Source organism: Vibrio scophthalmi, from assembly GCF_040869025.1.
Classification (GTDB): Bacteria; Pseudomonadota; Gammaproteobacteria; order Enterobacterales; family Vibrionaceae; genus Vibrio; species Vibrio scophthalmi.
In genome coordinates this window covers 1,843,943-1,901,613 of record NZ_CP134271.1, presented here as the reverse complement: position 1 = coordinate 1,901,613, position 57,671 = coordinate 1,843,943, and the positions used below count along the sequence as shown (strand labels likewise).

At 43.0% G+C, this 57,671-nt stretch carries 48 protein-coding genes and 1 pseudogene (2 of these 49 running past the window's edge); 7 read left to right on the top strand and 42 right to left on the bottom strand.

Annotated elements, in window-relative coordinates; all coding sequences use genetic code 11:
• Positions 1 to 400: the beginning of an IS4 family transposase gene (locus RJD38_RS08760; protein WP_032073033.1), read on the bottom strand. It extends 809 nt beyond the left edge of the window; only the first 400 of its 1,209 coding nucleotides appear in the window; its start codon is at positions 398 to 400; the stop codon falls past the left edge of the window.
• 51 nt (positions 401 to 451) lie between these two features.
• Here RJD38_RS08760 and RJD38_RS08755 point away from each other — a divergent pair, with 51 nt between their 5' ends.
• Entirely contained in the window at positions 452 to 2,347 is a 1,896-nt protein-coding gene (locus tag RJD38_RS08755) for a hypothetical protein (RefSeq protein WP_367971223.1), read from the top strand.
• A 197-nt stretch (positions 2,348 to 2,544) separates the two neighbouring features.
• On the opposite strand, the gene RJD38_RS08750 is transcribed toward RJD38_RS08755, so the two are convergent.
• The 5 genes from RJD38_RS08750 to rraB all read right to left on the bottom strand — a co-directional run bounded on the left by RJD38_RS08750 (position 2,545) and on the right by rraB (position 9,099).
• Positions 2,545 to 3,030, bottom strand: coding sequence for a hypothetical protein (locus RJD38_RS08750; RefSeq protein ID WP_014386726.1), 486 nt, complete (start codon positions 3,028 to 3,030; stop codon positions 2,545 to 2,547).
• 9 nt (positions 3,031 to 3,039) lie between these two features.
• The gene (locus RJD38_RS08745) at positions 3,040 to 5,055 is read right to left on the bottom strand and encodes a hypothetical protein (RefSeq protein WP_014386727.1); all 2,016 of its coding nucleotides are present in this window, start codon (positions 5,053 to 5,055) and stop codon (positions 3,040 to 3,042) included.
• Between the two features lie 2 nt (positions 5,056 to 5,057).
• The gene (locus RJD38_RS08740; protein WP_014386728.1) at positions 5,058 to 6,902 is read right to left on the bottom strand and encodes a hypothetical protein; all 1,845 of its coding nucleotides are present in this window, start codon (positions 6,900 to 6,902) and stop codon (positions 5,058 to 5,060) included.
• Positions 6,899 to 8,536 carry a site-specific integrase gene (locus tag RJD38_RS08735; RefSeq protein ID WP_014386729.1) on the bottom strand — a complete coding sequence of 546 codons (1,638 nt, stop codon included), beginning with the start codon at positions 8,534 to 8,536 and terminating at the stop codon, positions 6,899 to 6,901. The genes RJD38_RS08740 and RJD38_RS08735 overlap by 4 nt, the downstream gene beginning before the upstream one ends.
• Before the next feature lie 140 nt (positions 8,537 to 8,676).
• Complete coding sequence (gene rraB, locus RJD38_RS08730; RefSeq protein ID WP_065429795.1) at positions 8,677 to 9,099, bottom strand: ribonuclease E inhibitor RraB; 423 nt, start codon at positions 9,097 to 9,099, stop codon at positions 8,677 to 8,679.
• Positions 9,100 to 9,639: 540 nt separating this feature from the next.
• On the opposite strand from rraB, the gene arcA reads away from it, so the two are divergent.
• Positions 9,640 to 10,860, top strand: a complete 1,221-nt coding sequence (gene arcA / locus RJD38_RS08725; protein WP_005593119.1) for an arginine deiminase — start codon at positions 9,640 to 9,642, stop codon at positions 10,858 to 10,860.
• Between the two features lie 172 nt (positions 10,861 to 11,032).
• Here arcA and tldD read toward each other — a convergent pair whose 3' ends face one another.
• The 9 genes from tldD to RJD38_RS08680 all read right to left on the bottom strand — a co-directional run bounded on the left by tldD (position 11,033) and on the right by RJD38_RS08680 (position 23,919).
• Positions 11,033 to 12,478 (bottom strand): metalloprotease TldD, encoded by a 1,446-nt coding sequence (gene tldD / locus RJD38_RS08720; protein WP_009385839.1) that lies wholly within the window; start codon positions 12,476 to 12,478, stop codon positions 11,033 to 11,035.
• Between the two features lie 9 nt (positions 12,479 to 12,487).
• On the bottom strand, positions 12,488 to 13,306 hold the full coding sequence (locus RJD38_RS08715) for a carbon-nitrogen hydrolase family protein (RefSeq protein WP_065545720.1): 819 nt from the start codon (positions 13,304 to 13,306) through the stop codon (positions 12,488 to 12,490).
• A gap of 29 nt (positions 13,307 to 13,335) precedes the next feature.
• Complete coding sequence (locus RJD38_RS08710) at positions 13,336 to 17,208, bottom strand: YhdP family protein (protein ID WP_367971222.1); 3,873 nt, start codon at positions 17,206 to 17,208, stop codon at positions 13,336 to 13,338.
• A 10-nt stretch (positions 17,209 to 17,218) separates the two neighbouring features.
• Positions 17,219 to 18,688: a ribonuclease G gene (gene rng, locus RJD38_RS08705; RefSeq protein WP_005593115.1), complete on the bottom strand. Its 1,470-nt coding sequence runs from the start codon at positions 18,686 to 18,688 to the stop codon at positions 17,219 to 17,221.
• 19 nt (positions 18,689 to 18,707) lie between these two features.
• Positions 18,708 to 19,268 (bottom strand): Maf family protein, encoded by a 561-nt coding sequence (locus tag RJD38_RS08700; protein WP_065545722.1) that lies wholly within the window; start codon positions 19,266 to 19,268, stop codon positions 18,708 to 18,710.
• A 2-nt stretch (positions 19,269 to 19,270) separates the two neighbouring features.
• Positions 19,271 to 19,759: a rod shape-determining protein MreD gene (gene mreD / locus RJD38_RS08695; RefSeq protein ID WP_005593111.1), complete on the bottom strand. Its 489-nt coding sequence runs from the start codon at positions 19,757 to 19,759 to the stop codon at positions 19,271 to 19,273.
• Positions 19,749 to 20,636 (bottom strand): rod shape-determining protein MreC, encoded by an 888-nt coding sequence (gene mreC / locus RJD38_RS08690; protein ID WP_065429790.1) that lies wholly within the window; start codon positions 20,634 to 20,636, stop codon positions 19,749 to 19,751. Before mreC ends, mreD begins: the two co-directional genes overlap by 11 nt.
• Positions 20,637 to 20,695: 59 nt before the next feature.
• Positions 20,696 to 21,739, bottom strand: a complete 1,044-nt coding sequence (locus RJD38_RS08685) for a rod shape-determining protein (protein ID WP_005593107.1) — start codon at positions 21,737 to 21,739, stop codon at positions 20,696 to 20,698.
• A gap of 152 nt (positions 21,740 to 21,891) precedes the next feature.
• On the bottom strand, positions 21,892 to 23,919 hold the full coding sequence (locus tag RJD38_RS08680) for a DUF6701 domain-containing protein (RefSeq protein WP_065545723.1): 2,028 nt from the start codon (positions 23,917 to 23,919) through the stop codon (positions 21,892 to 21,894).
• 97 nt (positions 23,920 to 24,016) lie between these two features.
• On the opposite strand from RJD38_RS08680, the gene RJD38_RS08675 reads away from it, so the two are divergent.
• Positions 24,017 to 25,048 carry an IS630 family transposase gene (locus RJD38_RS08675; protein WP_175422461.1) on the top strand — a complete coding sequence of 344 codons (1,032 nt, stop codon included), beginning with the start codon at positions 24,017 to 24,019 and terminating at the stop codon, positions 25,046 to 25,048.
• Here the strand turns inward: RJD38_RS08675 and RJD38_RS08670 are convergent.
• From RJD38_RS08670 to RJD38_RS08570, 20 genes and pseudogenes are all read right to left on the bottom strand, one after another.
• Entirely contained in the window at positions 25,040 to 26,428 is a 1,389-nt protein-coding gene (locus RJD38_RS08670; RefSeq protein ID WP_065545724.1) for a hypothetical protein, read from the bottom strand. The two genes, RJD38_RS08675 and RJD38_RS08670, sit on opposite strands and share 9 nt — an antisense overlap.
• Positions 26,428 to 26,813 (bottom strand): annotated as a pseudogene (locus tag RJD38_RS08665) (MSHA biogenesis protein MshP). The gene RJD38_RS08670 and the pseudogene RJD38_RS08665 overlap by 1 nt, the downstream one beginning before the upstream one ends.
• A gap of 115 nt (positions 26,814 to 26,928) precedes the next feature.
• A complete protein-coding gene (locus tag RJD38_RS08655; RefSeq protein WP_065545725.1) occupies positions 26,929 to 27,681 on the bottom strand; it encodes a PilW family protein in 753 nt (250 codons plus the stop codon).
• Positions 27,681 to 28,247 carry a type IV pilus modification PilV family protein gene (locus RJD38_RS08650; RefSeq protein ID WP_065545726.1) on the bottom strand — a complete coding sequence of 189 codons (567 nt, stop codon included), beginning with the start codon at positions 28,245 to 28,247 and terminating at the stop codon, positions 27,681 to 27,683. The genes RJD38_RS08655 and RJD38_RS08650 overlap by 1 nt, the downstream gene beginning before the upstream one ends.
• Positions 28,247 to 28,714, bottom strand: a complete 468-nt coding sequence (locus tag RJD38_RS08645) for a prepilin-type N-terminal cleavage/methylation domain-containing protein (RefSeq protein ID WP_065545727.1) — start codon at positions 28,712 to 28,714, stop codon at positions 28,247 to 28,249. Before RJD38_RS08645 ends, RJD38_RS08650 begins: the two co-directional genes overlap by 1 nt.
• A gap of 121 nt (positions 28,715 to 28,835) precedes the next feature.
• Entirely contained in the window at positions 28,836 to 29,315 is a 480-nt protein-coding gene (locus RJD38_RS08640; protein ID WP_065545728.1) for a type II secretion system protein, read from the bottom strand.
• A 36-nt stretch (positions 29,316 to 29,351) separates the two neighbouring features.
• Entirely contained in the window at positions 29,352 to 29,927 is a 576-nt protein-coding gene (locus RJD38_RS08635; protein WP_065545999.1) for a prepilin-type N-terminal cleavage/methylation domain-containing protein, read from the bottom strand.
• Between the two features lie 80 nt (positions 29,928 to 30,007).
• Positions 30,008 to 30,487, bottom strand: coding sequence for an MSHA biogenesis protein MshF (locus tag RJD38_RS08630; protein ID WP_065545729.1), 480 nt, complete (start codon positions 30,485 to 30,487; stop codon positions 30,008 to 30,010).
• Positions 30,471 to 31,691 carry a type II secretion system F family protein gene (locus tag RJD38_RS08625; protein WP_065545730.1) on the bottom strand — a complete coding sequence of 407 codons (1,221 nt, stop codon included), beginning with the start codon at positions 31,689 to 31,691 and terminating at the stop codon, positions 30,471 to 30,473. Before RJD38_RS08625 ends, RJD38_RS08630 begins: the two co-directional genes overlap by 17 nt.
• A gap of 8 nt (positions 31,692 to 31,699) precedes the next feature.
• On the bottom strand, positions 31,700 to 33,424 hold the full coding sequence (locus tag RJD38_RS08620) for a GspE/PulE family protein (RefSeq protein WP_065545731.1): 1,725 nt from the start codon (positions 33,422 to 33,424) through the stop codon (positions 31,700 to 31,702).
• Positions 33,414 to 34,658, bottom strand: coding sequence for a tetratricopeptide repeat protein (locus RJD38_RS08615; protein ID WP_065545732.1), 1,245 nt, complete (start codon positions 34,656 to 34,658; stop codon positions 33,414 to 33,416). The genes RJD38_RS08620 and RJD38_RS08615 overlap by 11 nt, the downstream gene beginning before the upstream one ends.
• Before the next feature lie 3 nt (positions 34,659 to 34,661).
• The gene (locus tag RJD38_RS08610) at positions 34,662 to 35,501 is read right to left on the bottom strand and encodes an ExeA family protein (RefSeq protein WP_065429779.1); all 840 of its coding nucleotides are present in this window, start codon (positions 35,499 to 35,501) and stop codon (positions 34,662 to 34,664) included.
• A gap of 6 nt (positions 35,502 to 35,507) precedes the next feature.
• Positions 35,508 to 37,148 carry a pilus (MSHA type) biogenesis protein MshL gene (mshL, locus tag RJD38_RS08605; RefSeq protein ID WP_065545733.1) on the bottom strand — a complete coding sequence of 547 codons (1,641 nt, stop codon included), beginning with the start codon at positions 37,146 to 37,148 and terminating at the stop codon, positions 35,508 to 35,510.
• A 15-nt stretch (positions 37,149 to 37,163) separates the two neighbouring features.
• Positions 37,164 to 37,487, bottom strand: a complete 324-nt coding sequence (locus tag RJD38_RS08600) for a hypothetical protein (RefSeq protein ID WP_040757806.1) — start codon at positions 37,485 to 37,487, stop codon at positions 37,164 to 37,166.
• Positions 37,488 to 37,494: 7 nt separating this feature from the next.
• Entirely contained in the window at positions 37,495 to 38,145 is a 651-nt protein-coding gene (locus tag RJD38_RS08595; protein WP_005593090.1) for a type 4a pilus biogenesis protein PilO, read from the bottom strand.
• Positions 38,142 to 39,584, bottom strand: coding sequence for an MSHA biogenesis protein MshI (locus tag RJD38_RS08590; RefSeq protein WP_065545734.1), 1,443 nt, complete (start codon positions 39,582 to 39,584; stop codon positions 38,142 to 38,144). The genes RJD38_RS08595 and RJD38_RS08590 overlap by 4 nt, the downstream gene beginning before the upstream one ends.
• A gap of 7 nt (positions 39,585 to 39,591) precedes the next feature.
• Positions 39,592 to 41,598 carry an RNase E specificity factor CsrD gene (gene csrD, locus RJD38_RS08585; protein WP_065545735.1) on the bottom strand — a complete coding sequence of 669 codons (2,007 nt, stop codon included), beginning with the start codon at positions 41,596 to 41,598 and terminating at the stop codon, positions 39,592 to 39,594.
• 318 nt (positions 41,599 to 41,916) lie between these two features.
• The gene (locus tag RJD38_RS08580) at positions 41,917 to 44,103 is read right to left on the bottom strand and encodes an AAA family ATPase (protein ID WP_367971219.1); all 2,187 of its coding nucleotides are present in this window, start codon (positions 44,101 to 44,103) and stop codon (positions 41,917 to 41,919) included.
• A complete protein-coding gene (locus RJD38_RS08575; RefSeq protein WP_367971218.1) occupies positions 44,100 to 44,540 on the bottom strand; it encodes a hypothetical protein in 441 nt (146 codons plus the stop codon). The genes RJD38_RS08580 and RJD38_RS08575 overlap by 4 nt, the downstream gene beginning before the upstream one ends.
• A gap of 63 nt (positions 44,541 to 44,603) precedes the next feature.
• Entirely contained in the window at positions 44,604 to 45,185 is a 582-nt protein-coding gene (locus RJD38_RS08570) for a recombinase family protein (RefSeq protein WP_367971216.1), read from the bottom strand.
• Between the two features lie 373 nt (positions 45,186 to 45,558).
• Here RJD38_RS08570 and RJD38_RS08565 point away from each other — a divergent pair, with 373 nt between their 5' ends.
• Positions 45,559 to 46,926, top strand: coding sequence for a hypothetical protein (locus RJD38_RS08565; RefSeq protein ID WP_367971215.1), 1,368 nt, complete (start codon positions 45,559 to 45,561; stop codon positions 46,924 to 46,926).
• A 19-nt stretch (positions 46,927 to 46,945) separates the two neighbouring features.
• On the opposite strand, the gene istB is transcribed toward RJD38_RS08565, so the two are convergent.
• Complete coding sequence (istB, locus tag RJD38_RS08560) at positions 46,946 to 47,737, bottom strand: IS21-like element helper ATPase IstB (RefSeq protein ID WP_065432194.1); 792 nt, start codon at positions 47,735 to 47,737, stop codon at positions 46,946 to 46,948.
• Positions 47,734 to 48,753 (bottom strand): IS21 family transposase, encoded by a 1,020-nt coding sequence (gene istA / locus RJD38_RS08555; RefSeq protein ID WP_065432195.1) that lies wholly within the window; start codon positions 48,751 to 48,753, stop codon positions 47,734 to 47,736. The genes istB and istA overlap by 4 nt, the downstream gene beginning before the upstream one ends.
• A 153-nt stretch (positions 48,754 to 48,906) precedes the next feature.
• Between istA and RJD38_RS08550 the strand changes: the two genes are divergently transcribed.
• Positions 48,907 to 49,773 carry a hypothetical protein gene (locus RJD38_RS08550; protein ID WP_367971214.1) on the top strand — a complete coding sequence of 289 codons (867 nt, stop codon included), beginning with the start codon at positions 48,907 to 48,909 and terminating at the stop codon, positions 49,771 to 49,773.
• Between the two features lie 203 nt (positions 49,774 to 49,976).
• On the opposite strand, the gene RJD38_RS08545 is transcribed toward RJD38_RS08550, so the two are convergent.
• From RJD38_RS08545 to RJD38_RS08525, 5 genes are all read right to left on the bottom strand, one after another.
• Positions 49,977 to 50,471, bottom strand: coding sequence for a hypothetical protein (locus RJD38_RS08545; RefSeq protein ID WP_367971212.1), 495 nt, complete (start codon positions 50,469 to 50,471; stop codon positions 49,977 to 49,979).
• On the bottom strand, positions 50,471 to 52,696 hold the full coding sequence (locus tag RJD38_RS08540) for a hypothetical protein (RefSeq protein WP_367971211.1): 2,226 nt from the start codon (positions 52,694 to 52,696) through the stop codon (positions 50,471 to 50,473). The genes RJD38_RS08545 and RJD38_RS08540 overlap by 1 nt, the downstream gene beginning before the upstream one ends.
• Entirely contained in the window at positions 52,689 to 54,296 is a 1,608-nt protein-coding gene (locus RJD38_RS08535; protein ID WP_367971210.1) for a site-specific integrase, read from the bottom strand. Before RJD38_RS08535 ends, RJD38_RS08540 begins: the two co-directional genes overlap by 8 nt.
• Positions 54,286 to 55,632, bottom strand: coding sequence for a tyrosine-type recombinase/integrase (locus RJD38_RS08530; RefSeq protein ID WP_367971209.1), 1,347 nt, complete (start codon positions 55,630 to 55,632; stop codon positions 54,286 to 54,288). The genes RJD38_RS08535 and RJD38_RS08530 overlap by 11 nt, the downstream gene beginning before the upstream one ends.
• A 148-nt stretch (positions 55,633 to 55,780) precedes the next feature.
• Entirely contained in the window at positions 55,781 to 56,320 is a 540-nt protein-coding gene (locus RJD38_RS08525; RefSeq protein ID WP_065545736.1) for a single-stranded DNA-binding protein, read from the bottom strand.
• A gap of 298 nt (positions 56,321 to 56,618) precedes the next feature.
• Between RJD38_RS08525 and RJD38_RS08520 the strand changes: the two genes are divergently transcribed.
• The gene (locus RJD38_RS08520; protein ID WP_005593085.1) at positions 56,619 to 57,266 is read left to right on the top strand and encodes a LuxR C-terminal-related transcriptional regulator; all 648 of its coding nucleotides are present in this window, start codon (positions 56,619 to 56,621) and stop codon (positions 57,264 to 57,266) included.
• A 118-nt stretch (positions 57,267 to 57,384) separates the two neighbouring features.
• Positions 57,385 to 57,671, top strand: partial view of a UTP--glucose-1-phosphate uridylyltransferase GalU gene (galU, locus tag RJD38_RS08515; RefSeq protein WP_065429774.1) — the beginning only. The gene runs 586 nt beyond the window's last position; only the first 287 of its 873 coding nucleotides appear in the window; the start codon lies at positions 57,385 to 57,387; the stop codon falls past the right edge of the window.

Below are 57,671 nucleotides of genomic sequence, written 5' to 3'. Positions count from 1 at the left end.
ATTGCTCTGAAAGCGGAAAGGCTTTCTCATAAAGAGTAATAGAACGACCATGTAGTGCCACCGAAGCCCGCAATACCATAAGCCGTTTTTGCTCACGAATATCAGACCAGTCAACAAGAACAATGGGCATCGAATTACCTGAACAGATAAAGCTGGCATGCCAACGGTATACAGCGAGTCGCTCTTTGTGCAAGTGACGATTACCTAACAATCTGTCGATTCGTTTGATGTTATGTTTTGTTCTGGCTTTCGTTGGCAGGTTACGACCAAGTTCGGTAAGAGTGAGCGTTTTACATTCAAGTAATGCGTGGCAAGCCAGCGTTAAACTGTTGAGTCGTTTTAAGTGCAATTCAGGGCAGAATTGGTAAAGAGAGTCGTGTAAAATATCGAGTTCGCACATCTTGTTGTCTGGTTATTGATTTTTCTCAGAACCATTTGATCACATGACAAGATGTGCATCTACCTTAAATTTATGATTTTTATCAAAATCATTAGGGGATTCCTCAGTGCAAAACAAGATTTGGATGTTTTAGAACATGATCAAAAACTTAGTATGGTAATAGTGACTGTTGCTATTTTTCAACTTGCAACTTTAGATAATGGTGTAAGTAAGCAAACCATATTAACAGCTTTAAAAAAATTCAATACCGATAGTAAATGGTTGAATAAGGCAGATAGTGTATTAAGTAAATATTGTGTGTCAATTGAAAGCAATGTGAAAAATAAGCACTACGAATATTCACGAAGATTTCTTAAAATATTCCTATCTAAAAATAATTCAGTTGATGAGTTGGAGTACCTTATTGTTCTAATAGCAACAATACTCAAAACCGATACATACTTAAAGGGGCACTCCAATTTACTTGAGTTTGTAATGTTTGATTTTAGGAGAGGGCAGTATGAACTTAACAAGCGAGGTATAACCGAAGAAGTCACCTCCAATCTTCTATCGAGCACAGTTTCAATACAGAATGAACCAGTTAATGTAACTAAATTAAATTCATTAGTTCGATTTAATAAAGATGTTTTAAGACTGTTGGAGAAAGACAGTTCAATTCTCGAAAAGTGGATCCTAGATGTTTGTCGTAACACTGCATATCAATTAGGAAATTTGATTAACACGCTATGTAATGAAGATGTTAAGTTTCTTACTGTATCGCAAAGACATATTAAAGTCGTTTTCTACGCTATGGTTGACTCCCATATTGATGATAGGCCTAGATTTGCACACCTGCTAAACAGGATGCAATTCTTTGTTGATGACAAATGTAGAAATTACGAAAAACAACTGTTTGATAAATCGAGATTTAATATAAATGTATCCTCATTTTCTAATGATACTGCCTGTTATCAATTTTCAAAATTAATTGACGAATTGGCCTACATAAATAGTGATTGGGCTGATGAGCAGATAAAGAACAATATAGATGGAATCAGCGAACTACTGAACCAAGACTTGATGAATGCTTATAGCTCTTTAAGTGATTTAATCAACCATTATTTTGGTGTGACGTCTGCCATTCTAGGTATTAAATTAGCCGACTCTAGGCTTAAGAAAAGAGCGAGGTACCTTGCAAGTAAATTATCCACAAGTTCAATTCTACAAGCCTTCGAAAAAATAGAGGCTGTAGATGTACAAAACTATGGAAATATAATGATATTCCTAGCGTTGTACGATAAAAAGAAGTTGAAAGAAATATCGGACAAGTTTAATTACCCAAGGCTTTTTGAACTTTATAAAGATGACGAGAAGTTAGATCACTATCACAGGGCTCTTATCGCTATCTTGCAAAACTCAGATAGTAAAAATTACCAAGATTATGTAGCTAAAAACATTAACAAATATAATTACATCGATGAATTGTTCGTATTATTATCTCCTGAATATTCTCTTCAGAAAATTAAAAGTGGAATGAGATATAAAATTGATTTTGGAGGACGTTCAGAGTGTGAAAATGAGCTTCTAATTTTAACGGAGGTTATGAAAGAGGAAGGTGGAACCTCATTGGTAAAAAGAATTATTCGAGAAAATATAAACGAAATTTCAGATGCTATCCTTAACAAAGCAATGAACGTAGACAAAACAAGATCTAAATTTTCTCTTTTAATTTTTATACATAAAAACGTGCCAAGTATATTTGACGAAATTTTCAGAGAAAAAGATAAAGCCTCTGTATTGATAGAGAAGATTTATCGGTTAATCAAGGGGACAAAGCAAGAAAAAATTTTTGCACAGTTTTACGCATTTTTGCTTAAAAACCACTCTAGTCATCATATGTCGCAAATTGCAAAAATAGAAAAGAAATACTCAAGCATTGGCAGATTTGACATTACTCGTTTTGACTAAAAAAAACAGATAATTAAACTAGTTCTGCTGCGTTGAGAAACGCCCTTGATGATACTTCCATGTATCTAACCGCTGTTAGGGTGGACTTGTGTCCTGCTAATTTATTGTTCCACATGACCTAATTTTAGGTCATTTTTTACAGGTTTAGCTTTGACAGTTAGCTAAACTCGTAATGGGGCAAAAATGTTTTAGAGCAATTATTTTTTATAGCCTTCATACTCAGCAACACTATCAGTAAGCTCCTGCTGAAGTTCATACACTCGAAACATTAGCGACTTATTCAATACCTCAAGTTCATCATTGGTGGCTAAAGCCTCATCCCTCTCCGTGCGATAAGCTTCTTTAAGTTCGATTTGCTTCCTTAACTCATCTTTGAGCCTATCGATTTCGCTCATATCTTCTGTGGAAGCCTTATCTATTTCAGATGGTTTAGGGGTATCCAGAGTTTCGTTATATGCCTCGATAGCAGGGTTGGCGACATTATCAACGAACTCTTTGAATTTATGAATGTAACTGCGCCCTAAGCCCGCCTCGTTGTTGATTTTATTGAGAGTAAGACGGCCTTTGGCTTTGGTTCGTAAAGGCTTACCATTTTGGAGTCGAGCGAGTGCCTTATGAAGCTTTTCTTCAGCCGCCAATGTTTTCTCTTCCTGTACCAACGCCCTTAAAGTTTCTTGATTCATTTAGGTTACTTACTCCTTGGGAAGACTAATCACTTCATCAGTGAATGGTGTATAAGGGATTTCATGGGCTTTTAGTGTCAGTTCTTCCACCAAGATTTTCTGCTTTAAGCCAGTCAAGATTGAGCTCTTTAATACATCACCCGTGTTAAGATTCGTAAACTTGGCAATCAATCGCTCTCGTTGCTTAGCAATCTTTTTCGCTCCCTTATCGGTCACCACTTTATGATCGCACTCTTTGATTTCCGCTCGAAAGAGTGATGTACCACATACTCGATCACACGAAGCATTAGTACAATAGGCACCACTCGGCAGTTGCATGATGTGAAAATTGCCACGACGAAGATTCTCTTCAATTTCTGAACGAGTCATGAAGATGCGTTTTCCCGCTTTCAATTGCTCCAATCGCTCCTGCATAATGGCCTCGCCTTTGACCCCACTCAAATGCTCACTTTCGTTGTAGATCTCATCGAAGATATCCACCCCCAAATCAATCCCCGCCTCTTTCAAGTCGTTTAAAATATCCTCATCCATCAGCAGGTCATTCATCTGTGCCAATACCGCATTATTTGCGTAGTAACCTGACATATTGATGTTTTGGTGTTTGAATTGAAATTTAATCCCTGAAGCCGTACCGAAGCCATACCGCACAAAGAACACGGCAAATGACCGTCTAAAGTCATGAGAGCTTAACCCCGTGCATGTCCCGCCAACCGTTAATTGCCCCTCTCTTGAAGGGTTTAGCGTATTAAACTCCTCTACATCCTCTGGAGTGGCCTTATAGCCCAGATGGTTTATAACCCTTTTCAGTGCTTTGTAAGGATCGAATATATAGTTGTCGCTGATTTGTCGTGCAGCTTGAGGCAGCAAAAATGCGGAACATAATTGCTTTCTCATGTGCGCAATATTTTCTGCTGTTTCACCTTCCGCTTCTTTCCGATCAACGCCATTGTGATAAAACTTACGAGTTGATGCCATCATGTCATAAGCCAGCTCTAACGCTGTTTCGGCAACAGAATGTGACTGCCAAGTGGCGATAGTCGGCATTCCATCATGCCCCTTGGTTGTTTCGCCTGTGAGTATGGTCACTGGTTGACCGTTAACCATTACCGTATCTGCGCTGTCTTTGTTGAAAGATACCGCCTCGCCAATTCGTACGCCTGAGAACCCCTGAACCACTACCAAACAACTGGCCAAGATGCCAGCCAAGTCCGTAGCGCGCAAGTTTACCTTGAAATCAGGAATGCAATGGTCAATCCTCTTTATCGCCTTTGTCACCCTTTGGTCAAGTGCATTGGCGGTCATTGATAGCTCTGTTCTGCCATTGCCACTTCCTCTTTCTGCAAGCCTTTCACCATTATGGATTCGCTTTCTAATGTCATAGGCTTCCCCCATCACTTGTGAAATCTCATGACGATACGGATGGTATTTTTCAACGGTTTCTAAGGCATGGTTCATGATGCATTGATACAACTTATGTGGAATAGCTACATGCTGTTTACGTTCTTTTTTCTTTGCGCACTTTTTTAGCGCCTTTGCGTCAACATATGAACTGAGCAAGCCAACATCCGTCAGTTTATTTAATGCTGAAAGAATATGACCAATCCTTGCATCGCCAAACTGTCTCTGTTTCAGGCTACGGGTAAATGATTTCCACTGCCTGGCGTTACCTAATTGGCTCCAATCTGTCCCCTCCAAGCGGTCTGCAATGTGCTGTAGTGAGGTCTTCATGACATCCATTTGGGCGACCGATAAGGGCAAGGTACTCACTTTTTTTGAGTGGTGATAGAACTGGTATAAAGCGTCCTGTATTCCATTCACATACTCAGGACTGGCGCTCTTAAAGCTTACGCTTAATGAATACCTCACACCAACGACATGCGACGTTGAAAAGTCCCACCTCTCAACGTGGTACGGTTTATCGGCTACGTCGAGCCTGTCTAACCCCTCGATTAAGAACCCCGTTTCGGACTTCTGAACGGGGACGGACGGAACAGCGTTATCGTGCTTATTGAGTTTGTCATTCATTGTTAAAACGTCTCCAGTAAGTCCATTAGGCTATACCCATCGCTATAAAGTGGGTGAGGGGCTTCACTGTGCATTTCTTGCGCTCGGGTGTAATTATCAGGCGCAACCTCTTTAAAATCCTTTAAAATCGATTCGATGGTGTTACACAACTTATAAAACTTGTCCGTTGGCAGACTGTTAATAGCTGGATAAGCCTTCATTTCTTGTAGCGTGTCGTTGAAGGACAGCATTAGCCAAATATCCTCGACCTCAGACACTAATCGATGATAATGACATTCGAAGCAGCCTAGGAAATCGGTACAACGCTGCTCCTTTTCTGGCTGTTTGACCCCCATGTTTTCAAGGTTTTTCTTAATTCTTACGGCAACACCTTGTGAGGAGTCCTTACAGCGAACGCCAAGGGGGGTTTGAGTGTCGTTTTCGGTTTCTTCCTTACGTAGCCGTTTGTAATCGTAGCCGTTCAATACATTGGCATGGTTAAACTTCGATTTATTCGCCGCCTCGTGAGGATCGGTGCCATTTTTCGAAAAGTCGTACAGCGCCTCATTGTTTGCCGCCAAACTCGTTCTATGATCGCTTTCGTTACCGTCAGAATAATTAATAGCAACAACTTCAATTGAGTTGTTCGCAGACATCGACACTAACCAAATGTCTTCCGTGACTTTCATTAAAGTATCAATCTTTGTTTGGCGCAGTTTTGAGGGTGTGACGTGGGCAAGCCCCAATATCTTTGTGCACTTATTGATGCTCTTTTGAGGGGTGGTTTGGCCTGCGTCAACACACCCTTGAATCTCGCCTGATTTTCGAAAATAGGGAAACACCCATTCTGTACCAGCGTTTTTCTGGAGCACCATCGAGACTTCCAACCATTGATGGAAGAACGCTTGGGTCTTTTTATGAAACCCAAGCGACGTATCAAAACCTAAGTAATTTGCACGCGCTTTGGTCATGTCAAAGTAGACCTTGCCATCTGATTTAGCGGTAAATCGAATGTCGCTAAAACGCAGGTTTAACAGAGGCGTTGTATTTTGCCCTGTAAAGCAAAAGGCGATCATCGCAGCCAGTCTAGAAAAATGATTACGTGCTGCATTCTCACCTACTACAGTCCGCTTAAACGTCCCTTTCACCTGATTTCTTTTTTTTACACTCCACCCGTTTTTCTCGGCTTGTTGATTGAACAACTCCTCACTCCAAAGTGGATGAAGGCTTGGTTTGGTGCCCTCTAAAAAATGCCGCCTAAACCCCGCGAACGCAGCAATGAACCGCCGAACAAGCGGCTTGAGTTCCCCAACCACATCGATGCCTTTATGTGAATTGGCCTGTTTCTTGGTGCCTTTTATTAATATTAATTGCTTTGCCTCGATGGGACGGTTATACGCTTTAAGGAAAAAACTCACTATCCTTTTAGCGTTACTCCAGGTTGATAGACTTTGCTCACCTCGATTACATTTATCTTGATGATAATCCATGAAAGCGTTGTATAAGTCTGGTGCAAAGTAATCGCCATTAATAGGCTTTCGATGCTCACGGTCCATCCAACGAATATATAGTCTCAGTTGTTCAAAATGGTTTTGCTTTGTGCGGTTGAAGTCCGTTCTTAGAAGACGATAGGCATCTCGGACAAACGCCTCTCTACCCGCAACAGGTATATAATCCACCCCCTTTATTTTTTTGCCTTGCTGAGAATAGTTAGGAGCGCCTTGATATAACAACTGAATAAAATGAGATGTCGCTCCGCCACATTTCAGTTTCAACTCATCCAAGTGAAGCGGCTCAACTGTTGCGGCAGGTGCCTCATAAAATGCGTCATCAAGGACAACGGGCTTTGAGTTATCTTTGCGGCTCATTTTTTCTTTGCCTCCTCAAGCTTTCTAGACGCTTCTTCGAACTCAGGTAAATCATCCAAGTCGCTCTCTTCATCAAACACACCAACGTAGTCCAACACATCTTCCCAGATTTCATCCCCCGTAGGCTTATCTTGGGCAATTTGCAGATAAAGTAGCGTGGTGGATAAATCTTCATGGCCAAGAAATGCTGATACTATTTTTAGAGCCTCGTCTGCGTCCATTTTCTTTAACAATGTCCGAAAAGCCGACACCGCAAAGGTCGAGCGTAAGTTGTGAACCACCGAATCAATGTCATTCAGCAAATTGACTGCGGCGGTTTTTCTGACCTCATTCCATCGAGTATTGATTTCTTCCAGTTTCTTAAACAACGGTATGCCAGAGTTGCTAATGAAAAGGTATTGTTTGCTTTCATCAACCCCATCAGTCCCGTCAAAGTAGGCATCGTTACCCGCCTCTCTCTCAGCCCTGCACCGTTCTTTAAATTTCGCCAAGCGTTTTTTGTATCTTGGTGAGTGGCTGTAGTTATAAAGTTCGAGCATCAGTGAACTAGGAATGATAGTGCGTCGAGACTTATTGTTGTAACCACCACTAGGGTCTTTAGTGAGTGAGCCATATTGGTCGCCCACACCCAGCCTCAAAACGGCAGTTTTCATATCAGGGCGAACCACTTGCCCTAGGTGCAAACTTACGCCTTCCTCCTTACGCAGCCCCGTGTAGCGGTAGACACGCAACAATAAGCAATACTCTTCAGGTAGGCTAACCAACTTTTCTTCGCGATTAACACTCTTAATGACTCGCTGGGTGTTAACCAGGACATTCTTAACCTCTTCCCATTCACTGTTTGACAGTGGCTTTAGGTCGCGCCTTGCATTAGGTAACTTACCCCCATCGTTTCGCTTTGACTTTGGGAAACTCAGTTTTAAATCGGTGGTTTGTATCACCTTACGACCGTAAGCGCTCATGTGAGTGCCACTGTTTTCGATGCCAATTAGCAAAGTTTCAAATTCAAACGGTGGGTTATTAAACCTCATACCCTGTCTGAGATGATGCTTGTAAAACTCTACAACTGAACGCACATACGATACGGCGGTCGTTCGAGCTAACCCTGTCCCGTTTAGCGTTGTCTTTTTGACCGCTGCTCTGTACATGAAAGTGACGCGGAGGTTTTTCCTAACCGCAAACTTATCCCAAGCAGGGCGAGGGGGGGCGATAAAGGGATCGTAATCTTCATTGTCATATTTACTATCCCACTTCGCTTGAGCATCCAGGATAAATCTGAAGTAATGAGTGAGAGCTTTTGAGGCTTGCTGGGACTCTTCTACATCCTTCTCAACGTGTTTTGCAAGAATAAACTCATTAACGCAATCCAGAGGTTCAAATGAAAGCAACCTTCCCTTGATGAAGATCGGGTTACCATACTCATCCTTCATCGGCTTACCCTTCTCATCTAGCCGTTTCAGTTTCTCGTAGCCAACTAAGTTCAAGAAGATCACCTTCTTAATATGAACGTGGCTTTCTTTGTTGCGAGAGTATTCATATTGAAGCTCACCATTATCATCAACGAACACCAACGGCTTTCTATAAGTGAAGGGTTTTAATGTTTTTGTTTTGATGTCGTAAATGATTTCAGTCACTTGAATACCTCAAATCTACTTTCTGTTCATTAATCAACCTATCACACATTCTCACCTATAAATAATGTATGGTTATCAGTATTAAAATTAGAGTCAAAAAAAACCTCACCATGTGGCGAGGTTCTCAATAATTCTCACTTTTACTCTTCATCAGAGTCGTAGGGTTCGTCACCCTCTTCAGAATCGTAGGGGTGCTCATAGTACGTACCCCAACCATCATAGATGATGTCATATTTTTCAGCTAGATGAACCAGTTTAGACACTTGCTCATCAATCGCTTCTGGATTCAATGCTGATTGCATTGTCGCATCGCAACAAAGTAGCTTTTTGCCATCTTCGTCTTCTGTTTCTTCAGCTTCTAAAACTTCAAAGCCCATCTTAAATGCTTCAACAACCGCTTTTTCTAGCGTGTCGAAATCTTCAGCAAATAGATGATGCTCGATTTCATATAGCGCATCTGGATCACTGCCATCTTCAAGCAATGCTTGGATAATATCGCGAGTCTCTTCCTTTTGAATCTCGATTAATTCTTCTACCGATAGATATTCATCTTCATGAGACATAATAGCGCTCCAGAGTGTGATAACAGGGATGATGATTTCTTGCGACGAAATATCGCATGGATCAAAAAAAAATTCCACCTAGAAACAGGACTAGCAACGATCTTTATCCGAATTTAAACCGCTTTATCGCGAAGATCCTCACCAAAAGGATCTAAATCCCCCCTCTTCGGCTGCTATTGGTCAATAATGATGAAATCAGCAGATCATATCGATCACTCAATCCGGCCTGAAGCATACTTTTCGCCTGATTATGAGTATTGATTGCATAGTTCACAGTCAGCCTTTACGTCATATTCCCCTTCTTCCCCCGTGTAAGTAACAACTCCCCCCTACAAGCTAAATGAACTCGATGAATATTAACGCATCACTAATTACATGGAGTTAAACCAATTTTTAAGACCAATTCACTAGCCAAACATAAAACCCCAGTCATATAACCAAGATAAAGGGCAATATAAAGTATTAGATATTAACCACAGACTTGCATCTTTCTCGTAACATTGTCATAAATAGAATAGGAATTAGATGTAAGGATACATAATGAGTAAGTTGTATGTAGGCTCAGAAGTTGGTCAATTAAAACGAGTGTTGCTCAATCGCCCCGAGCGTGCACTCTCTCACCTCACGCCATCGAACTGCCATGAATTGTTGTTTGATGATGTATTAGCAGTAGAAGAAGCGGGAAAGGAACATGACGAGTTTGCCAATACATTGCGCAGACAAAATGTCGAAGTGTTGCTGCTGCATGATCTGTTAGTCGAGACTCTTACCGTACCAGAAGCCCGAGATTGGCTGTTAACCACGCAGATCTCCGATTTTCGTTATGGGCCAATGTTTGCCCGCGACTTTCGTTGCTATCTAAGTGAAATGGATAACGAGCATCTCGCTTCAGTCTTATTAGGTGGTCTCGCCTATTCAGAGCTGCCGTTTAAATCAGCCTCCATTTTACCCAAGTTGCACCGCTCGCTCGATTTTGCGATTGAACCGTTACCTAACCATCTCTTCACTCGCGACACCTCATGTTGGATTTATGGTGGCGTATCACTCAATCCAATGATGATGCCAGCTCGCCAACGTGAAACTAATCACTTGCGGGCCATTTATCACTGGCATCCTGTCTTCGCCGGACAGGATTTTATTAAATATTTTGGTGATGAAGATCTTCATTACGATAATGCCAACATTGAAGGCGGTGACGTGCTAGTGATTGGTAAAGGCGCGGTATTAATTGGTATGTCAGAACGGACGACAGCACAAGGGGTTGAAAACCTAGCTGCGCAATTATTTAAACATAACCAAGCAAAACAAGTCATTGTGGTTGAACTGCCAAAAAGTCGCTCGTGCATGCACTTGGATACAGTAATGACTCATATGGATATCGACACGTTTTCCATGTACCCCGAAGTGATGCGTAAAGATCTCAATACTTGGGTGTTGACCCCTGAAGGTGACGGACAAGTGCATGTCGAGTCGGCCCCGAACCTCATGAGTGCGATTGAAGATGCGCTGGGGCTAAATGCACTGAACATTATTACCACGGGTGGGGATAGCTATGAAGCTGAACGAGAACAGTGGAATGATGCCAATAATGTACTGACCGTGAAACCCGGTGTGGTAATTGGATATGAACGTAACGTTTATACCAATGAAAAATATGATAAAGCGGGTATTACTGTATTACCGATACCGGGTAATGAGCTTGGCCGTGGTCGCGGTGGTGCACGTTGTATGAGCTGCCCAATCGAACGTGAAGGGATTTGAGAATAAAGAGCGAGAAGCGAGAAGCGAGAAGCGAGAAGCGAGAAGCGAGAAGCGAGAAGCGAGAAGCGAGAAAAGAATAGAGTGAAAAAAGGGCTAACGCAATGACGTTAGCCCTTTCAATTAATCAGTGTCAGAACCCAAGCGATCGCTTTTCAATTCTCGAAACGAAGCGTTATTCTGTACCGCCAACGGTGATTGAATCTAGCTTCAAGGTTGGCTGACCCACACCAACAGGGACACTTTGACCAGCTTTGCCACAGATACCAACACCGCGATCGATACTAAGATCATTACCCACCATCGAGACTTGCTGCATCGCTTCAAGACCAGAGCCAATTAAGGTTGCACCTTTCACTGGTCGAGTGATCTTACCATTTTCAATCAGGTAAGCTTCCGAGGTCGAGAAAACAAACTTACCAGATGTGATATCAACCTGACCACCACCAAAGTTTGGCGCGTATAGACCTTTCTTCACGGTTGAGATGATCTCTTCAGGCGTATGTTGACCCGGTAGCATGTAAGTATTGGTCATACGTGGCATTGGTAAATGAGCGTAAGATTCGCGACGACCATTACCCGTAGGGGCAACACCCATCAAACGAGCATTCAACTTATCTTGCATGTAACCTTTCAGCACACCATTTTCAATTAAGGTATTGTACTGACCCGCGACACCTTCATCATCGACATTCAATGAACCACGCAGATCTTTTAAGGTACCATCATCGACAATAGTGCACAGGTTTGACGTCACTTTCTCACCAATACGACCACTAAAAACGGACGATTCTTTACGGTTAAAGTCACCTTCTAAACCATGACCAACCGCTTCATGAAGTAGAACACCTGGCCAACCAGAACCCAATACTACCGGCATTGTGCCAGCCGGTGCAGCATCCGCTTCGAGGTTCACCAATGCCATACGAATCGCTTCATCAGCGTATTGGTAGGCAACGTTTTGACCTTCGATACTCGTTAGGAAGTAGTCATAGTTGAATCGGCCACCACCACCTGAACTACCACGTTCACGGCGATCACCTTTTTGCGCTAATACCGTGATCGACAAGCGCACCAATGGACGCACATCGCCAGCGTAAGTACCATCGGTTGCCGCCACCAGCATTTGCTCATGCAAACCACTTAAGCTAATTGACACTTCTTCAATCAAGGGCTCTTTAGTGCGGATATAAGCGTCGAGCTCTTTCAGCAATGCCGTTTTCTTCTCTTTTTCCCAGCAGTTCAATGGGTTTACAGCCGCGTAATACGCCTGATTGTCAAAACGCTTAAAAGCTTGAACCTTACCGTTTTGACCTTGTTGAGCAATACCGCGAGCAGCGATTGCACTCTGCTTTAAACCATCCAGTTGGATTTGGTCAGAGTAAGCGAAACCGGTTTTCTCACCCGTTACGGCGCGTACGCCCAAACCACAATCAATATTGAACGAACCATCTTTAATGATGCTATCTTCCAGCACCAAAGACTCATGCCAACTGGACTGAAAATAGATATCAGCGTAGTCAATTTGACGAGTGGCAATGCTCTCTAATGTATTAGCGATGTCTTGTTCGGTCAGACCGCCTGGTTTGAGTAGCGCATCTTCTACGTGATTAATTGTCATATTTCACTCTTAGTTTTTAATTTGATTAGTAAAGCGACTATGCGCCAACACCGGCATCGCCGCTCTAATCTCATGTACTGCTTGCAAATCCAGCTCAACCAATAAGTTACCTGGCATTTCGTCTAAGCTGGCAAAAATTTCGCCCCATGGTGAGATCACCATTGAATGTCCCCATGTTTGTCGTCCACCTTGATGAACTCCAGTCTGGTTAACCGCTACGACCCATGACTGGGTTTCAATTGCGCGTGCGGTGAGTAATGGTTGCCAATGGGTTCGTCCGGTTACAGCAGTAAAGGCCGCTGGTACCACAATGACGTTAGCACCACGCTTAGCCAATTCGCTAAATAACGGCGGGAAGCGCACATCATAGCAAATCGTCAGACCAAGGTGGGCAAAAGGTGTTTCGATAGTGACGATTTCACTGCCCGCTGCGAAAGTTTCTGATTCCCGATAGCGCTGATGACTGTCTGCGACATCAACATCAAACATATGCAGCTTATCGTAATGGCTCACCAACTCACCATCACTATTAAACACCAGTAAAGTGGTCGACACGCCATGTTCGCGTTGAATCGGCAAACTCCCCATCACAATCCAAAGCCGATAACGACGAGCCATTTGAGCAATCTGAGCCTGAATTGGCCCCTGATTTAACGGCTCCGCAAAATAGTGATAGTCGCTACGTGAACCAAACACCACTGCGTTTTCAGGCGTAATAACCCAAGTAGCACCTTGCTCAGCTAAGGCAGCCACTTGTTGTTCAATGTAGGCCAGATTCGCTTGCGGATCTGGCCCTGAAGTCATTTGTATAAGTCCAACTCGATCCATGAGTTCTCCTTGCTATATCAGCGTCACTTTTACTTCACCGCATCACGCAGTTTTTTCGGCAACTCAAACTCGCCTTTGCTACGTGAAAGCTCTTTTACGACCGGAGCATCCAATGATCCTTTAACTTCATAGTCCACCTGAGTAAATACTTCAACTACAGGGGAAATGACCGTCGTGATCGCTAACACATAGAGCGCCGTTTGTGGTGTGACAGCAAAAGCGGTCAATACCGGAATACCCGAGGTAATGTCAGGGACAAAATTCACTTCCGCATCAACAGTGCGATTATTTAGATTGGCGAGGCCTTTGATGGTCATCTCACCCGCAATCGCATCCATTTTGATGTTATTCGTGAGGAAAATACCGTTCTTAATCTCGCCACTGCCAGTAATCGAGTTAAACGCCATCCCATCATCAAATACATCACTAAAATCGAGCTGCATTTTACGAATAATCGAATCTAAGCTAAACAAGCCCAATAATTTCGCCGCGCCACTGACATCGGAAATAATACCCTTACCTAGCTTTGAGTTTACCTCGCCAGATAGGGAGCTAACCTTCATTGACCATGGTGCACCATTCCACTCTAACTTGGCCGTAATATCATAAGGGGCTTTTTGAATCCCAGACGAGATACCAAAACGCTCCATCACTTCACTGTTATTGTCGCCAGCCACTGATAGATCAAATTGAGTATGACTTTGTTCGCCGTCCAATAACCACGAACCATGCATATCAACTTTACTACTGCCACTTTCTAGCGACAGTTTTTTCCACTCCAAGCGATTACCTTGACGTTGCAGATCCAGATGAGCGGTACCCAACTTGTACCCTTGTGCCCATAAATCATCGATCGCGAGCGTTATGTTAGGTACTTTTTGATGGAAGCTACGATCAAACGCCGAAATCAATGGGGAGCTTTGGTCTTCCGCTTCAAATAAGCGCTTACCTTTAAAACTCTCTTCTTCAAGCATAGGAATAAACACGTGCAAACGCTCAAGTTTTACTGAGAGATCATATGGTTCAATATAGTTTGCTTCTCCTTTCGCCTCTTGACTAGAAAGGTTCATGTGCCAACCAAGATTTTTACGCTTAGCGTTAAACGCCACATCATTCCAATCAATTTCCGCCAACTTGAGTTCATCAACATTCAGATCAATTCGCTCAGGGCTTGGAATGGTGGGAGTGTTTAATTGTGCCAATACAGACTGATTTCTCGGTGCTGGTTGACTCAATGCCGCCAGCCACGCATCAAGATCAAATTGCGTCGCTCGTATTTGCAGATCGTGGCCTACTATCGGGCTGATTTTAAAACTGCCTTTGCCCAACACCATATTGCTCGCCGTCAATACAGGAGTCTGTGGACGAATATCAATTTCGGTTTGATATTTAAAATCAGGTAACTGCAAGCGCGCAGTAATCGATTCCTGGTTACCTGACGCTTGCAAGTGAGCCTTTCCTTGCTGACCGACTTGTCGATTAAGTGGATAAGGGTAAGTACTCGCTAACATCTGTAAATCAGCGCTGGCATCGACTTGATAAGTAAAGCCGACATCGTTGAGCTGTATATCGACATTGGTTTGCCAAGGCAAATGCCCAGTGACAGGCGCTAGCCATTGCGCACCAACGTATGGCGCTAATGGTTTCACATCCCAGTCGCCCAATACATCAATACCGACACGGTAGCCGCTGCCTTCATTTTCACCATTAAAGTCAATCGAAACTGGTTGAGCTAATAACTGAGCCGATAAGCCCGCCGCTTTCACCACATCATTATCGAATTCAATTCGTCCCGATACCGTTTCTAATTGCATTGGCGGCGTATCAATCGTGACGTGATTATTTTTCAGCTCAGCATAACCCCAAGCGCGAGTATCATAATCAGAAAAAGGGACGATCAATTTGAATTCAGAGCTCACTAACCCATCAACCTGAATCGTGGTCAGTGCAGCGCCAACAGAGTCCACCAGCGGAGAGGCCATCATGTAATCGCGTACCGCATTACCTTGACCATTAGCCGATGCTTCAATTTCAATATGACCATTTTCAGCAAGATCAGGAATACGCCCCGTAATACGAGTCGCGTTAACGCCCATCAACTTGGCACTATGGGCATCAAGATGCATCGCTTCATTTTGAAACAACAAGTCGAGTTGCAAATCGGTCACCGCAGGCCAACCAGTATCAAAACTGAATTTACCTTGCTCAACTTCCACCCAGACCTGGAACATACCGTTGTTTTTTTGGTAAGGAAACTCTGCTAGTTCGCCATACCAAAGCACCTTGGCGGTCTTGGCTTTGCCACCTTGAATCGCAGTTGAGAGGTAATCGGTTAGCTCAGCACCTAACGCAGGTGCTGACAGATATCGCCATGTTTCGCCGGCATTAAATACATCTGCCTCAGCATACAATGATAGAAATGGACTTTTCCCAGTAGGGAAATCGAGTCTAAATGCGCCGAGTACTTGTAAATCAGGCGTGGCAGCCGTAATTTTATCCGCCCATAAACGCCAACCTTGTTGGCCAAGGTTTTGCCAAACCATATCAATTTCGGCTTGCTTGATTCTTAATGGTGCTTGGAATACATCGCCATAAGGGAGTTGGTCATCAATAACACTTAGCTTTGCGCGTGCCTGATGATAGTTACCACTCACATCTGCTTCGAGATGATTAATGCCAGGAACCAATTGCCATTGCTGCACCTTACCTTGCGCGAGTTTGGCTGAATACGTTAGTGACTCTAACTCTTTCCCCATCGCAACACGGATATCTTCAAGCTCTCCACCCAGTTTTAATTGCTCTAGAGTTTGCGTGAGAGAATCTGAATCCGGCGCCAACTTCACTAAAGGGGCGATCGCAGCAATATCCAGTTGGGAAATATTTAAACGCCACTTATCCTCTTGCCAATTAAAGGCAACATCCAATTCAGGCCAAGAGTTATCATCGGTTCGCAGTTTTAGTGAGTGAGCATTTACTTGCCAACCCTCATCACTTGGTTCCAGAACAAAAACACCAGATTCGAACATCAATTCATGACGTCCACCTTCTTGCCAGACTAATTCTGATGGCAACACTTCCACATAAGCGCTCGTCGGCTTACTGCGATTAAGCGTTAGCCAACTATTTAAACTAACCTGACCTTTTTCAATCCCTGTTTCATGTTGTAGATACCCCGTTAACCATGGCGTGATCAGAACATTTTCGGCTGAAAGATAAAATTCACCCGTGACATCAACTAATGAGCCGTGATCAACGAAGTTACCTATCACATCCAGCGAGTTGAGCTGCGTCTCTGCAATCGTCACCTCACCTTCAACTGCGTGGTAACGACCTTCATTTTTCCATTTAAGGTTTTCAATATCCAGTTGGCGCTCTTCACCATTCACCGACATAAACTGTACGGTCGAGTCTTTCAGTGCAAATTTATCTAACTGTCTCAGCAATAACTTATCGAGTTGTTCAATGACACTTTTCTGTTCGCCTTTGGGGGAAAATTGTCGGCTTTGCTCAGTATTTTCCCACTGAATAGCGCGAACATCTAACTTGAGACCATGGATATTAAGATCAGCAATCACTGGCTCTAACTGGAACAGAGATTGGAATAGGTCGAACTCAAATTCAACCGTTTGCGCTGAAAAATCGATACCACTGCCTGCGGGCGTTTTAGCTCGAACATTCGACAGTGCAATAGAAGGGTGGGTATTGCGCCAAAAACCGCTGATTTCACCAATTTCGAAGTCCAGCCCGCTGCCTTGGTTTACCCAAGTCTGGATCTGTGTTTGGAAATGGTTTAACTGCGGTAGAGTAATTCGCAATGCAGTGACCGCAATGGCTAACGTTGCCAATACGGTCACACACATCCAAAGTAACGCTCGTGCTATACGGTTTACGGTTTTGCTCACAATCGTCCCGCTACATCATCACAACGTCAAATTGCTCTTGGATATAGAGCGGTTCTGCTTGAATTTTCACTTGTTTACCAATAAAGACTTCTAGCTCAGCCAACGCGTGTGACTCTTCGCCCTGCAGCGTTTCGGCTACCTTTGGCGAAGCGTAAACAACAAACTTATCAGCATCGTAGGCACGGTTTACGCGCGTAATTTCACGCAGAATTTCGTAACAGACTGACTCGACTGTTTTAACGCTACCGCGACCTTCACAGGTTGGACAGGTTGAACACAATACATGTTCAATGCTTTCACGCGTTCTTTTACGCGTCATCTCAACCAAGCCTAAGTTGGTAAAGCCATTGATGTTGGTTTTAACGCGATCTTTATTTAATGCGTTCTCTAAAGAAACCACCACACGTTTGCGATGATCTTCCGACAACATATCAATAAAATCGATAATGATGATGCCACCCAGATTACGTAAACGCAGCTGACGAGCAATCGCCTGAGTCGCCTCTACGTTGGTATTAAAAATGGTCTCTTCAAGATTACGACGACCAACAAAAGCACCGGTATTAATATCAACCGTTGTCATCGCTTCCGTTTGATCAATGATCAAGTAACCACCTGATTTCAGCTCCACCTTGCGATCAAGTGAGCGCTGAATTTCATTCTCGGTATCGTACATATCAAAGATCGGCTTATCGCCTTCATACAGCTCTAACTTTTCCGTTAGCTCTGGCACATACTCTGAGGTGAATTCTTTTAGGTTTTCAAATTCCAGACGTGAATCGACAAGAATTTTCGTCAGTTCCGTACCAACGAAATCACGTAAAATGCGCTGTGACAGGCCAAGTTCACCATACAAAGTGGCTCGAGTTTTGTATTTACTACGACGCTCTTTGACCTTCGACCACAAACGCTTTAGAAAAGCGGCGTCTTGTCCGAGTTCTTGTTCATCTGCACCTTCTGCTGCGGTACGGATAATAAAACCACCGTCTTCATCACAGTAGTGCGCGACAACTTTCTTCAGGCGGTCACGCTCTTTCTCACTTTCAATGCGCTGGGATACGCCCACATGGCTTGCACCTGGCATAAAGACTAAGTAGCGTGAAGGCAGGGTAATGTCGGTGGTCAGGCGAGCGCCTTTGGTTCCTAGCGGATCTTTAACCACTTGCACCACGATATCTTGGCCTTGACGAACCAACTCTGAAATATCGCGAACTTGGAATTGTTTCTTTTCGTTTTCCGCCACACATTCGGTGTGAGGGACGATATCGGAGGCGTGCAAAAATGCCGCTTTGTCTAAACCGATATCGACGAAAGCAGCTTGCATACCCGGCAAAACTCGACTGACTTTGCCTTTATAAATATTGCCGACAATGCCGCGTTTAGCTTCTCGTTCGACATGAACTTCTTGTAGTACTCCACCTTCGATCATCGCTACGCGAGTCTCGCTTGGAGTTACGTTGATCAACAACTCTGCACTCATGAGCGCACCTCAATGTAAATTATAAAAATTTGTGCAAGAGCTGGTCCGTTTCAAACAATGGCAGGCCAACTACGGCGTGATAACTGCCTTCGATTCGAGTAACAAATCGTCCTCCCAATCCTTGGATCGCATAACTGCCCGCTTTATCGCATGGTTCGCCACTTTGCCAATATTGTTCAATTTCTAGTTCGGACAAAGGCTTAAACCATACATCAGTGGTCACGACGACCGTCTCTTGCTGCTGTTTGGTTGCCACCGTGACGGCCGTCATCACTTGATGTGCTCGTCCCGATAGCTGTAATAACATTTGTTTGGCATGCGCAAGATCAGAAGGCTTCTCCAGCACATTCTGATCGCATACCACGATAGTATCTGACCCTATCACAACAGATTCAGCAGGAGCGCTTGCCACTCCTGCCATGGCTTTATCTAATGATAAGCGAGATACATACTGCTGCGCAGTTTCATTTGCTTGGCGCACCTCTTCTACATCGGTGCAAATCACTGAGAATGGATATCCCAACTGGGTGAGTAGCTCTTTACGACGCGGAGAACCTGACGCTAAAACCAAATGACTCATGCTTACCTCACATGCCAGCGGCGTCTAACACGGCGCATTAATAGGAACATCCACGGCCACAAAATGCAGTTAATCAAACCCGCCCACAATGACATTGGATTGAAAGCGATATCTTGGATCAGGTATTCACCAAAAAAGATCATCACTTCTAACGCGATTGATAATAAACCAATCACCATCGCTTGCTGCCACAGTGCCATATTGCGTATCACGAGGAAATTCAATGCGACAATGTAGATCAGGATCGCCATCATCATGCCACGAATACCAAGGGTAGAACCCAGCAATAGATCCCAAAGCAAACCTAGAATTAGTGCCGTACCCACGTTAACACGATGCGGTAGCGCCAGCACCCAATAACAAGTCACCAGCAATAACCAAGAAGGACGCAATACATCCAACACACCCGGCCAAGGAATGGTCTGTAAGGTCAGTGCGATAATGAAGGAGGCAATGATCACCATCTTGCCTCTAAATAAACTACTCGCCATTCGCGCTTACCTCAGCCATATTATTTGGATCCGCTTGTTGTACTTTTTCTTGGCGAGAATCACTTGGCCAAATCAGAAGCAAATAGCGCAGACGATCAAAATCAACCACCGGATCGGCTTCAATCAGGGCAAACTCTCGATGGCTATCACGTTCAACATTGGCGATATACGCCACTGGGTATCCTTCTGGGTAAACACCGCCAAGTCCTGACGTCACTAACAGATCACCTTGCTGAATATCAGTACTGATTGGAATGTGATCGAGATGGATGGTATCGACCTTGCTGTTACCAGAGGCAATCACGCGAATATCGTTGCGGATCACTTGTACCGGAATAGCACTATTAGAATCGGTGAGCAGCAACACACGGCTGTTGTGCGCGGAAACGAAGGTCACTTGACCAACGATGCCTTTTTCATTAGCCACCGGCTGACCAACATAAACACCATCAATTAGGCCTTTATCAATCACCACTTGATGGCGATAAGGTGAGGTATCGACCGCCATTACTTCCGCAACCATCTTACGTTCATCACGGACGAATGATGAACCAAGCAGCTTGCGCAGACGTTGGTTTTCTTCTCGGTATTGATCTAGCAGCAATACATCGTTTTTAAGACGCAGCACTTCACGTTTTAAAGTACGGTTACTTTCCATCACGTCTTGACGAGCATTAAAGCGCTCATAAGCGCCATCAAACATAGTACGTGGAACATCCGCCATATACTGGATCGGAGCCACTATACTATTCAATAGATAGCGTACTTGAGCGAAAGCGCCTAAACGACTATCAGCCAGCATAAGGCTGGCTGATAAAATCACGGCGAAAAATAAGCGTAATTGAAGTGAAGGTCCTCGGCCAAAAATAGGCTTCATTGATTCTGAGTTCCTTTAATCTTTCTTATTTTGCCCAAGCCACGCTTGGGCATCAGCGATTATTCTTCGCTAAAGAGATCGCCACCATGCATGTCGATCATTTCTAATGCTTTACCGCCACCACGAGCCACACACGTTAGTGGATCTTCTGCGATAACCACTGGAATACCCGTCTCTTCAGTCAAAAGGCGATCGATATCTTTCAGTAGCGCACCGCCACCGGTCAATACCATACCATTTTCTGAGATATCTGAAGCAAGCTCTGGTGGACATTGCTCTAGAGCAACCATCACCGCAGAAACGATACCGGTTAGCGGCTCTTGCAGCGCTTCTAGGATCTCGTTTGAGTTTAGGCTAAAGCTACGTGGTACACCTTCTGCAAGGTTACGACCACGAACTTCGATCTCTTCAACTTCATCACCAGGGTAAGCAGAGCCGATTTCGTGTTTGATTTTTTCAGCAGTCGCCTCACCAATCAAGCTACCGTAGTTACGACGCACGTAGTTGATGATCGCTTCATCAAAGCGGTCACCACCGATGCGTACAGAAGATGAGTAAACCACACCGTTTAGTGAGATAACCGCAACTTCAGTCGTACCACCACCGATATCGACCACCATTGAACCTGTTGGTTCAGAAACACGTAGGCCAGCACCAATCGCTGCCGCCATTGGCTCATCAATGAGGTAAACTTCGCGAGCACCTGCACCTAGCGCAGATTCACGAATCGCACGACGCTCTACTTGCGTCGAGCCACATGGCACACAAACCAGCACGCGAGGGCTTGGTTTTAAGACGCTGTTATCATGCACTTGTTTGATAAAGTGCTGCAGCATTTTTTCAGTCACGTAGAAATCGGCAATCACACCGTCTTTCATTGGACGAATCGCTGAAATATTACCAGGCGTACGGCCTAGCATCTGTTTTGCAGCATGACCGACGGCAGCAACACTTTTGCCTACGCGGTTACGGTCTTGTCGAATAGCAACGACTGAAGGTTCGTCAAGAACAATACCTTGTCCTTTAACATAAATAAGGGTGTTAGCTGTGCCTAAATCGATTGAAAGGTCATTCGAAAAAATGCCACGAAGTTTTTTGAACATATTCTTCGCTCGTCCTGAAAGAATTAGAAGATAAAAAATTGGTTTAAATGTACCAATGCCTTGCCATCACAGCAAGGCATTGTCTAATAAAGATGGAGTGAAACCCGCAATTTCTAACAGTTTCCTTACTTAACGCAGATTTTTGACAATCACTACAGTCCGATTAAGCCTGATTCACCGCGGAAAATGATCTTATCGTTGCCGCGGAAGATCCCGAAAGTCACTACTGTTGATGGGTTGCTCTCATCGGAAGAAGTGGTGTCCCAATGATACTGGAACCATGGCAGTTGATTTATCGAATCATCCATTTCCAACCAAACTTGAGTTTGTTGTCGAACAAGGTGTACTTGTTTCGCGATGATAGAACGAGAAGCCCCCTCATTCACAACACCACCAAGTGAAAGATTTACTTCCGTATTTTTATTTACGTCGTTCTCATCCGTCCACAATATTTGGTTGTTAGAAACAAGATTAGAACCTTTAATGTCAGCCTGACTATCATCAGTATTGGTAATAAATCGGCTGCCATTCCAGAACTCAACACGCAATGGAATCGCAATGCCCTCATTATTTACCACTCCACCAACACTATTTAACACGACTCGACCAAAACGAATATCTGGTTGCACGGAAAGGCGTCTTGGATCAGGAACCAATGTCGACACGCTCTGATATTCCACTGGATCGGGATTGGATATTGATGATTCAGTTATCGAAATATCTGTCGTTATACCACCACTTTTATTGAAAGGACCATCTTCATAACCCGTCGTCGTTGGCGCTTTTTCCCAGCACAACTCATCTTCACACACTGAGCTTGGGCTGGCATTGTTTACAGAAAAGGTGCCAATGCTACGTGAGGCATCAAGATGCCAAGACTTAGTTAAAGGTAATGAATTAAAACGATCTAAAAAAGCGGGTTCAAACAAGTCAAAACCAGCCGTAACACTTGCTTCAAATGAGGCATAATTCTGTACGGCGTTACCCATTGCATTCAATGCTTCAACCTGAAAGCTAACCCCTTCAAAAGGCTGATTCATATAAATAAAGCTCTGCTCATCAAGAGAAGGAGCTCCTGGATAATTCCATTCAGGAGTACCGACTGTTCGGAAGTATTTAGGGTAAAAACGTCCAAGATCTTTCTCGCCGGATTGAATCGCCATACCTAAATATTGGTCACTCACTACGTTAAGTTTGATCTGCCCAACTTCACTCCACTTAAGATCATTAAATGGATAATAGCCATTCAAGGCTGAGGTATAGCTTGTGGTCGTCGTGCCAGCTAAGGCTCCAGTTTCACCACCACTCGGTAAATTCAAACTATGCGTTAACGAGATTTGAATATTACCCGCCCCCCCTTCAGCAAAGTTTTTTGTAATCAATGATGAATTGCAGTAAGCGTCATTTGTCGCGATAGAACCAGATAAGGCTCCGCCACTTTGCCAACGAATTGGTAAAGCATTGATCGCAAAATTATCACCAGCCGCCACAAAGCCAGCACTACTTGGGTTGCTAATATCACCGTTAGGTAATGGGGCCATATCGGCACGGCAGAGTGCAAAGGTCCATGGGCGAGCCTTAAATTTCAGCTCACCTGTTATCGCTTGGGTTTGACCTGTTGGGCAATCTTTAACATCTTTTCCGAAATCATCACAACGTATCGTATCTGTCAATTGACCGACATACTGACCCGCTTCATCGAACTTTAAGTTAGCAAGCGTGATGCCATTGGTGAAATCAGCCTCGAGCGATAGATGTTTACTGTTATCCACCCATTGGTTAGGGATAAATGAAGAATTATTTAGATTAAATTCGGTCAGTTTTTTGTTGTAGTTGCCCGTAATCGTCTGATCATCTTCGCTACACGCTAATACTGACATCGTGATATTGGTCGGTTTACCTGCAATTAATTCTTTCTCTTTACCATCGTTTATATTGAATTTTACCGGGGCAAAAACAATATCGCTGTCGTCATTAATGCTGCTATCACTAACAGCATGAGCCTTCACGGCAATAGGGCCATAATCGTTGCCTGCTTTACTACTAATTTGATATTCAAAGCGACCGTTTACGGTATCAAAACCCGTCAGTATAAAGCCCAAAGCATTGGTCGTTTCACTGTAAAGAGCAACGCGTGCACTACCGATATCAGTGATTGGATTATCGTCTTTATCAAACACCTCAACATAAACAGACTTATCCCCTTGGCATTGAAGGTATACCTGTGATCATTGAAGATGCTTGATTTTCTTTAGAATCAGGATCATGCTACGAACCATGAAAATTACACTGACTCCTCAACAGAAACTGCAACTCGAACAAATGCACGATATTGAACGTGATAGTCGAGTTTGCGACCGTATTAAGGCTGTTTTGCTGGCTTCTGAAGGCTGGAATCAGACTATGATTTCACAAGCTCTTCGGATTCATGAATCCACCGTTGCACGTCACCTTAGCGACTACGTTCTTTCTGAAAAACTTAAGCCTGAAAATGGCGGAAGTCAAAGCAAGCTTTCTGCAACTCAAACCATGCACCTAATCGAGCATTTGACTGAGAAAACCTATCCTCATACTCATCAAATTGTCGCCTACGTTAAAGAGACTTTTGGACTTGATTACACTGTCTCTGGTATGAACAAATGGCTTCACCATAACGGTTTTAGCTACAAGCAACCGAAAGGCGTTCCACATAAGTTTGATGAAGCAAAACAACAAGCTTTCATTGATGCTTACGAAGCGCTAAAGGCAAGTTGTGGCGAGGATGAATCGATAGTCTTTATCGATGCTGTTCACCCAACCCTATCAACAAAAATATCTCATGGCTGGATACGAACTGGTCAAGATAAAGTGATTGAAACAACGGGAAATCGCTGTCGATTGAACATTCTTGGCGCACTGAACCTGTCAGATATCGGAGCTACTATTGTTGATGATTATGAGAGCATTAACAGTGAAACGATAGTTCGTTTTTTCTGTAAGTTAAGAGAGAGTTATCCGTTAGCTCATAAGCTTCATATCATCTTAGATGGTGCGGGATATCACCGTAGTGACTTGGTCAGAGATGCGGCATTTGTCCTTAATATTGAGCTGCATTATCTTCCACCTTACAGCCCAAACCTCAACCCAATAGAGCGGCTTTGGAAAGTAATGAATGAGAAGTCGAGGAACAACGTTTACTTCAAAAGTAAACGGGACTTCAAGGCGGCAATAGACCAATTTTTTACTGTGACACTTCCAGAGATCGCAGGCTCTTTGGCATCTCGAATTAATGATAATTTTCAGGTTCTCAAGCCTGCATCTTCAAGTTGATTCGGTATACATGTTATTAGGTACGATATTAATGCGGGCAATCTTAGGTGTTTGCGGCTCAAAACAATTGAGATCATTCGTTGCGTGAATCGTATTGTTTTTACCACTAATGGCGATCGAGTTAGCCGTCACCCCACCAAAAAGCGTGTTATTTTCTGCCGAAAAAGTGAAACCATTACTGGCACTTTCTGCTAAGTGTTCAACGTAGATATAACCATTAATCATGATGTCATCTGCATCATCCTTTGGACTAAAATCAGCGTCTTTACCATGACCTATAATCAGTAGTTGTTCACTTGGTCGCGCATTTGCGCCCGCGTTCACTTGCACGCCGGACTTCTCGAACATAATCTTTTTATAATGAATCTCTGTCGGCCCGAGTATTTTTAATGCCACATTTTCTTCTGCAAACTTTAACTCATTAAAGTAATAAGCTCCGCCCTGCAAAACCAAAGTTTTTCCATCTTTAATCGTGACATCTTTATAGGTACCAGGCTTTAAATTACAATTTTTGTCTTTACCGCGCTCACACGATATATCCTTGCCTTGATTACCTGATGGCCAAACCAATGCAGGTGGAAAATTACTTACCGGTAATTCGTTGGTTATTTTACAATTGCCAAAGGTGCCATCGGGGAATTTACAATCATTGATACCTGCAGCTGAAAGGAAAAACTCTTCTTTAAAGTTGGAAACCTCCACAAAATTGCCACCAGATGCATTAATGCTCATCGCTCCGTGTGGAATAATACTCTCCGGATCGCCTGGGCTCATTTGGTGAATACTGTTGGTTTGAACTGTATTCGGCACATACGGACATATATCAAGCACGAATTCGGGTGGGTTGACAACTGGAGGCTCTCCAGAACTGCAATGTAGACCATTCAAGTCATCACCATTGTCTTCGTCTATCTCATGTGAATACAACGCACGAGCTCGATGAGCTGTATAGGATAACGCTAATGACTCGGTCCCTTTTCTTACCCATGCTCCCGCTTGCTCTACGTAATAGATCATATCACCGATATACTTATTACCCGAGTGGCCAGTCACAACAAAATCAAAGCGCAACGCAACGCCGTCATGCTCATCAATTGATGAATCATAAAATATTGCATCGCGATCTTCCTCATCATTTGCCCAAAGTTTAATCACCGAACCATTAAACTTATCCGTCAAATAAAGCACATCATCATCAAAGCGCTTGTCAGTACTAGGTTTTTTCCTTTGCATAACTCGCAGCGAATCCGAAACGTTGCCGTAATTAACGTTGATTGAGAACGACTCTTTAACATTCACCTCGCAGTATTCGATCACTTCATCATCCGCAAAAACAGCGGTACTGAACAAGGACAAAACTAATAGAAAAACCATTTTCATTATTCTGACTCCCTTACCCAAATTTCTTCAGCTCGTTCCACTAAACTTTTACCTGAGCCACAAGTGACTCGCGCTGTCAGTTTGAAATAATTCATCCCTGCCAATGAGCCAATACTTTCACAACGGTTAGCCATCATCTGGCAGTTGTTTTTGTCACGAAATATCCGATTACCACTACCATCAACTTCGATAAAACTCGGCGTCGGCATCGTCACAACACAGACCATTTCAATGTCCGCAACCGTATTGAGTGGATAAAGTACAGTCAAAGATGCTTCATTTACGGACTGCGCCAACAACCACGCTTGCGTGCCTAATACACTTTGACATAACCATCCGCATTCGACCATTGAATTCGACTTAAGGTACTGGCAAGAAACCCCATCACGACCAGCACAAAAATAACCACGATATACAGACTGCCTCGTTGATAGCGCAGTCTTTGCCAACCACGCGGTTTAAAGCCTGTTTTTTTACCTGCCAATTTCCAAGTAGTATGATTATGGGACATTGAGCACCTGCACATCTTGTTGGAAATGCGTCGATTCGCCATTTTGCGTGAAAGCGAGATCAATATGCACCACGCCATTATGTTGAACCGTCGCCGGTGTATAACTGAAAGTGCCCGTTACCGCGACTGAGCTGCGATCGGTCAACGGCATTAACGTTGGTGAGACAGTTTCATCCCCTTCACCGCGCACCACTCGTCCATCAAGAATGCAATAAGAAATACGGCGCTTAGCATCGGTAATATATTGGCGATTCACCACAGAGCCCCCCACAAGTTCAGTACTGGTATCCGGCAATACAAAAACCGCTTCGGTCGGGGATGGTTGTTTAACGTCGATTAAAGAAAAACTATTATCGAGATCGGCAAGTGTTTCATCAGAAGCCAATGTTCGAGTCGGATTGATCAATAAACGTTTAGTGTCTAGCGCACTGGTATTGGCCGAACTATCGCCAACAATAAAAGCAATATCGGCGCCAGAAACGGCATAGAAGCCAGATGAAACAATCGGATAAAAAGAAACACAATTACTTTGATCAACAAAAATATTCGGCACAGCATGACGCACTTCACGCGTCATTTTTTCTAAAATAAATTTGGCTTGAGTTTGTACCCGCTGTCTATCAATACTATCAGCGTAACCCTTCATACCAAGCTCAATAAAGCCGGCGATACCAATAACTAAAATACTACTGACCACCATGGTCAATACCATTTCAACTAAAGTAAAACCTCGTGGTTTCATCAGTAATTCCCCCGATACGCAATAAACTCAATCGGATCTTGAGTCCCAGCGGCAATCACTAGCGTGATTTTTTTTAAGGTAACATTAGAGTTGTTGGGAGAATATACCACCGCTATTTTGACTTGAAAGTTATGGTAGGAACTATTAGTTCCCGACGAAACCAACTGATACAAATCATTATCACAACTAGAACCCGCTACTGGGTCTGATGCCCAACAGCCAATAAAGTCATCGACATCATTAAATTGGCTTGGTGTTTCAAGAACACCAGAGGAAACCTCATCCGGGCCAAAATCCGCTTCACTGGTACAAGCGAGTGAGCCCGGATCTATCGAAGAACTACAACGAATTGCACCACCGAGCTCTAAACTATTTTGATCAAAGTTGCGCGCCAAAACCTGCGTCATCAAACTTTGCCCCAGCGCTTTAGCCCGAGATTGATAATGAGGATCAGCCGATTGGCTTACTTGAGGCAACAAAAAGCTGGTAATAGTGACCATGGCGAGCGCCATCACGACCATCACAATAATGCTTTCGATTAGGGTAAAACCACGAGATGTCTTCATTAGAAACACCCCGAGGTAGAAATCAGGCCGTTAGGGCAAACAGAAACCACGGCACGACTATTGCTGCCTTGAATTGTAATCGCGACCCCAGCGCTAGCACTGCCTAGTGGGTTGCCGAGTAAATCGAACTCAATGGCATTAATGTTCGGTGTTGCAGAGAAGCTCACACTGTCATCACTGATCCAATCACTGCGACTGTCACTAGGACTCGTGCAGGACTGTTTTGAGCCAATGCAGTTTGCTGAGATGGATAGCACAAAACTGTCATTGAGTGAACTGGTATTGGATTGCATGCGATTAAGCTGCACTTGACGAGCAACCGAGATAACAGAATCTTGAATGGCGAATGCAGAAAAACTGCCCACGCCGATATAACGGCTAGCAGCATACGCAGAAATGATGGCCAGTAGGATGATCACGACGATCAATTCGACCAAGGTAAACCCCAATCCTTTGCGAGTTTTCATTCAACCTTCGTCAGTGAGAAATAAACTTTAGCAGTATACCGTAAGGGATTAAAAATGCGGTGATTTTACGGAAATTTTGAGACAGGTATAAAAAAGGCCAGCTAGGCTGGCCTTTCATAAATTAATTACAAGGCGTTACTGTGATCGATGGCTCTGATGCAACCGAAGCGCTAACTGCATAAGTTACAAAACAAGTTGTCGTATCTTCATTCCCTGAGAACGTGTAGCTAATAGATGCCGCTGTTGTATTTATTGAACCGGATACAACGGCCCAATCGCCATTTGCATCATTTAGTCCAACAACTGCATTACCAATACCATTAGCAGAAGCTTCTGGATAACCAAAATCCACTGTGATGTCAGGCTGGCCCACTGAACCAGAAATAACTTGATCCTGAGCGCCTTCAACACCATTAATAGCAGCACGACCATATACGATACCAGTTGCGCCAGCCATTGCGCCTTTTAGACCTTCTAATGACGCATTACGTGCATCATCTTGTAGGTTAAGGAAACGTGGTGCTGCAGTGACTGCTAGAATACCTAGAATAACAATCACCACCACTAGTTCGATAAGGGTGAAACCACCTTGTCTTTTCATAGTATCAATCTCTCTATTTTAAAATTATTAGCAGTACTACTGCAGGGTTACGGTCACACGACCGGTTTTGATTTCATACTCAAACTGATGCGCAGTGCCACCTTCTTGTTGGATATAAATACAAGAGCTAGCAGAGGTATCCGATTGAGCGGAATATTTCACATTTTTGTCCGCTTTCGCGTTCTCTACAGTATCAACTTTCGGAGGATTCTGAAGCAAGTTCTCCATCAACAATATGCAGGTTGATTCTGATACATTGGTCGGAAAAACCGTATTTCCGTCCTTAACCGTGATTGGATAGCCATCACGAAAGCCGGTTTCTGTACCATCGGCAGATTTCGAGCGGGTTAACCAAAAATCGACGCCATCATAATTAACGACGTTTTGCTTTTGACTGTTTTCAGTAATCGAAGGACGTGCTTCCGCTTCCCACTGCGCACGAGCCGAAAGAACACCTGTAGCAAAACCGCCCGCGACGCCCTCAATGCTGGCTTTTTTCGCCTCATCGGTTACATCTAAAAAACGAGGTAATGCGGCAACCGCCAATAATCCGACTACAACAATCACCACGACAAGCTCAACTAATGAGAAACCAGTTTGTTTATTGTTCATAATCATCTCAACTCGCTTTTTGGTATGGCGTATTATACGCCTTTTTTGTAACAAAGTAACTCGACAAGTGTCAAAAAAACTTATTCTGACGAAAAGCTGACGCTTACGCTAAACTTATTATTCTTTAGTTCGACATATATCGCATGTTCATCACTATATGAATAGTGACATGAAAAATCTAATGCGCTTGAATTATCGGTAATTTTTGTAGGTAAAGATTCTAAAACCTTCCTTTCAGGGTAAAGTACCTCCAACCAATAGCGACAGTCGGTTTTATACAGCGTTTTCTGCGGAATAACCCAACCATTATGAGTAAAAGACAATGAGTCACCTTCAATACTCAACCGTTTTGGCTGACCCGACAATAGCCACTGCTGCTTGTAATAATTGGCTCTTTCCAATATGCGCTTACTCGCAACCACTAACGCCGTATCACTGGCCTCTCGCTCCACTTTGTTCCACGCCATCGTAAAAGCCAGCAAGATAACCAACAAAACCACCAACCAAATCACCCATCTGGAACGTTCAAGATTGGCGAGTAAATTACCCTTTGATGGCATCCAGCATTCCCCACATAGGTAAAAAGATACCCAGCGCCAAAATCAACACCATGCCGGCGACAACAACCAACAATAGCGGCTCAATACGCGCGGTGAGTGTTTTTAAGTCGTAGTCGACTTCTCGATCGTAAAAGTCGGCCACTTCAATCAATAGCTCATCAATGCGACCGGTCTCTTCACCGACAGAGAGCATCTGAATCACCAGTGGGGTAAAGATCCCCGTCGCAATTGCAGTATTAGAAATGGATCCACCCGCTTCGATGGATGATTTCATTTCCATAAGACGCGCTTCTAAGTATTTATTCCCTAAAGCCTCAGCAGATAATGACAACGACTGGTTTAACGGCACACCCGCTTGTAACATCAAAGCAAAGGTACGCGAAAAACGCGCTAACTGTGCTCGGTTAACCACCCCACCTACGATCGGCATTCTCAAACGAATCTTATCCCACTTCTCACGCCCTTCCGCAGTCTGTAGCCAAGTGCGAAAAGCGAATAAACCACCAAAGATCATCGCGACCATCAGTGCCCAGTAGTTAACGAAAAAATCCGAGGTTGCAATCAAAATACGTGTCGGCAATGGTAGGTCTACGCCAAAACGACTAAACATGCTGGAAAACTGTGGGATCACTTTGACGTTCAAAATGAACATCGCCAATAAAATAAAGCTAATCACAAAAGTCGGATAACGCATCGCGGTTTTGATTCGCTTACGGGTTTCTAACTCTTGCTCATAATAATTGGCCAACTGCAGTAATGCGTCATCCAAGCGACCGGTATTTTCACCCACGCTGAGCATGGAGACAAACAGAGGGCTAAAAACGGCTGGGTGCATTTGCATTGATGCCGAAAGGCTACGCCCATTGGTGAGCTCATTGGTGACCTCTTCCAACGCCTCTTTGAGCTGCTTATTGGAACAGTTTTGCGTTAACCCTTTCATCGCGCGCATCAGTGGCACGCCAGCTTTGGTCAAGCTGTACATCTGGCGACAGAAGATCACCAAAATATCCAGTGGTACTGCTGGGGTAAACAGGGCTTTTAAATCGAGATTAAGCCCTGATGCTTTTTTGCCTTCACGCAGCTGTGTCGGAATAACCCCTTTTGCCATCAACGCTTCGGCAGCCAATTCCGCCGTACCCGCATCAATATTACCCGACACTTTATTGCCGTCGAGAGTACGCCCTTGATAATGAAACTGTGCCATAGCATTCCCTACAAGTAGATAGCTTGAACGCTACCTGTTGAGTCACCTTCACCAAGGTTCATGACTTCGTCAAAGCTCACCACACCTTGCAGCGCCAATTCCATTGCCGAAGCAAGTAACGGTTTATAGTTTTCGGAACTACGGGCAATTTGCGCAAAACCTACTGCGTCGTTAGCGCGCAGGGCATCCATCATATCTTGCTCTAATTCTAAAATTTCAAACACACCAATTCGGCCACGATAGCCAGTTAGGTTACAGTTCTGACAACCTCGGCCACGAACAAACTTAGCCTCTACTTGATTGGGGAAACGTTGCATCAACCACTGACGCGCCCCATCATCAACATGATGGTCGGTTTTACAATCAGGGCAGACCTTACGCACTAGACGTTGTGCGACGACGGCGCGAACCGCACTCGCGACTAGGTATCCTGGTGCGCCCATATCCATCATACGCAACGCGCTATCAACGGCATCGTTGGTGTGCAGTGTACTTAACACTAGGTGACCAGTCAGTGCCGCACGCAAACCAATCTCTACCGTTTCTTGGTCACGCATCTCACCAATCAGGATGATATCGGGATCTTGACGCAAGAACGTACGCAGTATGGTGGAGAAGTTTAAATTAATCTTACTGTTGACCTGCACTTGGTTAATGCGAGGCAGGCGATATTCAACCGGATCTTCCGCGGTAATGATCTTCTTACCCGGCTCATTCAATTCACTCAAAGCACCATATAAGGTCGTGGTTTTACCTGAGCCGGTAGGGCCAGTAACCAAAATCATACCGTGTGGTCGACGCAGTTGGCGACGTAAACGCTCAAGCAGCGCCGGCGGCAAGCCTGATTCATCGAGGTTACGCACCCCAGACGATTGATTAAGGAGACGCATTACTACCGACTCTCCGTATTGCACCGGCATGGTCGACATACGAATATCAACCGACTGGCCTTTGGCTTTAATATTAAAGCGACCATCCTGTGGCAGACGTTTCTCGGAGATATCTAAGTTCGCCATCAATTTAAGGCGCAATACCAATGCCGGCGCGACATTAACCTCATTCAGCAGGGTTTCATGCAACACACCATCAATACGTTGACGCAGACGAAGTACATTGGAATCGGGTTCAATATGGATATCCGACGCTCCGACTTGAATCGCATCTTCAAACAATGAGTTGATCAGTTTAACCACTGTCACTTCATCGCTATCTTCATCTTCAATGCTGAAATCAAACGCATCGGTCACTTGGTGCTCAGCTTGCAACTGCTCAGCAAATGACGCAATTTCTTTGGTACGGCGATAGTAGCGATCAAAACCATCAACCAGTTGATTCTCTGGTGCGATAACAAATTCAATCGCATATTGAGGTAATTGAGAAAGTAGCGACTCTTGAGCAAACAAGTCCGCCGGATCACTCATCGCAACTCGCAAGGTATCCAAGTTACGACCAATCACCAACGCCCTTAGTCGACGAGCATGCACCTCTGGCAGCAGTTGTACCGCATCAACATCGACGTTCATACGGCTAAGATCAATCAAAGGCAAATCAAGCTGTTGCGAGAGGAATGTTAGCATCTGCTTCTCGCTCAAAAAGCCGAGATCAATCAGAGTAGCCCCCAATTTACGCCCAGTCGCCTTCTGTGCTGCCAGTGCTTGCTCTACTTGATGCTCGCTAATAATGCCTTCTTCAACCAGCAAGTCACCGAGGCGTTTACGTAACTTAATCTGCACTTGGCTGCTCCTCTAATCGGTTTAACACACTCAAACGATCGCGAATGAACTGCTGAGATTGGCTAGAGACACCCACTTTAGTCAGTGCCTGTTGGTAAGCTTGCTTAGCACCTTGCAACTCGAACGCTCTTTCCTGCTGAATCGCATAGCCCAGCCACCAGCGGCCGTTTTCCGGCTCAATAGTGACTAATTGTTGATAGCTTTCTAATGCCAATTGGTCTTGATTATTCTTTTGTGCTAATGCAGCACGCAGTGATAAGTAATCACGGCTTGGATTGGCAGGCAAATAAACCAAGGGGGTTAATGCCGCCGCGTTTTGTTGCTCTTTGAGCAATAATTTCGACAGCGCCAAACGAACGTTCATATCATCGTTATCGATCGCAATGCCTTTTTGCAGCAGATCAACTGCCTTACGCGCATCCCCTTTGCCATAATACAAAGCCGTTAATGTTTGACGGACTTTACTGTCTCGTGGGGTATAACGCAGTGCATCATTATATTGTGCAATCGCCTCAGCCAAGTTGTTGGCATCAAGTGCTTTTTTAGCACGCTCTTGAGCCTTAAATGAAAGTTGCGTTGGCGTTAATTCCACTTGCTCAACAACAATGGCGCCTTCCTCAACAAAATGTTCAGCCGCCGAACGTTTCAATTGTTCTGGACTGTTTTTTGCCAACGATAACGGCTGTTCATTCAGCGATGTTTCACTCATAACGTGATTATCAAGTGACTGCTCAGTGACATCCGCAAGTGGCGCGGTAATGGTATTGGACTGGACGATGGGTGATTCAACCTCGGGAACAACCGCTACTTTTTCAGCGACCACTGACGTTTGGCCCGCTTTTGACTTCACTGGCGACGCATCCTTGATAGTTGGAGCAATAGGCTTAGCCACTGCTGCGACTTCTAGTTTCACCGGAGCGCTATAAATCGCCTCACTCGCTTGTGTTACTCTAGCGGTTGGCGAAGGCACATTGGTGATCACATCAAGCTCTTCAGTAGAAAGCGGAATTTGCTGAGTAATCGGTTCGGATGAGCTAGTCAGTGCGGTTTGCTCACCTGGATCTTGTATGGAAATCGCCCAGCCACCAACCGCTAAACTCAAACTGAAACCACCTATCAACCACGGTAATCTTGGTTTTTGCTTAATCGTTTGAACCTGAACTCTCTCGATATCGTTAATCGACGTCGTTTGCGACTTTGATAACTCAGATAGCGCGTTATTAATCGCACTCATGCTCTAACTCCAACCCCAACACATTGGTTTTTTATACTTTGGCTTACAAGCATCGAACGTATCATGCGCTGCTGCATGTAAGTGTGAATGTTTAATCGTGCTCGCGCCTTGGCTACTCGCCAACAGCAAGCTTTTATGACAAAGCTGGTTTATCAAGCGAGGAATCCCTCGACTAGCACGCCAGAGCGCTTTTTTTTGACTCAGAGAGAAAACCTCATAACAGCCACCCGCCTTTTCAATACGGGTCGTAATGTAGGTAACCGTCTCTTCAATCGAAAGTGGCCTGAGTTTAGCGCTAAACGTAATGCGTTGACGAAACTGTCTTAAATGATGCTGCTCAAGCCTTTCATCCAACTCAGGCTGACCAAACAAAACGATTTGTAATAGCTTTTGTCGTTCCGTTTCTAAATTGCCAAATAAGCGCAAGACTTCTAATGCATCATCACTGAGCGCTTGCGCCTCATCAACCAAAACGACCACTTGCTTGCCCGCTTTGGTTAACTCAATCAAGCGATGTTGGATATCATCCACGATCGAAGCCGCATTCTGGCTATGAACCAGTAACTCTGCCGCCACAGACTGGCGCAATTCATGACCTGACAATGCTGGGTTCGGCAAATAGACCAATTGGATATGGGGCTCAAAATGATTGACCAACATGCGGCAAACCATGGTTTTGCCGGTCCCCACTTCACCTGTCACTTTAATCACCCCTTCACCCATATTAAGCGCGGCATTGACCGTTTGAATCGCTTCATAATGAGGCGCTAACCCCAAAAACAACTCAGTATTTGGGGTCAAATGAAAAGGCAACTGGTTAAAACCAAAATGCTCTAAATACATAGCAAATTACTGCTGTTGGTCTGGGAACCACTCTTGTAACAAATCACGCGAGCGTTCCAGCTCTTTTTGCCACGTATTGACACCAACAACCGTCGGTTTAAGCAAAATAACCAGCTCTGTTTTTTGTTGCAGTTGTGATGTATTGCGGAACAAATACCCCAAGCCTGGGATGTCCCCTAGGAATGGGACTTTCGACGTTTGATCAATGCTGTTCGACTTCATCAAACCACCAATCACCACCACATCGCCATCTTGCGCGCGGATCACTGATTCTGATTCGCGAATTGAACTTTGAGCCAATGGCAGTGTTAAGCTATTGGCACCAAAGCCAATCTCTTTGACTTGCTCTTTGACATCAATCACCGCAGGGTGAACATGCAGTAGTACATTACCTTGATCGTCAATTTGCGGTGTCACATCCAATGAGATACCAGAGAAGAATGGCGTAAGTTCCACTTCTGGTGACGGTTCTGAGTTATCCGCCGTCCCCACCACACTAGAAAAATCAGTCACATAGTACTCATCTGTACCGACCTTAATCACCGCTTTTTGGTTATTTGATGCTGTAACACGCGGGCTAGAAAGCACATTAAGATCGCCTTGAGTCGCCATAAAATTCAGCACAGCATCAAAGCTACCACTAGAAATGACCAAATTAGTCTGCCCGCCCAGCAAAGCGCCAATCGCATCCAAGCCCGGTAGCACTTGCGGTAAAATATTACCATTTTGATCTTTAACAATCGTACCGTGACCAATCGAGACATCGTGACCATTGGAAGTAAAGGCTTTATTCCAGTTGATCCCCTGCTGATAACCATCACTCAGGGTCACTTCTAAAATTTTTGCTTCTAAAATCACTTGGCGATGCATACGCTGCTGCGAAATGCCTAAAAACTCACGGACTTGGCGGATTTCATCAGGAAAAGCACGTACAGTAATCACACTGGCTTGTGGCGTGACTACTACCGATTGCCCTTTTCCGCTGCCAATCAATTGATCAACCGCTTGCTCTAATTGCGGCCAGAAATCACTTTCACTAGTAGTTTCAATTTCAGTACCACCTTTTGAGGTACTGGTACTAGAAGACGATGACGAAGATGAATCGGAATCACTCGAAGAACCACTGTCGGTATTGGTAATCGTACCGGTTGTGATCGAGGTTAATGAGCGGCCTGAGCGTTTAAATTGCAAATAGTCGACCGGAATCGTCACCGTACGTAGACCCGCAGGGTAAACCTGAATGACTTTACCGGTTTTTTGAATATCGTAACCATACATGTCGCTGACGACAGACAAAACCTCATCCAAAGTAACATCAGACAAGTTCACTGTGATCTTGCCCGTCACATCGGGGTGAATCGCGACGCTAAACTCAGTACCTTTCACCAAGCTAGTGAAAAATGCCCGAGCATCAACACCGCTGGCTTTAATTCGGAAACGCTTAACCGTCTCACTACTACTGAGGCTATCGTTATCTAGCTCCGGCATTAGGTCTGCTTCAACGGACGCAGGCAACTCTTGCAGCGCGCGACCATTGGACTCATTGATAGCTTCATTTAAAGCGTTCTTAGCCTCGATAGGGTCGCGATGCCCCATAGAACAGCCAACTAACGAAGCAATGGTGATTGCTAAAACGAGTTTACGCATACGATCTCATTAACCTTATTGTTTTACTTCTAGAGGAAACAGCTCCAGCTTCCACTGTTTACTGCCTCGGGCGACGGTGACGTAATCCGCTCTCACTTGTTTCACTTGGAAACCATTGATTCGTTCACCTTGCGCCAGTGCTTGGCCATTTAAAATCGCGATACACTCTTTTTCACCTTGGCAAACAATGCTCTGTAAGTTAGGTACGCGATATTGTGTGACTTTTTTTGCTTGTGTACTTTTTTCCGTTGGCTGCCAATTCAGCGGTGCCGTTGGATCTTGCGATGCAACGGCCCATGACGCCATGGCCAACGAAGATAAACTCAGCATAGCAATCAATAACTTACTAACCACCGATAAACTCCTGTCTTGTACCTAGCGTGTAGACTTCCAATATCAATTTCGCTTTAGGATAGGTGTCTACTTGGTAACTAAAATTACGCCAATAGTAATTCACCGGTAGCGACTCTAATGTTTCTAAATAGCTTAAAATCGCAAAGTAGCTTCCCGTCAACTCAAGGCGTACAGGATGAATGAAGTAACCATCATAGCTATCCGTTGCTTGGCTCTTAACAATCGGCTCAGCCTTTAATGACTCCAGCGACACTAAATGCAATCCCTTTGTGCCAGCTAATACATCTTCGAGCAATTTGGCCATTTGACTCGGCGAAATCAGATCTTCAAAAACTTTCGCCAGTTGCTCTGAAAGCATTTGGCTTTCAGTGAATAATCTTTTGTACTCAATATTGATTGCTTGGTCAGGATCTTTTTTGAGTTTTGCGGTAATCGCGAGGATCTCCCCCTCCAATCGCAAGTTACTCTGCTCTGAAGTCATGATTTGCTGACGCAATGATTGATTTGATTTAAACGTTGGCTCAACCAACAACACATACCCACCCAAAACAATACCGACCCAACTGCACAAAGCGATCAGCCACTTTTCTCGCGCACTTAAGTTAGCAAACTTTTCAGTCATGTTTAGCCAATGCGCTTTCATTGCTCGGCTTCCTCTTTGGTATGCAGTTCAAACGTCAGGACATTCTGCTCATTACGACCGATTTTCAGTTTTTCAAACGAACGCCCCACCAGATTAAGCTCGCCTTTAAATTGATTAACCCAATTAGGAATAGCTTGAGGATCACGAGCCAACCCTTTGATATCCAAAGTGTCGTCATCCATATGGATGTAGTTAATCGAAATGTCGTTACGTCCTAATTGCGCTAATGACGCCATAATGCCGGAATAACCCGCTTGTTGCGCGCCATCATACTTAGATACCGCATTCAGCGAATCACGTTTGGAAAGAATATCTTCCTTTAGGCGCTCGACAGCATGAACCTTCTCTGGCGATGGACGGTGCTTAGCCAATCGCTGGTTTAAACTCGTCAATTGCTGATTAAATTCTTTCTCTTGGGATTTCACCACGCTTAAATCTTGCGTTAGTTGTGCGTGCTGCCATACGTTGTAGCCGAAAGCAGCACACATCATCACCATCAACAAGGCACTCGCCAACACGACGTTATTAAGCGTAAAGTGGTCAACTTTAGGTTGCAGATGCGCTGGATATAGATTGATCCCTGCATCGTAGTTTTTTGAGATAAACTGAGCCAGTAGCGCACCAGATTCTAAATCGGTGTCTGTCAACGGTGCCACACTGACGCTGAGTCGTTCATCCAGCGCTTTCGCTAGATCGCCATTGTCCTCATCATCACAGCAAACCTTCATACGGTGCAATGTTGCGCCACGCATCTGGGATGAGAGGTAATCAATCGAACGCTGTAGTTCTAGTGCGACACTATCAAGCTGGAAACTGGCACTCGCCACACCAGTTAATGGCGCGCTAACACCACGAATGGTGCGCTGAAAAACACAGCGGTTATCAACAAAAGCACTGACTTTGTATGCGCCATTTTGGCTGCGTTGAAGTAAGACAAAGCGTTCCGTATCAGTTGCGACACGGCCCCAAACATCATCCTCAACCAGAATATGCCCTAGCTTTAAGTTTGCTTGAGCGAGAGATTCGGCCAATCCCAACACCATCGATTTCGGCACTACGTACACTTGTAGCTTATTGCTACTTGGTAACGGCATCGCATCGGCAATGATATCGGTAATTTTTTCGCTGATGAGATCTTTGAGTAAAAACGGTAACGTTAAGCTCAGTTCTTCTTGAGGAACATTGGGTTTTTCTATTTGGTAGTTTTGATAAAGGCTTGAGTTAAGTACTACGTCGATAGTGGTATCAGCGACCTGTCCTTTAACTAAAGTATTAACCAATACTTTTTGCCAATCGGCACCTTCTGTAGAGACTCGCTTCGGTAATATCGCGGCATCAAATTCAGAAAAATAGATCGCGCTCGGTTGGACAACTACCCTCAGACAGTTTCCTGAACGCGTACCAGAGCTAAACTTATCAATTAAAGATTGAATATTCATCTACAACTTAACTTCTTCGCCAACGGTTACGTCGTCCAACTTGTACATTGGATTTGGACTGTATGATGTGCTCAGTTTGCTGTTCAGGAAGCATCTGCTGTTCCGCGGCAAAATAACGGCCTTGGACACCTTGAACACCAAGCTCTAAAATTGTTTTGTATTCTTGCTTTTGGTCGACACCGACTGCAATGACTTGAGTTTTTAATCCTTTACAGGCCCCCAAGAGACTACGTACAAATAACTGATTTTCATGTCGTTGATCGATTTGTTTAATCAAGCTGCGATGCAACTTCAAATAATCAATCGATAAATCTTTTAAATAATGAGTACTTACGATGGATCGACCTGCTTGCCCGACAACCACTTTACAACCTAAACCGGTTAACATCTTGATCACAGGTCGCATATAGTCAATATGTTTCACTAAACGCGCTTCGGCGAACTCAAAATAGAGCTGATGTCTCGATTCTGTTGGTAATTGCAGCAGCTCATCCCTAAACCAACGAAAGTATTTGCGATCAGAAAAGGGACTCACATGAAGGTTTACAGAATAACATAAACTATTTTTTGACGCCTTCAAAAATCTGGCGATCGATAAAAAAACTGAGCGATCTAAAAGACTTTCGTAACCAACCGACTCAATTGCAGAGTTAAAACGTGACGCCTTAATCAATCCTTTTTCAGGGTCATTAATACGCACAAATAGTTCATAATGGTTCAACTCCGGCTCTTGTTGCGCATTCAACAAATAACAAGGTTGAGAAAACAGATATACTTTTTCTGGGGTTAACACTTTATCAAATAAAGTACGCCAACGAACGCTACCACGTTCCTCTTGTTGGTCAGAAAGTTTATTAAAACGACTCCAGGTATTAATTTGCTGAATGTGTGCGCTTTTTAGCGCAGTTTCCGCTTCATCCATGATCTTCCCCTGACGTTCCCCTTCTTGAAACATACTGACGCCAATATGGCACCAATTGTCTTCATCAAGAGGCATGGGCAAATCCAGTTTATTCAATTGCTTTAAACAATTGATGGCAATACTAGAGACTTCTTTACTACTTAAGTTAGGAGCAAAAATGGCAAAATCAGCATTATAGTAACGCGATAAAATCACATCCGGGTAACGCAGAATAATATTATTGATTGCTTCACCGACCGCAACAATAAAGTCGTTAGCCTGCTGTTTACCACTCTCTTCTTCAATTTGTTCCCATTCATCAATACGCAAAAGCAATACACCACCACGGGCGCCACTTTCAGACAGTGCTGATTCCAACTTACTATCAAATAGCACCCGATTAGCCGTACCGGTTAATTGATCAAGAAAGGTTTGCGTACGTATGAAGGTGTCAAAACGACTGCGTTCTTGCCGAGCGTCTTGTAACTCTTCAATTAATCGATCTAACGCTTCACTGGCAGTATAAGGCCATTCATTACTATCACCTTTGGCAAACTCTTCGACTCGTCCGGCCAAGATCATCCGCCCCCGCTCTTCAAGTAATTCTGAACCGAGCAACTGTAACTTGAGCCATTTAACCCCTTGCATTAGACCGAAAATAATCAGTAATACCGCGACAGTAATCGACCATAACGCCTGCATTGAATAGCCGTAACCAAGATAGGGAGGGATTGCCACAAAGCGAATGGTATAACCATTATTGCGTTCGAGTTGATAAGCCACTCGATAAAGCAATGAAGGATCAAACGTATTGGATGTGTCTTTATAGCGGTAGATTACGCCCGATTGCGATGAAAGTTCCATTTCAACGATATTGGACGCTTGCAGCATTTTCGGCATCCAGCGCTGCATAGAATAAGCCGCATCAGGGTCTTCCATTTCTTTATCCACCACTTCAACGATCCCATTGAGGGAGTGGTCTAGATATTCATGGCCTAAACTGCGAAAAGATAAGGTTCCCCCAAGAAAGAGGATAAACATCGCGCAAATTACGATCATGGTGACAAAAGCCACCAAGCGAGTGCTCAATTTTAAGGTAGGCGTATACCTCATAAATAATGGATTCCCTTCACCTTGAGAGTGTCATCTATACAGAATGAGAGCCCACATAATACGTTAAAAGCTATCACCTAGCACGAGAACTCCCGATCCTTAGGAGCTAAAGTAAAACTCACTATATAAAAAAGCCGCGATAATCGCGGCTTTTTTTCAGTTTGGATAGATTAGAACGGTTAACTAAGACAAATTAAACCAAAAACAGGGTCAGTACATTAAATAAAAACATACAAAATCAAAAACATAACAAAACTGACCCAGTTTTAAAAATCAACCATCTGCACTATAAATGTGTAAAAGCATCCGCATTTTTACTCAATTCGGTTCTATTAAAGCATTTTTCAACATTTCTGACAAAGCGGTTTTACGTGTATCCAAAGCACTGCGCTTGTTAATGCCGTACAGAAAGTCATACTCCTTACCAATGATATGTACCTTACTTTCGGCTCGTGTTATTGCTGTATAAAGCCAACTTCGATCAAGCAACAAGCTTCGCTCCAGCAATACGATTACATTCTCAGCTTGTGAGCCTTGCAATTTATGTAGCGTTAATGCGTAAGCCAAATCTATGTATTCGAATAGCTGCCAGTCGACTTTTAAAGACCTTTTGAGTCCATCCTCGCCAATATCCTCTAGCTCAATAACACAAGCATACTCATCGGTTGCTTCTGCGTTTGTTATCACGCCCAAAGTGCCATTTTGAACATCGTATTTATAGCTTGTAAGGGTTATAACTACTGGATCGCCTTCTCTGAACTCATAGCTTCCTTTAGTGATAGGCATATTTGTTAAATCAAGCACCCGACCATTCGGATTTACTTCTGATTGTAGCTTAAGGTTCGCATTTCTTACCGTTGCATTCGTTGATGCTACAATCATCGCACTTTCGTATTTCGAATATACCGCCACAACATCCTGAAGAAGATCATCACTCGATTCATGGAATGTAATATCAGACGTTGTTAGAGAAGATGGCTTATTTCCATTGCGTATGCCATTCGAATAAACAGGAATCGTACTAATAGCGCCTTGTCGCTTAACAACATCTAATTCGACATGATTGACTACTCCACTCTTAATCACATCATGCAAAATTAACCCTGCATTAATTGGCGGTAGCTGATACGGATCGCCAACGAGCATGACCCTTGATTTGTCAGAGAATAAAGTAACTAAACGCCACATCGTGTAAGCGTCTAGCATCGACGCTTCATCAATCAGTAAAACACTGTTATCAGGTATACTATCTTGACGCAATAATCGAGCTATCGTCATACAGTCAATGCCAATAGACTGCTGAAGTCGCCTAGCTGCTTTTCCTGAGAGCGCGACTGGATAGATACTAAAACCTAATTTTTGATAGGCATCAACGATAAGCTTCGTTGTTGTTGTTTTACCAGTGCCAGCACCACCAGTGAGAGCAAAAATATGGCTGACTAATGCAGTCCTTACCGCTCGTGCCTGAGCCTCCTCAAGCTTCCAACCTTCAGGGATAGAATTAGTGAATGCAACGTCCAATTCACGCCGCCAAAGGCTTCCCATCTTACTTAATTTGTAAAATCGTTTGGCTATTGTTCTTTCAAAAATGTAGTTACCTGATACATAGTATTTATCATCGCGCTTTACAAATCCGATGATATCGCCAGTTAACTGTTTTGCCCTTTCAACAAGCACTTGGTCATTATTCAAGTAGGCGCAAATCGAATGCTCTATGTCCCCCCAGAGTGCAACTGTATGCCCTTTGTCGCTCCAAAGTCGTAGGGATTGTTCGATTATCGCTACAAGCCTGATATTGTCTCCTAATTGAATACCGAAATGTTTTTGTGCAATCTCATCAACTTTTTTGAATCGCATACCTAGCGAGAACAAACGGTAGGGATTCGTCTTCAAAAATTCAATTGCATCTTTATCTGCAAACCTAAACAATTGACGTTGAATAGGCTCTTCCACTCCCCACTCCACTAGCTGGCTTGCATGCTTCAGATTGGCATATTTTTTAAATCCGTTGTATAAGGCGTTTACTGTTTCATCACGTCTCAAAACATCCTTGATAGCTTGAAAATTACTTTTAGAGTTGTCGTTTTCATACTGTGCGTCTTGTTCGCATTCAAGCATTGTGAAAATGTCACCACGGAATGCGTTCCAAAGTAACTGTGCTTTCACCCTACCAATGCCAACGAAGTCTTTCTCTGAGCTTAAAAAATTAACAAACCCTATGCCACTATCAGGCATCACACATTTAAGTTTAGGTTGCATGAAACGCCACACGTCCACGTAACCGCCTACACTGACAGGCTGTTGCCGCACGCTGTAATTATGCTCTTTAAATATCTCCCATTGTTGTCCTACTTGCGGCTTCATATTTAGCTGACTTTGGGTAGTTAACAATATGATTCTATGCGCTCCAATTGTTTGATTAACAAAAACAGCACCTAATTGAACGTTATCTGGATGATATTGATATATCTGGGTAATCCGTACCAAAAAGACGTTATTGCTCATTTCCAAAGCCCCATTTCAATGAGAACATCTTTAAACTCTGATAACTTAGCGACTTCTGCGGAAAGCTTTGCATTCTCAGCTTGTAAACGAGCATTAATTCGCTTTAAATCACGAACTTTTGCGCTATCTTTTATATCCTCGTCAAATGCAGCCTTCACCTCAATTACCTTACTTTCCAGAGGAAGACTCTTTTTGCGCGTTTGGTAAACACCTGTGGTCGCAAGCTCTTTCTTAAGATTGCTAAGTAAGTCGAATAGTTTTTTATTTCTAGACTCTTTAAATGCCGATGAATCAAAACCAAGTTCATCTGCAATCTTTTTTGGGCTTAAAGTATCACCATGCCAGTAATCCAACCAGTTCGGAGGGTTCTTAGCCTTCATTTCATCAACCCACGCAATGAAGAGGTTTCTATTTCTTTGTCCTTTATCTTTGCTCAACTAGTCTTCTCCTTGATTCTGTTTAAACCAATTCCTAAATCCCGACATTTCAAATTAAAGACGCTATTTAAACAGACTCTCTTGTTCCAAATCTGGTGCCGAGTCCAGATATCTATTGAGCGTAGGTCTAGATATATTAAAGTGCTTTGCCACATCGGATTTTTGTACTGACGGATCTTGTAACATCGATTTTGCTAGCTTTATTTGCTTATCTGTGAGTTTTTTCTTCCTGCCGCCTTTTCTACCTCGCGCTCTTGCAGCTTTTAATCCAGCCTTCGTTCTTTCCACGATAATATCTCGCTCAAACTCGGCTATAGCTCCAATCACATTAAACACTAACTTCCCTGTAGATGTAGTTGTATCAATGCTTTCAGACAGTGATTTAAACTGAACTCCATTGCTCTTAAACATCTCAAGCAAATTAATAAGATCTTTAAGGCTACGTCCAAGCCTATCAAGTTTATAAACCACAACAATGTCATCCTGACGCAGAGAATCTAGTAATCTAGTAAGCTCAGGGCGATCTTTAGTCTTAGCAGATGCCTTCTCTATGAAGATTTTTTCACAGCCAGATTTGGTTAGTTCATCAATCTGATAATCACAGTTTTGATCTGTAGTGCTTACTCTCGCATATCCAATTATCATAGAACACATCCATACGTTTATTTTACATAGTTTAGTTTACGAGTTTTGTTACAGAAGATGAAAGAATATTCGTTTAGAAAGGATGAAAAAAGAGACGTAACGCAAACCTTCGTTTGATTTACGCGAAGGAAATGATGGAGGAGCTAATACTATGAATAAAAGTGACATCAAACAGCAAAATGTTCTCTTTAGTTTCACTAAAAACTATGCCCAGCGATTCGACTTTACAGCTTGAGTACCAAACTAAGGCTAATGTAAAACACATATCATCACTAATGTCACAAAGCGATTAAACAAACAACATGAAGATAGCTTATCTCTAATGTTAGTAGTATCTTTGTTTCATAAATATCATGTAGTTATGAGTACATAAATGGCATTAGATGAAGTAAACACAAAAATTGCTCAAGTAGCACTTGACAATTGCGAGGGATTCCCATTTGAACAATTTGCAAATGAGTTAATTGCCGCGCTTGATGGGCCTGGATTTATACCTGTGGGTGGCACTTCGGATGGTGGAGCAGATGGCGCTCGAGTTGAAGGTCTATATACTAAAGATAAACCAAATGTTTTCTATCAAATGTCTGTAACAGCAAACCACAGACCTAAAATTAAACAGACGTTAGATCGTTTAGAAGAGTTTGGACGTACAGTTAAAACAATAATTTATGTTACTTCTCAAACCATAGGTACATTTGACAAAGAAGAAGAAGAATTAACCGAAAAACATGATGTATTTGTTCGAATTCGAGACGCTAAATGGCTCATATCAAAAATCAATTATAATGAAGCTACAAAGAGGGCGTACTACACTCATTTACATCGATTTACGGATTTCCTGAACGACCTGTCTAAGGGAAATCAATTAAAGTTGAGTGACAATATAACCCACCCATCTGTATATGTTTTTCTTCAACTTCAGGTAGAAAACAGAGAAAAAGACAAACATTTGGTTAAAACTGTCGCAGACAGCTTAATTTTATGGGCATTAAATGATACAGACCCAGATAATGGTAAGTTCATGACCCAGAAGGAAATAAATCAAAAAATCATTGATAACATTCCATGGGCTAAAAGTATTGTTGGTGGAATGCTGTCAGACCGTCTGCGAGAGTTAGTAAAAAAGAATGGTGTTGGTGGTAAACAAGTCAATTATCATAAAAAAGGCGATAAATATTGTTTACCCTATGAAACTAGAACAATTATCGCACAAGAAAAAGCCATTGATGAAGGAGTGAAGATTGATGTCATATCAGAAATTAGCTCTCAAGAAATACTCTCTCATTTGGATATTGATGAACGTAACACAATAGCCAACTTAGCAATAAGAACGTCTCAACTCTTCTTTGAAAAAGAAGGCTTAAAATGTTCATCATACCTTAATGGTTCTGATGGGAATGAAATAACCTTCATTGAGAATACCGTTTTCGATCGGGTTTCTGATGCTCTAGATGAATATGAGAAGGAAGAAGGTCGTAATTATCATAGCCAAAAAGATCTTGTTGTAAATGTAGTTCGCTCCATGTTCTATCAAAGCACTCAAAATCAGCGAGCTTTATTAAACAAATTTTCAAGGACTTATGTGCTTTTATTTACGCTACAAGCAGAACCTAGAGTTGTAGAGTATTTCCAGAAAGCAACTGCCAACTTCAGGCTGATCGTGGGAACTGACATGATAGTAAGGGCACTTGTCAACGCCGACTTAAAACTGACCCACTTTACGGCGTTATCGCCGATCTAAAACTGACCCACCCACATAGTTAAGATCTCTTATTTCCAGTGTCTAATATTGCTGGTAGGACACCCGCTGCTTTTTTGCCTTTTAGTCGATAACTCTCGCCACTGATCTGAACGATATGAGAGTGATGTAATAAGCGGTCAAGCAAGGCTGCCGTTAGAGTCGTATCATCAGCGAATGCATTAGACCATTGTGAGAATGGTAAATTACTCGTCACGATAATACTGCCTTGTTCGTAGCGCTTAGCTATGACGTTAAAGAACAAGTTTGCTTCCTCCCTACCGAATGGGAGATAGCCGATTTCATCGACGATTAACAGTCTCGGTGCCAGTACACTTCTTTTAAGGTAGCTCTCCAGTCTGCCCTGTTTCTTTGCTGTGGCTAGCTGTAACATTAAGTCTGCCGCCGTGACGAAGCGAGTTTTAATGCTTTTTTGCACAGCCATTTGACCAAGGCTCACGGCTAAGTGGCTCTTACCAACACCACTTGGCCCAAGCAAGACAATGTTTTCTTTTCGTTCTATAAAGGCAAGCCCCGTAAGCTCTCGAAGTTGGTTCTTCGGTGCGCCAGTTGCGAATGTAAAATCGTATTCTTCGAAGGTTTTCTGCATTGGGAAGCCAGCGAACTTCATCAGTGCTGTTCGTGTTTTTTCTGCCCTAGCTTCCAGCTCTACATTCAGTAGCGATTCTAAAAAGTCTCCAAGGCTCTGCTCGTTGTTTAGCGTTGTTTTGGCTATTCCAGCCCATTCATTACTTATCGTGTTGAGCTTTAAGGATTCACAAGCCGCTTCGATGCGAGTCATCTGTATGTTCATGCTCTCACCTCCAACAGCGCATCATAAGTAGATAAAGGATGTTGAAAGCTTTCTATCGGCACAACTGACTGGCGAACGGGTAATGGGCTAAATGAACACTCAGTTATCGGCAGTGACAGTAGTGTGAACCGTTCTTCCTCAAGCAAGGTCTGAGGCTTGGCATTCGTTGTTCCATGTATTCTTTGGTGCGCTACGGTTTCTAGCCATGCGCCAATACGACCGTTAGCCACATCAACGGTTAAATCGAGGCCGTGCTGTTTGAGTGTCGCCGCCAGTGGTGTGATAAAACTGCTTTTGAGGTAGGAGTTAAAGCGTTCTACTTTCCCTTTTGTTTTCGCTCGATAGGGGCGACAAGCTTTTGGCTTAAAGCCGTATTTTTTTGCGGTAGCAAGTAACTGCGGGTTCCAGCGATGTTCTCCATCACCATAAGCATCGCGTTCGATCATGATGGCTTTTGCGTTATCGAATAGTACCTCTTTGGGTACGCCTGCGAAGAATTCAAATGCTTGTTCAAGCCCCTGAATCCAGTCTTCTTGACGCTCTCGCTCAGAGAACTTAACAAAGGTGGCGCGGCTATAACCTAATGTCGCTACGAACGCTTTTATGCGTTTCCCGTGGCGTGAGATGGTGGTGAAGTCGACCTGCATCTGCTGTCCAGGTTCCGTTTCGAAACGAACCACAGGATCATAATTAGGTGCTGGTTTGTATTGTTTTATATGCTCTTTTAGCATCGTAACACCGCCCTCATAACCCAATGATTTTATCTCCCGCAACAACACGGTTGCAGGTATCCAGTGTGGCTTTGCCGCTTCGATTCGTCCGAATAGGTACGCTTCATAGGGCGAAAGTTTGGTCGAGACTGGCTCTCGCTTTGAGTAGTTAGGAACAGACGCTTTAGTCCGTAGGTAATGCCTTACCGTGTTTCGTGAGATATTTAGCTCTCTGGCAATACGGCGAATACTATATCCCTGACGATATAAAACTTGAATTTCCACTAGTTGCTCCTGATTTATCATAGCTCGCCGTTTTATCCGTTAAACGAACGAACATTGTGCCTCAGGTGGGTCAATTTTAAGTCGGCGCTAGTGGGTCATTTTTACATCGGCGGTAACACACTGACGGAAAGGTTCTTGAGTGAAGAGAATCAAATGACTCGAAACCTATTTAAGATGTCAAACGAAGCTGGCATTGAGCTAATACTAACTGAGTCTGCACTTGATGGCGTAATTAAACATTTGATTGTAACTGACAATGAATATAAGAATCACATTCGTAAAAGAGAATCGCACCTAACCGAAGACTTAATTAGAGAATCAGAACAAATACTAATCCGCACCTACTATCATGCGATGAGAGAAGGGTATTCTAGTTCTTGGAATTCATTTTTATCTGGCTTCTTAAGCTACAATGAACTTCATACTTCAATTGGTAAAGAAGAATTGAAGGCATACATAATCCATCAATTTGGGATGCAATTTTACTCAAATGATGACCTAAAAGGTATTACAAATGATGACGATGTAGCTGAACTAGCACAACAAATATTGCCAATTAAAAGAAATCTCCAACTTGCAGAGGGTGTAGCTCTAATTATCAAAGCTATATACGGCTACAGAAACAAAAACAAAGAGATTTCAACTTATCCTGAATATGGATATCAAACATGGTGGTTGACTCAGGAATCTAGAGTACAGCGCTTTACAGTTGAGCTTGTCAAAAAAAATGCAGCTAAATACATCATGCGCCCAGAGTTTCTACTCAATTTTTTTTCATTAGCCCCAAGTGTACGAGATATCAGAGAGTCTTATAAGTCGATTTTTCCTTCCGTTATGGGCATACAAATGGGTAACAGATTACCCGACAAACTATTCCATAAAGTTCTAGAGCAAGTTGACCTTTGGAAAGAACAAGAAGATGGACGAGTCGCAGCTAAGACTAGAATGCTCTGTGACAAACTAAAAGCAGAGCATTTCGATGAAGACGTAAATGAAGCAAGTATTGACAAATTTATACGAGAAGTTGAAGCTTCATCATAATTTTTGGGAAATGTAATAACTGCAACTAGGGTACTCGCACGAACCTCTCGAGTACCCTAGATATTAGTTCGAACAATCTGAGATGCACCAAGCATAATAGTGAATAACTACCTGAATTATTGCAGATTATGTGTGCTATAGCCTCTTCCTATTTCACTATATAAGCTAGATAAATTTATTTAGCTGTTGCACATGTAACGTGATCAACCATATTTCATAGGAAAACCATCATCAATGGTAGAGGCTAACTTATTGAGATCCACCCCATCCATCTTCTGGAGGTTATGCTGCCATCTAGCAAATCTTTCAAGCAAGATATCGTTCTGAGAATTTAGCCTTTTATTTTCAGAACTCAGCCTTTCATTCTCTTTTTCAAGCATTTCTACTTGCTTGATTAACTCAGTAATCGTTGCATCATCACTCCCTAGGTTCGAGATCAGATCACTTAATTTATCCGTACTTTCGAACAACAATTTTGCATCTTCGATGGCTTCTGACTTCTTTTGCCTTAGCTGCTTTTTCTTCAAATCAAAAGCATGCTTAATTTCATCATACTTGGCTAATGTAAACCGTGACGGTAGTTTTTTTAGACCAAGTTCTGACTGTAGTTTCTCAGCCAAAAGCTCATAGCTAAGTTTACCAGTCCAGCCATCGATTATAGCTAGTATTGTTTCTTTGTTGTCTGGAACAAAAGCCATTATGCCTCCCTCATATCAGATAACGCTAAAGCCATAAGATCAAAGCCTTGGATAGCAGTTTGTTCATTTACGTTCAATGAACGCTTCACTGGGGATGGTGATAACTCATCAGGTATTCGAACGCGTGTACCATCCAATATCTTGGGGTCTTCAAGTAGGCGTATTAACGTTTTTACTTTTGACAGTCGAAATCCCAGAGATGTTAACCATCTATCAGCTCCGAAGACATTGTCTTCCACACTAGCTCTAGCATGCTCTAATTGCTCCTCATACAGCCTACAAAGGGTTTTAAGCTCCTCAAGTGTGTTGGGTATGCCTTTAAGGCAAACATGCTCGTTACACACTTCACAGTCACCATTTTTAATACATGGGCTTTCGGCATAGTTGTGTACACAAAAGCCTACCCCTGTAAACTGAGCAACACCATCTCTATCAACTCCAAGAGCTTTCAGTGAGATGGGAAGTCCAAGATCATGCAGAACCATTGGCGGTGGTGGCGCTTCGGCAGTGTAAGGTTCTAACAACTGGCTAGCTTGAGCAACAGTCATGACACCAGTTCCAATCGTAACATGCCCAATCCGCTGAGTTAGACGTGACTTTTGCTTTTCCGTTCGTCCGTCGTAAGCTTTGTTTTGCTTGATATCAGCTCGCCCTGACCATTTAGCGATAAGCCAATCAGCTTCACCTGCTAACTTTAATTTCGTGTTTAACCAGTGACGAAATTGGTGACTATTTAGCTTGAGAGGTGTCCCATATTCATCTGTGATTCCAAGCTCATCAAAAATTGATTCTATGCCTCTGTCAGAGCCGATAGCATCACTTAGAGAGCCATGCCCTAGATGAACCCATGAGAAGGGCTTAACAGCGAATTCCTTGTGAAACTCATGATCTCTGACTAATGTGATACAATCCCATATTTTCGTGTCACCATAATTTGGGAAATTCGGCGTATTATACTGTTCATCAATAACAGAACGGAGATCCCTATAATTAGGAAATCGAATGACGATTCCTGTTGGCTTACCAGTGTATCTATTCACGATCTCATTGTTCGGGAGAATGATGTGTCCTTGACACAAATCCTTTTTCCAATCATTCACATTGTTCAATTCGCTAATTAAACGATTTAACCACTTGACGTTGCTACCATATGTTGTCCAAGTGATATCCGTTCCTCTTTCTAATTTACCTATTTTAAATCCCATCACTTTCGCGAACTGATTATATGTTAACGGTCTGTCTTGAGGGCTTTCTGAATCACTAGGCAACATAAATACGTCTGGATTGTCGTATGCAAATTTTGCAGCAGACCTAGCTGGAGCAGAAATCTCAACAAGTCTTTCAACAGCCTGTTTAACAACGTCTTCTAGTAAAGCTGGCACCCACTTTCGAACAGGATCGCCCCCTTTGGCGGGATGCCACATCAAGTACCAACGACCTTTATCACTTTGCTGTAATGAATTGACAGTCAAACCATTCAGTTCACAATTCCTACTAGGCTGGCACATCAACATAACGCAAAGACTGCTAAAATACTTCTGACGTGGCGTTTTCGCTTTATAAAAAGCATCTGCAACTTGCAGCATCTGGTAATCAGATGGGCACTTACCTTCCTCTTCTTTACGGCTTTTTTCATCTAGCTTTATTTTTGTGTCAGAGAGGCGAGGAAAAGGATTTGTCCACTCTTGTAGATCTAGTTTAAATCGTTTTTCTTTGATGAATTTCAAAACTTTGTCGAGCGAAAGACCGATATTACGTTTGCTGCCAGCCCCTAAACGACTGTTCTTAATCTGCTGTTCAATGCGATTAATCACGTCATTATTGAGATTCATAATATTGATTGATGATTTCCCATTGTGCGCTGCGTGCTCTTCTAATGCTTGATAGAGCCATACTAATGACGAAGCCCACATGGTTGAATCTTTATGATTGAGCGACTGTTGATAGCGAACATATGCTTTCGCAAAGTCAGCAAAAGGGGAGCGGAAAGGCGTATATCTGGAATGGCTTTCACTCGTCCCAAACACAATTGTGAGCTTTTTTCCTTTTTTCGTCGTCCATGACCATTTGTCACATTCCCAACCTTTCTGAACAATACCTTCTGTTGTTTTGAACTGAATATCGTCAAACAGACTTAATTCATTTTTTGCAAATGCGATAAAATCATCATAATTCTTTTGAAAATCTATTTGATGCCTAGGAGTAAACAGCAAAACATTAGACATTAAACGCTCCTTCATTTTCTAACTCTTGCTTTCTTGCATTGCACTTTTGAATAACCGCCTTGATAGCATTGATGCTGCGGTTATGTCCTTGCAAAACAAACTCACTGGCTCCCATATCACGCTTTCGATCTCGCTTAAAGATAACACTTTTAAGCATGTCTTCATGAGGGGCATTTAACCACGGTTGAAACTTATTACATGTGTAGCAATGTACAGAGCCATTGGCGCAAAAGCCGAATGTTCCGCAGTTTCCTAACGGATTGCCTTCGTCATTATTAATTCTGCTTCGAGGATCGTTAGCTCGAATTGCGTCTTTTTCACTGTCTATTAACGTGCCAGAAAAAGCTTGAACTAATGGGGTAAGATCGGTAGCTAGCGCATCGTCTATTCTGTCCGCCATCTCTTCATTAAACTCGGTATACACGGTGACATTCTGAGTGTCCTCATGTCCTAACTCCTCGGCAATAGTATGATTACTTGCTCCAAGCATCGCCATATTCGTTGCATGGGTGTAACGAAATCGACGTGGATTGATATGCAAATCGCCATAATCCCCATCTACCTTAATTCGAGTTGTTTTTAAGGGGCAAAGTCGAGCTAATCTTCTTACTATTTCTGCAACTGATGGATTTGCCCCATTAGTCCGTAAGCACAATAAATCAGGCGTTTTCTGTTGTATTTGCTCAAACTGACTAAAGCTCGTGAGGTTCAATACCTCTCGCTCATTAATAAAAATAGGGATTTGGTTTTTCTGCTGACTGGTCAGACTGATATCAAAATGATCTTCAACCATTTTGATGGATTGTTCTGCCTGGGCTGTCAGCACCAATATTAAGTCTTCGCTAACATCTTTCTTGATTTGAAAAGATTCTCTAAAGAACTCATCATGTTTTTTAGCATTGGGGATTTTTAAGTCAAAATGTTCAATACCAGCCTCTTTTCTTGTAAGTAAATCGCCATAATACAGATAAGTTAACTGAATCGGTCTTGCTCCTGTATGCTGCAATGCCATGATGAACGCATAGTCAGTTAGTGAGATAACCTTTTCGGTAAAAGCATCGATATACCAAGTAATAAATGCGGCTTGCTCTTCAAGTGTGTAGGCACCGCTATAAGGACAGCCAAGCGCAACCGCCTTACCTTTTTCGTTTCCAGAAAGTTTGAACGATAAGAACAAGTCAGCAACTTTATCATCGATACCTTTGATTTTTTTATCGTGCCAATCAAGTAAAAATGCCCGAATATAACCTAACTTGTATTCCGTAGTTTTGTTAAGAGTTGCTTTATAGTTTATTACGTGCAGCTCAGTTACTTGGCTAGTCACTCCAACAGCGAATAACCAGCGACAATATCGAAAAAGATTATCAGTGTATCGTGATGAAAGCTCAGCAGCATAGTCGGCTAAAGCAAGTCTAAAGCTTTCTGTAAACTTTGGAGTCAGATTCAATGAATCTAGAAGTTTGAAATTCAAATGTACATTAGCATCCAACTGCCAATTATCAGAGTAAACGTCAAACTCATAGTTAGCCTTGCTTAATCGCTTATCTAATTTCGGCTTGACTCGTCCCGAACCTCTGTTTTTTTTTACACTAACAGCCATAATTGCCTCCCTCTGCCTTATGCTTTAACTTCGCATGTATTCTCTTCCGTATCTTATCAGCTTGTTTTCTCATTGTTCGTTTCAGATAACGTTGGCCTGAATCTAATGAAGAATGTCCATTCAGCTCTGCACGAATTTCAAGCTCTCTTTGCTCCGTAATTGTATTTTCGTTAGCGTATTGCTTAGCTTCCTGATATCTACCTTCTGATTCTAATCGTCTAACTTCCAACTTAATGTTCTCCTTTTCCTCGTCAATACGACTAGAAAGTTGGTCGTTAAAAAAGTGCCTAAACGCGTGCGGAGTTATCCCCCAGAACCTCTCATAGTTAACTTTCCTTATTTGGTTAAACACATCGTTAATCGTTTGTTTTACAATCGGATCTCCTTTTTCATGAGAGCCTCTTTTGCTTTTATGAGCAACGAATATTAATGGATGTGTTTTCGCAGATTTAGTCCGTACACGATCTGTTCTGATATACATGTTCAGTAGATCTCTTAACTCTTGAGATATTGGGACAGTCCTGCCCAAAGTTTTTGCTGTTGGCTCATCTAAGCGAGGATCGTCTTTACTGTTGTGTCTGCGTATTACGGACAATGTTGGATTGTCAGACTCGGTTCCTATGTCACTAATTCTTAGAGCGACTAGCTCAGCACGCCGAAAGCCTGTCTCATAAAGAGTTTGCACAATCAAATAATTTCGAAACTTAACATCTTTACCAAACGGATTATGCTCCGAGTTAGGCTTTGCAACCGCAACAAAATCTTCAAATACATCATCTGGAATACCTGACTTATCCAAATCTTTCTGTTTGTTTTTTGTTCGCCCCTTCGCCATACCGCTTTTAATCTGTCCTTTCATCACATCAAGCTCGTCAAATAAATTACTCGCTGACGGTTTTTTTTTAACTCGTTCCATTCCACAAAAATGAAGATACTCAGCGATATGAGCTATACGGGAGATATACTGTGACTTTGTGACTGTTGGCTTATCTTTTGATTTAGAAAGATGAAAATCAGCCATATTGGTAACATTGCTTTTCACCTGATTTTTGAAAACTTTCGCTTGAAGCGCACAATGCTCTTTCAGAGCATTGATATCATCGATACTTGGGATATCACCTTTAGATATTTCGTTAAGCAAATCTCGATTATTAAGGCTTTCCCAAACTTTCAAATGCTTGATGGATTTCAAGTATTGCTGAATGGTGGTTGCGGTTTTGCTCATTCTTAGCTTCTGAGTAACGAAATGTGTTACCCAAAAATCGGGCACGCCATCATCATCTAGAAGAAAAACATAACGCTCGCCGCTCATGAACTTCTTTATCACAATCTTCATACCACCCCATAAATCAACATTTTAACTTGTCACAAAGTAATATATAGAAATTACTAGAAAAATACACATTTATCTTTCTTCGAAATAAAAAAAGACCGCTGTTAGCGGTCTTTAATGTATTTTTCAACATTTCTCATTTTGTCTTTGTCTAAAACGGGATGTCGTCGTCAAAATCCATTGGTGGCTCATTATATTGAGGCTGTTGTTGCTGAGGTTGCTGGTGTTGTGGCTGATGCGATTGCTGCTGCATTGCAGGTTGTTGTGGCTGACCCCAACCTTGCTGCGGTTGCTGTTGCTGTTGAGGTTGACCACCCATTGGTGCACCTTGACCGCCTTGACGACCGCCTAGCATTTGCATCACACCATTAAAGCCTTGTACCACAACTTCCGTTGTGTACTGATCTTGGCCTTGTTGGTTTTGCCATTTACGTGTTTGCAGTTGACCTTCAATGTAAACTTGAGAGCCTTTGCGTAGGTACTCACCAGCCACTTCTGCTAATTTTCCAAACAGAGCAACACGGTGCCACTCTGTTTTTTCACGCTGTTCACCGGTAGCTTTATCACGCCATGACTCAGAAGTAGCCACAGTAATATTTGCTACTGCACCGCCACTAGGCATGTAACGGACTTCAGGATCTGCGCCCAAGTTACCGACCAAGATTACTTTGTTTACTCCACGGCTAGCCATGTTTCGCTCCGTCTAGATAGAATTTCTTAAATTTGATAGCGCATAAGAATAACACCCTAGTTACGCCACAAACAACTCTTGATGTCCTACCACTAAACAACTTTTCGGTTACTCGTCCCAGAATTCAATACTTACTCATCTTCTCCTCGCCCATTTTCAATGAGATAAAGATAAATCACTTATCAAATATGAAACATGATGCAATTGTTATTGACCACCAATCGCTCTTTCAGATCAAATGAGACAGGATAGATTAAAAATAACTAATAAATACAAACCTTAACGACGAGAAAATCCTATGGCTAAGAACATCTACACTAGAACCATCTATTTCCTATGTGAAAATAAACACGCTCACTATCCAATTGTAGATCGTATTGAAGCAACCCTCGGCTTACCGATACCGCGTATGGAACCGCAAGACTGTATGCTCGCCATGCAGCAACACAAACATAAAATTCTGCTGATCGACCATAACAACTACCAGACGTTAAATAGCACCATTCGCAACTTGCCGTTATCGAATAAAATATTTGAAACGATTATTTTTAATGTCGAGAGACGCCTCACGACTGACGAACTACTCAGCTTTGGTAATTTAAAAGCGCTTTTTTATCGCAACGATGATCTCAATGACGTTGCATTTGGCTGTGGTGAAGTGATCAATAGCCATAATTGGCTGCCAAGAAAAGTCGCCGCACAACTATTACATTACTATCGCCATATCTTTGATAGCCAAACCTCACCAGCCACCGTTGACCTAACCACCCGTGAGATCCAGATTTTACGCAGCTTAAAAACTGGCGCGTCAAATAATCAAATTGCAGAAGACCTCTTTATTAGTGAATTTACCGTCAAGTCCCACCTATACCAAATATTCAAAAAACTCTCGGTAAAGAACCGCGTGCAGGCAACTTCTTGGGCAAAACAGCACTTAATGTCTTAAAAATAAAGCAAGTGCTAAAAAATCAACTTTTGCACCACAGGAGTGATTATCTGATGGTAAAAGCGTGCTATCTTGTCGCCAACTTACTAAATACATCAGTTAGATAAAGGGTTTTATCATGATTAAAAAATGCCTATTTCCAGCGGCTGGTTATGGCACGCGTTTTCTTCCAGCTACCAAATCAATGCCAAAAGAGATGATGCCAGTGGTGAATAAACCATTGATTGAATACGGTGTAGAAGAAGCGATCCAAGCAGGTATGGATGGCATGTGTATTGTTACTGGCCGTGGCAAACACTCAATCATGGATCACTTTGATAAAAACTATGAGCTAGAGCACCAGATTAGCGGCACCAATAAAGAAGAACTTTTGGTGGATATCCGTGACATCATTGATTCAGCAAC

Excerpts from the sequence above, each read along its gene's own strand:
- RJD38_RS08670 (WP_065545724.1), bottom strand. The coding sequence starts at position 26,428 with ATGAAAATGGTTTTTCTATTAGTTTTGTCCTTGTTCAGTACCGCTGTT.
- mshL (WP_065545733.1), bottom strand. The coding sequence starts at position 37,148 with ATGCGTAAACTCGTTTTAGCAATCACCATTGCTTCGTTAGTTGGCTGT.
- RJD38_RS08530 (WP_367971209.1), bottom strand. The coding sequence starts at position 55,632 with ATGAAGATTGTGATAAAGAAGTTCATGAGCGGCGAGCGTTATGTTTTT.
- RJD38_RS08565 (WP_367971215.1), top strand. The coding sequence starts at position 45,559 with ATGGCATTAGATGAAGTAAACACAAAAATTGCTCAAGTAGCACTTGAC.
- arcA (WP_005593119.1), top strand. The coding sequence starts at position 9,640 with ATGAGTAAGTTGTATGTAGGCTCAGAAGTTGGTCAATTAAAACGAGTG.
- RJD38_RS08740 (WP_014386728.1), bottom strand. The coding sequence starts at position 6,902 with ATGAGCCGCAAAGATAACTCAAAGCCCGTTGTCCTTGATGACGCATTT.
- istA (WP_065432195.1), bottom strand. The coding sequence starts at position 48,753 with ATGATAAATCAGGAGCAACTAGTGGAAATTCAAGTTTTATATCGTCAG.
- RJD38_RS08685 (WP_005593107.1), bottom strand. The coding sequence starts at position 21,739 with ATGTTCAAAAAACTTCGTGGCATTTTTTCGAATGACCTTTCAATCGAT.
- rraB (WP_065429795.1), bottom strand. The coding sequence starts at position 9,099 with ATGTCTCATGAAGATGAATATCTATCGGTAGAAGAATTAATCGAGATT.
- RJD38_RS08625 (WP_065545730.1), bottom strand. The coding sequence starts at position 31,691 with ATGGCACAGTTTCATTATCAAGGGCGTACTCTCGACGGCAATAAAGTG.
- RJD38_RS08590 (WP_065545734.1), bottom strand. The coding sequence starts at position 39,584 with ATGAATATTCAATCTTTAATTGATAAGTTTAGCTCTGGTACGCGTTCA.
- RJD38_RS08570 (WP_367971216.1), bottom strand. The coding sequence starts at position 45,185 with ATGATAATTGGATATGCGAGAGTAAGCACTACAGATCAAAACTGTGAT.
- RJD38_RS08755 (WP_367971223.1), top strand. The coding sequence starts at position 452 with ATGTGCATCTACCTTAAATTTATGATTTTTATCAAAATCATTAGGGGA.
- RJD38_RS08745 (WP_014386727.1), bottom strand. The coding sequence starts at position 5,055 with ATGAATGACAAACTCAATAAGCACGATAACGCTGTTCCGTCCGTCCCC.
- tldD (WP_009385839.1), bottom strand. The coding sequence starts at position 12,478 with ATGACAATTAATCACGTAGAAGATGCGCTACTCAAACCAGGCGGTCTG.
- RJD38_RS08525 (WP_065545736.1), bottom strand. The coding sequence starts at position 56,320 with ATGGCTAGCCGTGGAGTAAACAAAGTAATCTTGGTCGGTAACTTGGGC.
- RJD38_RS08550 (WP_367971214.1), top strand. The coding sequence starts at position 48,907 with ATGTCAAACGAAGCTGGCATTGAGCTAATACTAACTGAGTCTGCACTT.
- RJD38_RS08655 (WP_065545725.1), bottom strand. The coding sequence starts at position 27,681 with ATGAAACCACGAGGTTTTACTTTAGTTGAAATGGTATTGACCATGGTG.
- RJD38_RS08545 (WP_367971212.1), bottom strand. The coding sequence starts at position 50,471 with ATGGCTTTTGTTCCAGACAACAAAGAAACAATACTAGCTATAATCGAT.
- istB (WP_065432194.1), bottom strand. The coding sequence starts at position 47,737 with ATGAACATACAGATGACTCGCATCGAAGCGGCTTGTGAATCCTTAAAG.
- RJD38_RS08750 (WP_014386726.1), bottom strand. The coding sequence starts at position 3,030 with ATGAATCAAGAAACTTTAAGGGCGTTGGTACAGGAAGAGAAAACATTG.
- mreD (WP_005593111.1), bottom strand. The coding sequence starts at position 19,759 with ATGGCGAGTAGTTTATTTAGAGGCAAGATGGTGATCATTGCCTCCTTC.
- RJD38_RS08630 (WP_065545729.1), bottom strand. The coding sequence starts at position 30,487 with ATGCCATCAAAGGGTAATTTACTCGCCAATCTTGAACGTTCCAGATGG.
- mreC (WP_065429790.1), bottom strand. The coding sequence starts at position 20,636 with ATGAAGCCTATTTTTGGCCGAGGACCTTCACTTCAATTACGCTTATTT.
- rng (WP_005593115.1), bottom strand. The coding sequence starts at position 18,688 with ATGAGTGCAGAGTTGTTGATCAACGTAACTCCAAGCGAGACTCGCGTA.
- RJD38_RS08615 (WP_065545732.1), bottom strand. The coding sequence starts at position 34,658 with ATGAGTGCGATTAATAACGCGCTATCTGAGTTATCAAAGTCGCAAACG.
- RJD38_RS08635 (WP_065545999.1), bottom strand. The coding sequence starts at position 29,927 with ATGAACAATAAACAAACTGGTTTCTCATTAGTTGAGCTTGTCGTGGTG.
- RJD38_RS08675 (WP_175422461.1), top strand. The coding sequence starts at position 24,017 with ATGAAAATTACACTGACTCCTCAACAGAAACTGCAACTCGAACAAATG.
- RJD38_RS08610 (WP_065429779.1), bottom strand. The coding sequence starts at position 35,501 with ATGTATTTAGAGCATTTTGGTTTTAACCAGTTGCCTTTTCATTTGACC.
- RJD38_RS08535 (WP_367971210.1), bottom strand. The coding sequence starts at position 54,296 with ATGGCTGTTAGTGTAAAAAAAAACAGAGGTTCGGGACGAGTCAAGCCG.
- RJD38_RS08595 (WP_005593090.1), bottom strand. The coding sequence starts at position 38,145 with ATGAAAGCGCATTGGCTAAACATGACTGAAAAGTTTGCTAACTTAAGT.
- RJD38_RS08520 (WP_005593085.1), top strand. The coding sequence starts at position 56,619 with ATGGCTAAGAACATCTACACTAGAACCATCTATTTCCTATGTGAAAAT.
- RJD38_RS08715 (WP_065545720.1), bottom strand. The coding sequence starts at position 13,306 with ATGGATCGAGTTGGACTTATACAAATGACTTCAGGGCCAGATCCGCAA.
- RJD38_RS08700 (WP_065545722.1), bottom strand. The coding sequence starts at position 19,268 with ATGAGTCATTTGGTTTTAGCGTCAGGTTCTCCGCGTCGTAAAGAGCTA.
- RJD38_RS08640 (WP_065545728.1), bottom strand. The coding sequence starts at position 29,315 with ATGAAAAGACAAGGTGGTTTCACCCTTATCGAACTAGTGGTGGTGATT.
- csrD (WP_065545735.1), bottom strand. The coding sequence starts at position 41,598 with ATGAGGTATACGCCTACCTTAAAATTGAGCACTCGCTTGGTGGCTTTT.
- RJD38_RS08540 (WP_367971211.1), bottom strand. The coding sequence starts at position 52,696 with ATGTCTAATGTTTTGCTGTTTACTCCTAGGCATCAAATAGATTTTCAA.
- RJD38_RS08650 (WP_065545726.1), bottom strand. The coding sequence starts at position 28,247 with ATGAAGACATCTCGTGGTTTTACCCTAATCGAAAGCATTATTGTGATG.
- RJD38_RS08645 (WP_065545727.1), bottom strand. The coding sequence starts at position 28,714 with ATGAAAACTCGCAAAGGATTGGGGTTTACCTTGGTCGAATTGATCGTC.
- RJD38_RS08580 (WP_367971219.1), bottom strand. The coding sequence starts at position 44,103 with ATGAGCAATAACGTCTTTTTGGTACGGATTACCCAGATATATCAATAT.